Raw genomic sequence first — 55,584 nt, forward strand, 5'->3', positions numbered from 1 at the left:
CGCCAGTAGCCGAAGGCGAGCCGCCTACCGCAGTCGAGCAGCAGATCGCAGCCAATGTGCCGCTGCCGACCTGGCGCCCGAACTACAACCCGCCGGCCGAGCTCAAGCCCGAGAACCAGAGCGTGCTGATGGCGCTGGCCTCGACGGATGACGTGCCGGCGACTGCCAGCGACGTCACGGCACCGCTGCCGTCGGCCCGTCCGCAGGACATGACCGTCGAAGCCGCCTTGGCTGCGGCGGACGACATTCCTGCCGAAGATGAGTCCGGCCAGGACGAGCTCGAAATCGCCTCCCTTGCGCCTCAGCCGGAGCCGCGTTCCGTATTCGACCAGCCTGAGACGGTTGCCACTGCTACGCCCAAGGCCGCGATCACTACGGCCTCGGCCGGAACCGATCCTGCCGCGGCCGTCGGCGGCAACGTCAAGACGACGCGCAAGTCGGCCCGGCCTCTCGCTCAGGAAGCCAAGCCCGAGCCTAAGGCAGTCGTCGTCGCCGCCGTGCCCGATGCCGCCCGCTGGGCACTGCGCAGTGGCGAGCAGGTGACGACCGTGACGACCAATACCAAGGCCCCGGGCTTTGCCTACAATATGGTCCGCACTGCGCCGAAGGAGGTCTATACGGCCGGCTTCCAGCAAGGCAATCAGGCCGCCGATGCCCACCGCTTCTCGGGCAGCGCGGTCAAGTTCCTCTCGGTGGCGCGCTTCCAGACGAACTGACGAACCGGACATCAAAAAAAAGCCGCGCTGGGCAACCCGCGCGGCTTTTTCTTTTGGGAAAGTGACCTTCTCCCAAAAGGGGGAAGGAAAGCCCTCAGCTCTTGCGCAGCTTGTTCGCCTCGGCGGCGAGCGCCTCGATGCCGGCCCAGTCGCCCGACTTGACCATGTCGTCGGGCGCAACCCATGAACCGCCGACGCACACGACATTCGGCAGGCTGAGATAATCCTTGGCGTTCTTCGCCGAAATGCCACCGGTGGGGCAGAATTTCACGCCTGCGATGGGCGACGCCAGTGCCTTGAGGAAGGGCGCGCCACCGGCCTGCTCGGCCGGGAAGAATTTCAGGAAGTCGAGGCCGGCTTCAAGCGCGGCCATGATCTCGCCCGGCGTGATGGTGCCCGGCAGTAGCGGCACGTCACTGCTGGCGGCGTGGGCGGACAACTCACGCGTCAGGCCGGGGCTGACGATGAACTTCGAGCCGGCGGCGACGGCCTCGTCGAAATGGCGGGCATTCAAGATGGTGCCGGCGCCGACGATGCAATCCTCGACCTCGGCGGCGACACGGCGGATGCATTCCAGTGCTTCGTCGGTCCTGAGCGTGATCTCGATCGCTCTCAGGCCGCCACGTGCCAGCGCGCGGGCCAACGGCACGGCATCAGCCGCGCGCTCGATCTTCAGCACCGGAATGACTGGCTGGCCATCGAGCAGCGCAAGCAGTTTCTGGGTTTTGCTGGTCATGGCATTCGCTCCGCTGTCACTTTTTTCAACCGATTTAACAGACCCGCCATTCCGAGTCCACGAAGCCTGTAGCGACATGGTGTTGCGCCCGTCTGGCGGTCACGGCGGGGCCTGCGACATTCGCCGATATGCCAGGCGTCTTTGTGGCGCCTGCGGTCTATGCCTTGCCGAAAATCCCGGCGAGCCACAGCTTCAGTTTCGACCACAAACCGCTGCCGTCGAGGGGCAGGGCCTTTCCGATAGCAGCCTGGGTGCGCTCGCCCGCTATGCCGTCAGCAGCAAGGCCATGATCGGCCTGGAATTGCTTGACCGCGGCAGCCGTGCCCGGCCCGTAGATGCCGTCCGTATCGACAGGGTATCCCAGGGCAACCAGCGCTTCCTGCAACTCGGTGACTAGCTCGCCGCGCGAGCCGACCGTCATCGTGCGATCGCCGGGGGCAGGGCCGTCGATCTGCCTGCTGTAGGCTTCCGCCAGCTTGAGGTGGTAGCCGTTCTTGCGAAAGCCGGGTCCGTTGTAGCCGTGGCCGACGGCTTCCCAGTCGTGCCTGTTGAGCGCATCGGCCAGCCCCGCCTTGTCGAGATAGCGCGCCATCAACCGTGCCTGGCCGGCAGCACCGGAGCGCGCTTCGGTCACAAGGGCATCGACATCGGCGAAACCGAGCCATTGCCAATGCGCGCCCATCACTTGGCCGAGGCCCCAGGATGTCGATTCATACGCGGCCTGGTGATCGATATCGGCTGCCCTGTCGAGCATCTGCCAGCGCCCCGCCTGCGCACGCGGATTGGCGACCGTGCCGGCCGTCGGCGAGGCGAGGCCCGCCGCGCGCGCACGGTCCTGCGCGGCGCCGGAAAGCCTGCGGTCGAAATAATGGCCTTCGAAGCGGATCAGCGGCTCATTGCGGCCGTCGACCTTGGCGAACACCTGACCGGCGCTCTCGATCTCGGCGATGGCGAGCAGCGCCGCTGGCTCCAGCCCGAATTCCCTGGCCGCCTTTTCGATTTCCGTTGCCGTCTGCCTGCTGAACATGCGCGACATTCTCCATTTCGCAGCGGCCATTGTCGCCCGGTTTCGGCAGGCGTGGAAAAGCGAACAGCGATTTGTTCCGTCGCGAAGCCTGAGCCGAATCACGAACTACCTGTAATCATTCTACTTTCAGCCGCGCGTTGAAAATAATGGGCCAAAGCGTTAGTGGCTCACGCCATGAATCTATCCACACCCCAGCCGCTTTTCCGCGTTGCCGCGCTTTACCGCTTCTGCCGGCTCGAGCGTTACGAGGCGCTGCGCGCCCCGCTCGCTGCCTTCTGCTGCGGCCGTGGCATCAAGGGAACGCTGCTGCTGGCGCGCGAGGGCATCAACGGCACCGTCGCTGGCACCGAAGAGGCAATCGCCGAACTGATCGCTCATCTCGAAGACACGTCGGAATTCGGAGCGCTCGAGGTCAAGTACAGTGCCGCCGAGGAGATGCCGTTCCATCGCATGAAGGTGCGGCTCAAGAGCGAGATCGTCACCATGGGCGTCGAGGGCATCGATCCGCTTGCCAGCGTCGGCGCCTATGTCGAGGCGGGCGACTGGAATGCGCTGATCTCCGATCCGGACACCATCGTCGTCGACACCCGCAACGACTACGAAGTGTCGATCGGCACGTTTTCGGGCGCTGTCGATCCGCAGACCAAGAGTTTCCGCGAGTTCCCAGCCTGGGTCGAAAACCACCGCAGCGAGCTCGAGGGCAAGAAGGTGGCGATGTTCTGCACCGGTGGCATCCGCTGCGAAAAAGCGACAGCCTATGTGAAGTCGCTCGGCATCGACGACGTTTTCCACCTCAAGGGCGGCATCCTCAAATATCTCGAAGAGGTGCCCACGGAGCAGAGCCTGTGGCAAGGCGAGTGCTTCGTCTTCGACGAACGCGTGTCGGTGTCGCACGGGCTTGCCGTGGGCGAGGCCGAACTGTGCCGTGCCTGCCGTCATCCGCTTATGCCCGAGGAGCTTCTGTCGCCGAAGTTCGAGGCAGGGATTTCGTGCCCGCATTGCCATGACGCCCGCACTGTCGAGGATCGCGCCCGCTACGCCGAGCGTCATCGCCAAGTAGAGCTTGCAGAACAACGCGGCTCGGGCCCCCATATCGGCAGTTAACCCTCCGTCTCCCGCTGGCCTCGCCAAATTGGCCGGCGTCATTGTAATGTCTTGATCGTCCGCCTACCTCTCGGCGACCGACATTCCCAACCGGAGGCATCCATGTTCGACCCCAAGAAGCTGCTCGACGATCTCCTCGGCTCCAAGATCCCAGGCACCGGCTCCACCGTGCGCGACAAGGCCGGGCAGGCGACGCAACTGGCCAAGGACAATCCGCTTGCCGCTGGCGCTTTGGTCGCCGTGCTGCTCGGTACCGGTGCCGGCCGTCAGGTCACCGGCACGGCGCTGAAGGTCGGTGGTCTCGCTGCCATCGGCGGCCTGGCCTACAAGGCCTACCAGAACTACAAGGCCGGCAATGCTCCCGAGCAGACCGCAGCTGCTTCCGATGCCGAGCCGCAGCTTCTGCCGCCGCCGAGCGACAATTCCTTCCACCCCTCGCAGGCCCCGCAGGGTGAGACCGAGTTCGTGCTGACGCTGATCCGCGCCATGATTGCCGCCGCCAAGGCTGACGGCCATATCGACGAAGACGAGCGCAAGAAGATCGGTGACAAGCTCAGCATGTCGGGCATCGGCCCGGATGCCGAGCAGTTCCTGATGGAAGAACTCAATTCGCCGCTGGATCTCGACTCGATCGTCGCCGCCGCCCAGACCGAGGCGCAGAAGGTCGAGCTCTACACCGCTTCGCGCCTGGCCATCGATCCCGACAGCCGCGCCGAGCGTGGCTATCTCGACCTGCTCGCTGGTCGGCTGCAGCTGCCGGACGCGCTTGTCGACCATGTCGAAGCGACGGTTTCGAGCGTCAAGGTGCCGGCTCAACCGACTTCTGTGCCGTCGGTCAATCCGCGCTGGTAGCAGCGTTCGTGATGCGCCCGATAGCTGCTAAAAGGCGGCTTTTCGCGTTAAGGATTTGTTAACCGACCAAGCGCATCATTTTCTTATTCGGATCGGCTCTCCTCCTCCCAAGCACGGTTCGATCAAAAACTGGGCGGTCGCCAATGACCGCCCTTTTTGTGTGGCCGCTTTCCTTCGCCTCCACCCTTCGTTCAGAACAACTGACTGGTTTTGCTTCTGGTGGCGCTTTAGACTGAAGCGCTACCAATGATCTGCCGCGGGCGATCGGTCATGCGCAGGAGCTTCATCATGGCAAGCAACAGGGTCGCGGTGGTCACCGGCGCCGGCAAGGGCATCGGCAAGGCGGTGGCTACGGCCTTGCTCAAGGACGGTTGGAACACCGTCTTCTGCGGCCGCGGCAAGCACGCGCTCGATGAGGCAATCAGCGATGCCGGCAAGACCGACGCCAAGGCGTTGGCCGTCGTTTGCGACGTGACCAAGCCCGACCAGGTCGACGACATGTTCGAGACCATCACCGAGGCGTTCGGCCGGGTCGACCTGCTCTTCAACAATGCCGGCATGGGCTACAAGGCCTCGACAATCGACGAGATCCCTGTCGAGGCCTGGAACGCCGTCGTGTCGGTCAATCTCACCGGCACGTTCCTGTGCTCGCGGGCGGCCTTTGCCGCGATGCGCCGGCAGGAGCCGATGGGCGGGCGGATCATCAACAACGGCTCGGTGTCGGCGCACGCGCCGCGTCCCGGTTCGGTGCCCTATACCGCCACCAAGCACGCCACCACCGGCCTGACCAAGACGCTGGCGCTCGATGGCCGTCCGTTCGACATCGCCTGCGGCCAGATCGACATCGGCAATGCGCTGACCGAAATGGCGGTGCCGATGACGATCGGCGTGCAGCAGGCGGACGGTTCGATTTCAGCGGAAGCCGTGATGGACGTAGCCCGCGTCGCCGAGGCGGTGGTCTACATGGCCGGCCTGCCACTCGACGCCAACGTGCTGTTCATGACGGTCATGGCGACCAAGATGCCTTATGTCGGGCGCGGGTGAAAATTGCGAGCTTAGGCTGCGGAAATCGGCGCGCCGATCGTTTGGCGCGTGGCTATCCGGTCTTTCCACAACAGGAAGGGCTTTTCGATAGCCACGTGAAGCAGCACGGCCGCCCCAAGGCTCAGAGCTAGATAAATCGGCCAGAACAGCCACATGCCCTTGGACGTAGCGATTGCGACTGCCGTCGGGATCAGCGGCAAGTGGACAAGGTAGAGGCAATAGCTCAAGCGCGCCAGCATGTTGACTGGCCGATGGGCGGGCATGCTGGTGCCGCCCAAAAGCACCGCTCCAAGTGTCAAACCACCTGCGATGATTGCTACGGCCACCGGTTGCCATACCGCATCGGTCATATCGATCTCGGCCATAAAGTCATGCGATGACATCCAGCCGAGCAACAGAACTGTTGACGCGACCAAGATGACCATTCCCCTTGATCCGGAGGGGCGTAAATGTCCGCTGGCCTGGACCACGGCTATGGCAACTCCGACTACCAGCCCTTCGACCGTCATATGGAACGGACTACGGAAAACCCGAAAAAACTGGGTGTAGTCGATGGGTGCTTCCACCCGCGCATATGCCTCGAACCTGAGAAGGACGGGGAGCAGGAAGCAGCTTGCCAGAATGGTCGCCTTGCCGGTTGTGGAGCGGCATCTTAGCACCACGAATATCAACACAGGTGCCAACAGGTAGAACTTCTCTTCGACACCCAGCGACCAGAACACGACATTTATGTTTGAAGGCAGGTAGTCCTGAAGGAACAGCAGATGATAGCCGACACGCAGCAACAGCTGGTTCTCATCTATCGTGTACAATGGAAAGGCACCGAACAGGATCAGCCCGATCACTGCGAGATATGCCGGCACGATTCTCAACGCTCGCATGACCAGGTAGCGACCGAAGCTGAAATGGCCCGTGCCTATGCCAGCCCGCAGAAGGTGGCTGGCGATCAGATACCCGGATAGCACGAAGAAGATGTCGACGCCGATCCATCCGTTGATGCTGATCGTTTGCAACGGCCCGAAGTCAGCCTCATGGCCAAGTGCACGTTCTCCGTGACGTAACAGAACCAGAATGATCGCCATGGCTCGCACCAAGTCGAGCCAGGAATTATTTCGTCCATTCGCGGCGGTATTCGATCCGCTCATCTACGTCAGTCCTGGAGGCCGAGTGTTCTCCTGATAGGTTCCTTGCGCACTTTCCAGATGTTTGCGTCAACGACGTAGTGATGAAAGTTCACGATCTGGTAGAGCACGATCGTTGCCGACAGACCGGCAAAAAACCAAGCGTCCAGCGCACCCAGCAATGCCCAGTAGATGACGCCAGTGATCACCACGCATGTCGCCAGATACAGCCACAGACGGCCCGGCTGGCTAATGTAGGAAAGGAAGCGGGCATCGGGGTCGATGCCGTTCTTGAAGCGGCGATTGTTGAACATCCAAACAAACAAAATGTACTGGGCGTTGTGCCAGATGTTGATCACCAGCCAGCCGTAGGTGACGTCCTCGATTGCCAGATAGCCGACAACGAAAATCGTAAAATGGGTGAGCATGTACAGTGTGTGAACTGCCGCCAGCCTGCCCTCGCGCCAGGCCTGAAATCGGCGTAGAGCCCAATAACCGATCAATGCGACTGCGGCTGCTGCGGCGACGCTTACCATCGGGGCTGCCACAGGGATGACCCGCAACTCCAGTCCGATGAACTGACCGGGATCCTGATGTGAGCGGCTAAGTATTCCGAGGACCGGCAGTGCGTAGAAAACGGCTTGGTCGATCCAGCCGTCTTCATACAGCGCAGACCTCTCTTTACCGCGGTAAGCTCGAGATATTCCCCAGCTTTGCCGCGTGTAGTGAAACCACTGCCAATAGAAGTAGATCGAAACGATGATCCAGAGGCCGAGGTAATAGGCGATGGCCAAAGTTCCTGCGGCGACGAGGGGTAGGAGAAAAACCAGAAGCGGCCAGTGTTCGGAGAAGCTTTTGCGATCAAAACATAGCCGAGTGTAGGTAGCGATGACGTGGTGATAGCCGAGGAACCACAGGTCGAAAATCAAAATTGGTACGAAAAGGTTGGGTTGCCAGACAACGATAAGTCCGATGGAAATCGCCAGGGCAGGGAGACCAAGGATGAAGCTGATGTCGAACTGTGCATTACGCAACCACGCCCAGTGAACCCTGGCTGCAAGTACAGCGCCGTCGGACATATAGCGATCTCCCCCGTGGCAATGATCACGGGCACGATCAATACTTGACTCGCGCTACGACGTCCACGCCGCCACAACTTCCGATCGTCGCTCGGATCAGCTACTTCGCCAGGAACGCCTCGATACGTTCCAGCGCGCGCAGGATGTTTTCTTCGGAGTTGGCGTAGGACAGCCTGATGTAGCCTTCGCCGAGGATGCCGAAATCAGGCCCGCCGATCAGGGCGACGCCGGCGTCCTCAAGCAAGGCCGAGGCCAGTTTCTTGGCCTTCCAGCCGGTCTGGCTGATGTTGGGGAAGGCGTAGAAAGCCCCCTTCGGCGTGACGCAGGAAATGCCCGGGATGGCGTTCAGTCCCTCGACGACGATCCTGCGCCTGTTGTCGAAGGCGCGCATCATGCGCTCGACGTCATCCTGCGGGCCGTCGATCGCGGCGATGCCGGCGAACTGGCTCGGTGCATTGACGCAGGACCAGCAATTGACAGCGAGCTTGCGCACCTTGTCGTACAGATTGCCGCTCCCGGACCCGTTTGGCCAGATCGACCAGCCCATGCGCCAGCCGGTCATCGCCCAGGTCTTCGACCAGCCGTTGAGGATGATCAGCCGGTCGCGGATTTCGGGGAAACTGAGCAGCGACGTGTGGCTTTCGCCGTCATAGGTCATGACGTCATAGATCTCGTCGGACATGATCGCGACATGCGGGTGGGCTTCGAGCCCCTTGACCAGCTTGGCGATCTCGACGCGCGGCGTCACCCCGCCGGTCGGATTGGCCGGCGAATTGAGGATCAGAAGCCGCGTCTTCGGCGTGATCAGCGAAAGCGTTTCTTCGGCCGAGAAGGCAAAGCCGTTGGCTTCGCGCATCGGCACCGGCACGGGCGTTGCACCGGTGAATTCGATCATCGAGCGGTAGATCGGGAAACCGGGATCGGGATAGAGGATTTCGGCACCGGGTTCGCCGAACATCAGGATCGCGGCGAACATCGTCGGCTTGCCGCCGGGCATGATCATGACGTTCTCAGCCGAGACCTCGACGCCGGTGGTCGCAAGCGTGCGCCGCACCACCGCCTCACGCGTCGCCAGAAGCCCGTTGGCCGGGGTGTAGCCGTGGTGGCCGTCGCGCAGCGCCTTGATCGCCGCATCGACGATATGCTCGGGCGTACGGAAGTCGGGCTGGCCGATGCCGAGATTGACGATGTCGCGCCCCTCATGGAGCAAGGCCGTGGCGCGGGCCAATACGGCGAAGGCATTTTCCTCGCCGAGGCGGTCGAAGGCGGCAATCGTGTGGAGCATTCCGGTTATCCGTCTGGTTCTGTTGGGGGCATCCGATTTTTGCGAGAATTGGGGCGACCATGTCAAACGAATTGGAGACGTCCTTGTCCGAGAACCTGCAGGACTGGAAGCCGCGGCCGCGTCCCGAGCGTATCAACCTTGAGGGACGCTATGTCCGCCTCGAACCGCTTGATGCGGCAAAACACGGCGAACGCCTCTACGAGATGGCGACCGCCCAGGATGCCGAAGGCCGCTTCCGCTGGCTGTTCGACACCAAGCCGCAGACCCGGGCCGACTTCCAGCCCTGGCTCGAAAAGTCGGCGGCGAGCGAAGATCCGCTGTTCTTCGTCGTCATCGACAAGGCGAGCGGCAAGATGGCCGGGCGCCAGACGCTGATGCGCATCGACCCGAATTTCGGCGTCATCGAGATCGGCAACATCTACTGGAGCGACATCGTCTCGCGCAAACCGGCGGCGACCGAGGCGCAGTTCCTGTTCGCGCGCTACATCTTCGAACTTGGCTATCGCCGCTACGAGTGGAAGTGCAACAACCGCAACGAACCGTCGAAAAGGGCGGCGGAACGCTTCGGCTTCAAGTTCGAGGGCATCTTCCGCCAGCACATGGTGACAAAGGGCGAAAACCGCGACACGGCGTGGTATTCGATCATCGACAAGGAGTGGCCGGCATTGCTCGAGGCCTATGACGCCTGGCTCGATCCGGCCAATTTCGATGCGGCAGGCCAGCAGAAGCGCAAGCTCGAAGACTTTCGTGCCGAGTTAGGCGCCTGAAGTTGTCCGCGGACAACTTTTAGGCTCCAACGGCAAGGCATGCGACAAAGGAACCTGCGCTGGCGCGTTGGCTGAAACACCAACGGGCGTTATGTAGCTGAACCTTGCCGGGCGCGGTCCGGACGCAACGAGATGTTAGGGCCACGCCGATGGACACCAAGACCCGCCACGCCGCCGTCGCCGCCGCATGGATCATGATCATCTTCGGCGTCGCCGCATTCTACCTGCCCAAGGTCATGCTGGCGGTCGGCGACTATTCGACGGTCGCAGCGGGCGTCGTTGCGGTGCTGTTCGTGCTCGGCTTTTTCGGCGTGTTCTGGCTGCGCGGCCGCAGCCAGCGCAACAAGAATCCGTAGGCTGGCTCGCGGGCCTCAGGCGTTCAGGCTTGCCGCCAGCAAGACCAGGCCAAGCAGCATGACGAGCGCTGCCCCGCCGATCTCGATCGTGTTGTGGACGCGGTTGCCGGCGCGGCCGTCGCCGGCGATGGCGACCGCCCAGTTCTTGGCCGTCACGGCAAGGACAGCGAGCGCCGAGACGGTGATGGCCGTGCCCAGCGCCATGGCGAAGACCGACAGGATGCCGCCGGCCCACAGGCCGTTGAGGAAGGCGAAGCTGAGCACGATCAGCGCGCCGGAGCAGGGGCGGATACCGACGGCGGCAACCGCCGACCACGCCGTGCGCCAATCGAAGTGCTTGCCTTCCAGCATCCTCGGGTCGGGCGCATGCGAATGGCCGCAGGTCGAGCAGACTTCGCCCACGGCGTGAGCGTGGTGGCCATGGCCATGATCGTGAGCGTGATGCTCGTGCGTGTGGTCATGATGTGCGTGGCTGTCGCCGTGCGCATGATCATGGTGATCGTGCGAATGGTCGTGGCCGCAGGTGGCGTGGTCGTGATCATGATGATCATGCGCATGAACATGGGCGGCAGACAGGCTGTGCACCGGGGCCGCGCCGGCCAGGAATGCCATCGGCTTGAGCTTCTTCCACAGCAGCCAGGCACCGAAGGCGGCGATCAGCGCATAGCTCACCGTCTCCAGGAACCATGTCGCATTGGTCATCGACACCGAGGTTCCGCGCAGGACGAGGAACACCAGCGTCATCAAAACGATCGCGGTGGCACCCTGGAGGAAGGCCGAGACGAAGGACAGCATGATGCCGCGGCGCAAGGCCACCTCGTTGGCGAGCATGTAGGACGAGATCACCGCCTTGCCGTGGCCAGGGCCGGCGGCATGTAAGATGCCATAGGCGAATGACAGCCCGACCAGCACCCAGATGCCGCCGCTCTCACCGTCGCGCATCGCCTTCAGCGAGCCGGTCAGCGAGCGGTAGAACTGCTGTTGATGCACGTTGATCCAGTTGAGCAGCTCGGAGAACATGCCGGTCGAAGGCACCATCGCTTCGTTGGTGCCGATGCCGAGCGAACTCTGGGCGTGCGCCCGGACCGCGAAATGGCTGAGCACGTAGCTGAGCGCCAGGAGCGCGAAGATCACGCGGATGGTCGTCTTCTTCACTGCATCACCCCTTGGCTTGGCAGTTCAATTCCAGGCGCGTGGCAAAAATCTTGCTCATGTCCGTGCCCGACGGATCGTTGAAGAACGCGTCGGTCAGCTTCGACTGGTTCTGCGCGATCGCCTCGTCCGGATCTGGACGGATGACGGTCTGCTTGCAGGTCGAAGGCAGGCCGGCGACGTTGAGGTTGGAGTCCTCGGTGAAATCGATCGCGGTATAGAAGGTCGGATCGTAGACGCCGAAATCGATCTTGCCGGCAAGCTTCAGCGGCTCCTTAGGCTCGGTCTCGAACAGGATGATGAGCTGCTGGTCCTCGAAATTGGCAACCAGATTGGCCGGCGGCTTCATCGCGACATCCTTGCCGTCCACGGTCACGACCTGGAAATAATTGTACTCGCCGATCGATTCAAAAACCGTCTTTGACACCTCCGCCAGCTCGCTGTCGTCGAGCTTGAGATCGGAGTTCTTGTCGAACTCCATCAGCACCGTGCTGGAAAACAGGTCGTCGAACCGCCACAGGTGCCTGAGCGATTTCACTGTTTTGTCGGGATTGAGCACGACGTCGAGCCGCGCTTCGGCAAAGACGTGCGGATGAACGCTCGCCGGCGCCGTCATGGCCAGCAGGGCCACCGCCGCCGTGGCCAGCATCGTCGTGGGTGTTTTCAGAATCATAGCTCCGGCAGGCCGACCTGTTGGGTGATGCCGACAATTATCAGAAACCGGGCGAAAGTGGGACAGCCGCGGTTCAACTAAACGGCATGGTCGCAAGGATTGGTCTTGAACCACTGCACCAGGAAGTCGACGAAGACCCGGATCTTCGCCGGCAGATAGCGCCGGTGCGGGTAGACCGCGAAGATGCCGCCGCCGCCGAGGCGGCGGTCGTCGAGCACCGGCACCAGCTTGCCCGAGTCGAGGTCGGGAGCGGCAATGAAATCAGGCAGGATGGCAAAGCCGAGGCCGGCAACGGCCGCGGCCCGCGCCGCCATCGGGCTGTTGACCTCCATCGGGCCTGATACCGACACGGTCATGATGTCCCCGGTCTCGCCGGAGAATGGCCAGTTCGACATGTAGCGGCCGTTGGTATCGATGATGCAGGGAACATTGGCGAGATCGGCCGGCCGTTTGGGCATGCCGTATTTTTCGATCAGCCCGGGCGAGGCGCAGACCCGGATGCCGAACGGCGACAGGCGCCGGGCGATCAGCGACGAGTTCTCGAGCCTGGAGATGCGGATGGCGAGGTCGAAACCTTCCTCGACTAGATCGACGAAACGGTCGTCGAGATGGATTTCGAGCACGATGTCGGGGTGCGCCTTGGCGAAGTCGATCAACGAGCGGCCGATCGGCGCGTCGGCGAAGGTGCGCGGCGCCGACAGCTTGACGCGGCCGCGCACGTCGCCGGAGGATTCGCGCACCGCGTCCGCCAGGCTGTCGACCTCGCGGATGATCTCCGAGGCGCGGCGATAATAGGTGTGGCCGGCCTCGGTCAGCGAGAACTGCCTTGTCGTGCGGTTGAGCAGCAGCGCGCCGAGCTCGTCTTCCAACTCGCGCACATATTTGGACAGCAACGCCTTGGAGCGGCCGATCTTGCGCGCCGCGGCCGAAAAGCCCTCGGCCTCGACGACGTCGATGAAGGCGCGCATGCGGGTGAGTGTGTCCATGACATCAGTCCTTTGGGCGAGCGGCGTCGAGCACGCGGCGTCCGAGTTCGATCAGCGCCAGATCGCTGCCGGCCGGGCCGAGCAGCGAGAGCCCGAATGGCGCGCTGTCGACGGCGCCGATGGGCAGGGTGATCTGGGGGAACCCCGACAGGCCGGACAGGCACAGCAGCATCAGGGCGCGCTCGCGATAGGCCAGAAGCTCGTCATGGCTGCCGCTCGCCAGGGGGGCTGCTCCCGGCACCGTCGGCAGGACCAGAACGCCGTCAGCGCCGAGCAGGTCCGTGAGCTCCTGGCGAAACGCGTCGCGTTTTTCGATCTCCGCGGCATAGTCGGCCGCGGAGATGGTGGCACCGAATTCGAAGCGTTCCTTGACGCCCGGCCCAAGGCCGCGATCTCCAGAAGAGATCCAGGCGCCATGCTGCTGCCAGGCCTCGTAGGCCTGGACCTTGCGGAAACACCAGTAGAGTTCGTCGGGCGAAAAGGAGAGGGGGCCGGCCTTGGCAACCGGGCCAAGGGCCATATCGGCATGCTGGCGCATCCGCTTGTACTCGGCGACCTCATTCGGGCCGGTCGGCAGGCTGTCGAGCCAGCTGAGCCCTACAGGCCGTGTGAGTTGGCCGCGATGGGCGTCCTCGCCGATGAGCAGCTTCGCCACTGTCTCGTAGATGTCGATATCCCGCGCGAACCAGCCGAAGGTATCGAGGCTCGGCGCCAGCTTCATCGCGCCATCGAGGGAAATCACCCCATGCGTGGTGCGCAGGCCGATCAGCCCGCAGAAGCTCGCCGGCGCCCTGATCGAGCCGCCGGTGTCGGAGCCTATGGCGATGTCGGCAAGCTGGCCGGCCACCGCTGCTGCCGAGCCAGATGACGAGCCACCGGTGACACGGTTCGATGCTGCCGGGTTGATCGGGTGCGGAAAATGCGCATTCTGGCCCATCAGCGAGAAGGCGAGTTCGTCGGTCTGGGTCTTGCCGACGAATCGCGCGCCGGCATCGAGCAGGATTTGTACCGGAGCTGCGGTTTTTATGGCCGGATCGGCGCTGGCCGCCTTTTCAGGGTTGCCGCAGCCGGTTGGGTAGCCGGCGACATCATAAATGTCTTTGACCGCCAGCCGCAGTCCCGCCAAAGGGCCGGTTTCCGAATTGAAAACAGGTACTTGCGGCAGGTCGAGAAACGCGTTGAAGGACTTGGGCGCACCAGCCATCGTTCGAAACCTGTTTACGATATCTCCAAGATTGTTCAGCGTTTGAATTTTTTCAACCCACTATGAGATTTTAATTGATTGTGACGGTCGCGAGCCATATATCCGCGCTTGCCCAAAGTCGCACGTGCCTGTGGGTGTCCGCCGATCCCTCGAATGGCGAGGAAATCGGTAAGGTAACTGGAGCTAACCCCTCCAGTCGATTTAGCGGCCAACCGCAAAATCGAGGACACCTTGAAGCAACGACGGTGCGGGCCTTTCTGGTTCTCTTCCGGCTGTCCAAAAGCCGGGGTTACTGAAGAGGCACACCTTCATTGCCGGCAGTGCGGAACGGGTCTTCCCATTTCCAAGCCAAGGCAGACAAAGCGAACCGAAGCCGGGCTGGCTTAGGTTCACCGCCGCGTGAAGCGCATTTATGGTTCCAGGGTCTCCACAGGCTGGTTCCATCAAATAGCGGTCATGTCTTTGTCCACCGCGGGATTCCGCGGCCGGGAACGGCCGTCCCGCAGCTTGATGATTTTTTGCGCGGCAGGACCGCGCGATGGAGAGACCTATGGCCACTCAGCGCATCCTCGACTTCCTCGCCACCCGACGCCCGTCCGGCCCTTGCCTCGTCGTCGACCTCGATGTCGTGCGCGACAATTTCCGCGCCTTCGAGAAGGCGATGCCGGAGTCCAAGGTCTATTACGCGGTGAAGGCAAATCCGGCGCCTGAGATCCTGCGCCTGCTTGCCGGCATGGGCTCGTCCTTCGACACGGCTTCGGTTGCCGAAATCGAGATGGCCATGGATGCCGGCGCTCCGGCTGAGCGCATTTCCTTTGGCAACACCATCAAGAAGGAGCGCGACATCGCGCGTGCCTTCGAGCTCGGCATTCGCCTGTTCGCCGTCGACTGCGTCGAAGAGGTCGAGAAGGTTGCGCGCGCCGCTCCAGGCGCCCGTGTGTTCTGCCGCGTCTTGACCGATGGCGAAGGTGCCGAATGGCCGCTGTCGCGCAAGTTCGGCTGCGTGCCTGACATGGCCGTCGACGTGCTGCGCCTTGCCAAGTCGCTTGGCCTCGACGCCTACGGCGTGTCGTTCCATGTCGGCTCGCAGCAGACTGACCTGACCGCCTGGGATCGTGCGCTGGCCGACGCCAAGAAGGTGTTCGCCAAGCTCGCCGAAGAAGGCATCACGCTCGGCATGGTCAACATGGGCGGTGGCTTTCCGACGCGTTACCTGCGTGACGTGCCGGCGGCCCAGGCCTATGGCCAGGCCATCTTCGACGCGCTGTCCAAGCACTTCGGCAACAACATCCCGGAGACCATCATCGAGCCGGGTCGCGGCATGGTCGGCAACGCCGGCGTCATCAAGTCGGAAGTCGTGTTGATTTCGAAGAAGGCCGACAACGACAATGTGCGCTGGGTGTTCCTCGATATCGGCAAGTTCGGCGGTCTCGCCGAGACGATGGACGAGGCGATCCGCTACCCGATCGTGACGGCGCGTGACGCAGATGAGAAGTCGCCTTGCGTGCTCGCCGGCCCGACCTGCGACTCGGCCGACGTCATGTACGAAAAGACGCCGTACCCGCTGCCCCTGTCGCTGACCATCGGCGACGAGGTGCTGATCGAGGGCACCGGCGCCTACACGACGACCTATTCATCGGTCGCCTTCAACGGCTTCGAGCCCCTCCGATCCTACGTGATCTGACGGCTCGCAAGAGTTGATCAGATCACCCCGGCGCGGGCGCAATCGGCGCCCGCACGGGTTCGCTTGTGGACCAGTTCTCCGCTCGTGAAGGATCACGGACATGCATACCGAAAAAGAAACCATCGAGACCTCGCCCGACATCCTGATCGTGGCTGAAAACCCTGCCGACGTCGCCGCTCGCGAGGCGCTGCTCGACCGTGCCATGGGCCCGAAGCGGCGCAAGAAGTCGTCGGAGAAGCTGCGGCGGGGCCGCCGCCCGTCCGAGGGCCTGGCGTTGATCGCGCGCACTGAAGAGGGCTCGCTCGTCGGTACCGTGCGGCTGTGGGATGTGCGCCTGGGTGAGGGCGGTCCGACTGCGCTGCTGCTAGGCCCGCTCGCTGTCGATCCGTCGGCTAAGGGTGCCGGCATCGGTTCGGCGCTGATGCGCCAGGCGATTGCCGAGGCTGGCCGGCTTGGTCACCGCGCCATTTTGCTGGTCGGCGATGCGCCTTATTATGCGCGGTTCGGCTTCACCACTGAGAAGACCGGACAGCTTTCGATGCCGGGCCCTTACGAGCGCGACCGTTTCCTGGCGCTGGAACTCGTGCCTGGAGCGCTGGACGACGCCAAGGGCGTGCTCAAGGCTGCCGGCCGCAAGCTCGGCGCCTCGGTTCGCAAGTCAGATTCGGCTTTCGGAAAGAGCGATGTGGCAACGGACAGCGTCAGTACATCCTTTGGGCGTCCCGCAGGACGCGTGGCGCTCTGATCGGAGCGTCCCCTCCGGCTGCCTGAGGCAATCAGGTACTCAAGTCATTTCCAGGCCGACATTCGGCCTGGAGCCGCCGGAAAACAGGTCGGCGACGGCGTCCTGTCCTTGACGCAAGCGATCGAGGGCTGCGGCGACAGCGGCAGTCTCGAAGGCCGTTCTTGCTGCGCCGCGTGCCCATCGTCCATTCCGATAGTCGAGGCAAGGTAGCCGCAGCCCGACAACGGCATCACGCAAGCCACTACCACTGCCATTGCTGCAAGGCGGTTTCGTCTCACCTTCGACTCCACGTCGGCTATGGGATTGCTGTGAAATGCCGTACCCCGTGGGACACGGCGCCATCCGTCACTGCTCGTAGGTGTAGTAGCGGTCGCCGCCATGGCGTGGCCGCCGCCTGTCATCGCAATCCGGATGCCGAGGCCGGCCATACTCCTGGGTGCAGAAGACCGGCTCCGAAAATGGCGGGCGTGGTGCACGGGGTGGGCGCGGTGGCATTGGCGGGACCGGCGGGCGCGGATGATAGCGCGGGTGGTCCCCATGGCGCGGTGGGTAGATCGTGTCGTCCCAGCGCGGCGGGCCGTAGCGATCATCCACGCAGCCGGTGAGGGCTACTGCACACAGGGTCGCAGCCAGGGCAATGAGTCGATTTCGGTTCACATGACACTCCGGGTGGATCTGACCGGGGCGGTGTGGACTCCAATTGTTGTGGGGACATTACCGGCTCGGACCCAGCCAGACCGCTGGCCCTCACGAAACGAAAAAGGCCGGGATAGCCCGGCCTTCTGGTCAGTCGTCGGCGAAGCGGCGTGCTCTCGGGCGATCGATGCAATCGGGCGACGGCGTCGTCGCCGGTCCGCCTCTGCAGTCGAGCGGTTCGCCGCGCGGACGCGGCGGCGGGCCATGGCGGGGGTATTCGCGTGGCCCATCCCAGTTGCGCGGCCCGCGTGGGCCGTCCCAGTTGCGGGGGCCGTTTCTGGGACCATCCCAGTTGCGTGGCCCATGGCGCGGACCATCCCAGTCGCGAGGTCCATACCGGTCGTCCACGCAGCCGGCGAGGACCGCCACGCACAGGGTCGCAGCCAATGCGGCCAATCGGTTTCGGTTCATATGAAGCTCCACAACGAAACGTCCCTGTCCGGGGTGTGGACCTTGACCATTGCCGTTGCATTGCGCTTTCAACCGAAGCGAGCGGAATTCGCATGCAAAAAGGCCCGGTTGTGACACCGGGCCTTTCCGTTGGATGATTTTGCGTCGTGGCTTAGAGCAGCTGGCTCAGGCTCATGGCCACCGACATGTCGCCCTCGACCTTGATCTTGCCGGTCATGAACGCCATCGTCGGGTTGAGGTCGCCGGCGATCAGCGACTCGAGATCGTCGAGCGACAGCTTGATGGTGCAATCGGCCGGGCCGTCGGTGGTCGAAAGGGTTGCACCGTCGATGACGATGACGCCGTCGCCGCCGGTGTCGAACTTGATCGAGCGGTCAAAGCCGGCGCTCTCTACCTTCGCCTTGATCTTGTCTGCGATTGCCTGAATGCTCATGGCTCTCTCCTGGTCTGTTCCTGAAAGGCGCTTGGCGCCCGGCCTCCCCGGACCAATCCGGACGAGCCGGCATGTCACAGGACTGCATTGCCTATAGCTGGCGTCTTACGTTTACGTCAACGTTGAATTGACTGGTGGTGGCCACTTGAACTTGTGCCCCGAGGCAGCCAAACTAGCTGCCTGCAGGGTTCAGTGTGCCTTGGCCGGGGTTGCCTCTGCCGGCTTTGCGGCATCAGTCGCTGCCGCGGCAGCTGCCGATTCACGCTGGCGCACCGCGTTGTCGCGGACGTCATCGGGTGTCAGGAAGTCGATCTGCTCGATCATCACTTCGTGGATCAGCTTCGAACCGACGCGCGTGTTGATGCTGTCGCGGATGCCGTTGCGAAAGCCGTCGAGATCAAGCTTTTCGTAGTCAGTGAAGTCGATCTGCGGATTGCCGTAGAGATACGAATAAACCTGGTCGACGAGCAGCGAGTCCATCGGCACCGACATCTTGGCGACTTCCTTGGGCTCGACCGTATAGACGAGGCGCGTCAGGAAGTAGCCATGCACGCGCTCGCCCTTGAGCAGCGGCACGGAGATGACGTCTGTCTTGACGTAGTCGAGACCGCCGAGCAGCGGCTTCTGCTCCTCGGACGCCGGCAGGTTGGCGGCGGCCTGGAATGAATAGAAGACCGCGCCGAGGGTCACGGCGACAATCCACAGCGCCGCCGCGATGAACTTGATCACCGCGCCCACCCGAATTCGTTGGCCGAATAGGTGCCGTCCGCTTCCGAGCGCTGGATGGCGTCGCGGAGCAGCGAGGCGACTTCGCTGACGGCGCTGAGATGGGCAAGAATCGCACGCTCGTTGGCGACGAGCTTGTCGCGCAGGCGTTCGACGCCGACCTTGAGCTCGCCCGGGAAATCGCCTTCGACAAGGCCCTTGGTGGCGCGGGTCAGTTCATAGAGATAGCGGCTCTTGCGTGCGTTCGACGCCTTGATGTCGAAATGTATGTCGGTGCGGATCGCGGCGGTTTCTTCCTCGACCGCGTCTTCGATGCGGCTGATGATGGCCGCGACATTGCCCGGGCGGGCCGCGGTGTCGATGAATTCGGCCGGCGCTGGAAGGTTCAGCCTGTATTCGGAGAGATCCGACATATCTTATCCTCTACGATTTTGTGTCAGTGACGGAGGCGGCCTCGTCGCTTCCGAGCGACTTCACCATCTTCCGCTGCAATTCCTGGATGAGCGCGGTCGCCTGGCTCATTTGTTCGTCGAGCGCAGCCTTTTCGGGGCCGCCGGAGACGCCACTTACCGGCACCGCCTTTTCGTCCTTGATGTAGTGGTCGCGCATCACCGTCCTGGCGATGCCGATGCCACCGGCTTCGGCCGTCTGGTTGGCGAGATGCTCTGCCATCATCGATTTCCACATGTCGCCGGCCATGCCCTTGCCGTAAACGCTCTCGGTGTTCTTCGGCATCATGTTGCCGATGAAGGTTTGCAGCACCATCGCCTCGAACTTCTTCATCGAGGCGTCGGCCGATGTTCTGTCCAGCTGGCGCGCGACGCCGCCGGTAACTTCGGCCTCGGTGAGCGAGAAGGCACCTGACGTGGCTGTGTTGGCTGTCCGGTTGGCGAGTGCCGTGCGCGCAGCCTGGAGGCCGGCCGGCTCGACAGCCTTGGCAACGTCCAGAATGATGTCGCTGGGTGGGGAGATGGCCAAATCTGGCTCGCCTTTCCGGGGTTTACGTTACTGCTGATTGTGGCGGGTCAAGCTTGCGGCAACCTTACTTGTCGTCAGCCGACTTTCTTTCAATGATTTCGAGACGTTCGCGGTCGGCGCTGTCGCGCTCGTCCTGGCGGCGGACATCGCGATAGGCGCGCTCGACCATGTTGGTGCGGGCGGTGGCCGTCGCGATCTTGCCGATCTCGACATTGGCGAGGCCGAGGTTGAGCTGCTTCTTGTCGATCGCCGCCTTGATGCGGCGATGGTAGAGTTCGGGGAACAGTTGCGAGATGCCGTCGGTGTTGTCGAAGCTGGCCGACAGCGATTGCGCCTCGGCTTCGGCGGCGATCGCGTTGGCGACAAAGCCGGCATGGCGGGTTTCGTGCAGCGCCTTGAGCTGTTCCTGCACGACCACCAGCTTCTTCAGACGATCCCGGCGCGACGCCATGCCTATCTCCCCACGGTGATGTCGACGAAGCCGTCGGCGAACAGGCTGAGCATGGTGGCGATGCCGAAATAGATCAGGATCAACCCGCCGGCGACGACGAAGGGCAGCGAGATGAAGTAGACCGGGATCTGCGGCGTCAGCTTGTTGACGAAGCCGATCGTCAGGTTGATCAGGATGGCATAGGCGATGAACGGACTGCCAAGCCTGAGCACGACCATGAAGCTCTCAGACAGCGTGTCGGTGATGTCGACCAGAGCCGCTTGAGGATTGAAGAACATGTTGACCGGCGCGACCTGGTAGGAAGCAACCAGCGCGCGGACGATCTCGTGGTGGAAATTGAAGGTGAACAGCAAAAGAAGCGCGGAGATCGAGATGATCGAGGCGAGGGCTCCCTGCGGTTCGTTTTCTTCGATGGCGTGGCCGCCGACGCCGCCGAAGCCGATCAGCATGGCGATCGCCGAGCCCATGAACATCAGCGCCAGGATGTAGAGCCTTGCCATCAGGCCGATCATGCCGCCGATCAAAAGTTCGGACGCGATCATCGGCATCAGTATGCCGGGGCGGGCGTCGACAAAGGGAAAGATCTGGTCCCAGAGATGGACCAACAGCCCGCCGGTGGCGGCAACGGCGACGAACAGCCTGACATGCATGGGCACGCGCACGCTCGAGATTCCGGGCATCAGCATGAAGCAGCCGCCGATGCGACAGAAGGCGAGGAACGCCGCAAGGACCATCCCTTGCGCGGCAGCATTCATGAGACGGTACCGAGCACGCGCAGTTCGACGCCCTTGGCGATCTCGACATGGCTGAGCACCGGCAGTGTCGGGAACAGCCGTTCGATGATCATGCGGACATAAGGACGTGCGTCGGGTGCCGTGACGATGACGAAACGCTCGCCGGTTTCGAGATGGGTGCGGATCGCCTTGGAGGCGTCCTGGCCGAACTCCTCGAGCTGGCGCGGGTCGATGTCGAACTCGCGCACTTCGCCCTTGGCGTCGCGCTTGAGGCTCTGGTGGAAGGCGAGGTCCCAGCGGTTGCCGAGACGCAGCACCTTGAGCACGCCGCCTTCGCTCAGGTCGCCGCAGATCTGCTGCGCCATGCGGATGCGGACATGTTCGACGATCTGCTCGGTGCGGCGCACATGCGGCGAGATCTCGGCGATGGCTTCGATGATGAGGTGGAGATTGCGGATCGAGACGCGCTCGGCGAGCAACAGCTTGAGCACTGCCTGCAGGCCCGGATAGGTGATGTGCGAGGTGCAGATCTCGTCGGCGAGCTTGCGGTATTCGGGATCCTGTCGTTCGAGCAGCGCCTTCATGTCCTTGTAGGACAAGAGCTGCGGCAGGTTGTTGCGGATCACTTCGGAGAGATGGGTCAACAGCACCGACATGTTGTCGGCGAAGGTGAACTGCTCGCGCTTCAGATCCTCGGCGAAGGAATCGAGCACCGAAAAGGCGCGCATGCCGAAGGCCGGCTCGCGCACTTCTTCGCCTGGAATGTCAGGCAGCTCGCGCGAACCGAGCAGCACCATGATCTCGCCGACGCGCATCTGGTATTCGGCGACGACGGTGCCATGGACCTTGATCTGGTAGCTCTTGGGCGGGATCGAGAAATCGTCGGTCATCCTGACTTCAGGCACGACGAAGCCGTACTGCGTGGCGAACTTCTTGCGCATCTTCGACATGCGGAAGGCGAGTTCCTGATGCGTGGCGAGCAGGCGCGTCGACAGCTGCTTGCCGATCAGCAGTTCGATCTCGGCGGTGGCGAGCGATGCCTTGACCGAATTCTTCTCTTCTTCGACCTTGTCGGCTTCAGCCTGTTCCTTTTCGGCGTCGGCTTCGGCGACGCGGCGGTTGTGGCGCAGCGGGATGACATAGCCGAGCGCTGCCATGCAGGCGGCAAGCGTGATGAACGGGAACATCGGCAGGCCGGGCAGCAGAGCGAGCAGCAGCAGCAGGCCGGCCGCAACGTAGAGCGCACGCGGATAGGCGCCAAGCTGGCCGAACACCGCCTGGTTGGTCGAGCCGCGGGTGCCGCCCTTGGAGACCAGCAGGCCGGCGGCGAGCGAGACGATAAGGGCGGGGATCTGGGTGACCAGGCCGTCGCCGACCGACAGCTTGATGAACACGTCGGCGGCTTCGCCCATGCCCATGTCGTGGCGGAAGTAGCCGATGGCGATGCCGCCGATGATGTTGATGGCGGTGATGATGAGGCCGGCGATGGCGTCGCCGCGGACAAATTTCGAGGCACCGTCCATCGAGCCGAAGAAGGAGCTTTCCTCTTCCAGTTCGCGGCGGCGCAACTGGGCTGTCTTGTCGTCGATCATGCCGGCCGAGAGATCGGCGTCGATCGACATCTGCTTGCCGGGAATGGCGTCGAGGGCAAAACGCGCACCGACTTCGGCGATACGCGTCGCACCCTTGGTGATGACGATGAAGTTCACCACGATCAGGATCAGGAACACGATCAGGCCGATGACGAAGTCGCCGGACATCACCAGGTTGGAAAAGCCGGAGATGACATAACCAGCGGCGTGGGTGCCCTCGTTGCCATGCGACAGGATCATGCGCGTGGTGGCGATGTTGAGCGACAGGCGCAGCATGGTGGCGATCAGCAGGATCGTCGGGAAGGACGAGAAATCGAGCGGGCGCTGGATCCACAGCGCAACCATCAGGATCAGCACCGAAACGGCGATGGAGAAGGCGAGGCCGACATCGATCAGGAAGGCCGGGATCGGCAGGAACAGCACCGCCAGGATGATGACGATGCCGATGGCGAAGAAGACGTCGCGTCCGCTCTTGTTCGCCGAGCCTTCGCCTGAAATGGTTTCGCTGATCGCCATTGATACTTCCGATCGAATCCCGCCGCGAGCCAATGCCACGGCCTGTTGACCCTATTGCGCCAAGCTTGCGCGAGGGTGGGAGCGCCCTTCCCGTCGCCCCGTTACGGGGAAAGGGTGGCCGCGAGGCGGTCGGGTGAGGGGCAGAGCCAAATCTTGCAAGTTTGAGCCGCCCCTCATCCCCCTGCCGGGACCTTCTCCCCGTATTGTGACGGGGAGAAGGGACGCACTTGTTCACCGCCACGCTCGCTTTCGCGCCTGGCCATTGTCAAAGAGCGCTCCCGCTTGGAAGGTAGTTCTGGAGGCGGGGCGCGAGGCCGTTCCTTCCTAGTTTATGCATGTAGCGCGACGTTCGCGCCCGCCTGGTGTTCTTGCCCCGCTCAGTCGCCTCGGCTTTCACCGCCAGCCGCGGCAAGGCCCGGACTTGGGGGCTCATCACCCAGCAGGAGATCCGACCTCCTGCCAGCCCGGCACCGGCGCTTCCCCCCGCTGCCCGGTGCGCACCGGGGTCCCGTGGAAGATCGCGAGGGGAATGATATGGGAGGTTTGGGAGGGCGTGGAGAAACGAGGGCGGCTATCCACGCTGGTTGGTGACAAAGATACTGACAGAGAGCGGGTTCAAAGGGTGGTTCGGTCGCGCCCTACGAAGCAAACCGTTGGCGTCACGTTCCTTCGCACCCCCCTCTGCCCTGCCGGGCATCTCCCCCACAAGGAGGGAGATTAGTCTCGTCGCCGGCGGCGCTCATCCTGCGACGCAGCTAAGGCAACCCTTGCTACGTTGGCGATTGGGCGAGGCGCGGATGAAGGCATGATCTCCCTCCTTGTGGGGGAGATGGCCGGCAGGCCAGAGGGGGGTGCGACGTATCGCGACCGTGAAGGTTAGCGGAAAAGTTCGCGTCTAAAACCCGTTGCCCGTGGAAAACCTGTTCACATGCAAGGTCCCCACAACCGTTAGCGCCAATCCGCCACCCCTCAATGCAGCTCGATGTGGCCCTTGTGGGTGCCAAGCGCTGCGGCGAGGCTGGTGGGGCGTTCGATCAGGCGGTGGACGCGTGGCGGCTGGGCGCCGCTGTGAAGCGCCCTGAGCTTGTCGCCGATGACGGCGTCGGCGTGGGTGGCGCGCTGGTTGTGGCGGATATATTCGAGCCAGGTCGGCGTGTGGTAGGTCTCGACCCATATCTCCGGGTTTTCGAGGTCGCGCGCCAGCACCCAGTTGCGGGCACCGTCGCGGCGGCGCACGCGGCGACGTTCGGTCATGGCATCGAGGAATGCCGGCACGTCCTCCTCGCGGATGATGAACTCGATCGATATCACGATGGGGCCTGAGCGCGGCCGGACGTCGAGCGCCAGATGCGGCTCGCGGAAACGGTTGAGCGGGTCGAGGTTGAGTGCGGTGTGCTCGGGCAGCGGTAAAAGGAACCCGATCGCCGCGCCGACCAGCATCACGACACCGGCGGCGACGAGGGCTGTCGCAGCGCCGTTGCTTTCGGCGACGAGGCCCCAGATCCAGCTGCCCAGCGCCATGCCGCCGAAGGTCGCCATCTGGTAGATCGACAGCGCCCGGCCGACGACCCAACGCGGGGTCGACATCTGCACGGTGATGTTGAAGTGCGACAGCGCCAGCACCCAGCAAGCGCCGCCGATGAGCAGGCCGCCGCTGGTGAGCCAGGCGTTGGAGCTCCAGGCTGCGATCCAGCTGCATAAAGCAAAGCCGAGGAAGGCCGAGCGCACGATGGATTCGCTCGACATGCTGCTGCGGATGCGGCCGCTGATCAGTGCGCCGCCGACAGCGCCGATGCCGAAGGCGCCGAGCATGATGCCGTAGGTGAGAGGGCCGCCAGCGACGAGATCGCGGGCAACCAGCGGCAGCAGCGCCTGGATGACGACGGCGGTGAAGCCGAAAGCGAAGCTGCGCAACAGCACCTTGCCGATGTTGGGCGACATGGCGACATAGCGGAGGCCGGCGCCCATGGCCTGGCCGAGCGTTTCGCGCGGCAGCGGGTTTGCCGGGTATTCAGGACGCCAGCGGAACAGTACGAAGATGATCGCGAAGTAGCTCAGCGTGTTGACGGCGAATGCCGCCGCCGCACCAGCCGTGGCGACGATGATGCCGCCGATGGCCGGGCCGACGCTGCGCGTCATGTTGAAGCCCATCGAATTGAGCGCGACGGCCGCCGGCATGACCGTGCGCGGGACCATGTCGCCGACGGAGGCCTGCCAGGACGGGTTGTTGAGGGCCGTGCCGCAGCCGATGAGGAAAGTGAAGGTGAGCAAGAGCCACGGCGTGATCAGGCCGAGATAGGCAAACAGCGTCAGCATCGCCGAGACGGCAAACATGAAGCATTGCGCGGTCAGCATGACACGGCGGCGGTCGTAGCTGTCGGCCAGCGCGCCGGAGGCGAGCGAAAACAGCATGATCGGCAGCGAGATGGAGGCCTGGACCAGCGCCACCATGTCCGACGACGTGGCGATCGAGGTCATCAGCCAGGCCGCGCCGACGGACTGGATCAGGCTGCCGAAATTCGACGCCAGGCTGGCGAACCAGACGGAACGGAAGATGCCGTGCTTGAATGGCGCGAGTGCCGAACCTTGCTCGTACTGGTGGTCGTCGTCCATGCGCCAAGCCGGCCGAGCCGGGTGCCCCTCGTGTGAATCGTTGTCGGACGACTAGACCATGATCGCGCGGCGGGGTGAACCCATTTGTCTGGAACCGGCATGGTCCAGTGGCGGCTCGGCAGCGGGCCACAGCGCGGCATTGAGGCGAGGCGGCTCGAAGGCCAGCTTCCCGCGCGGTCAGAAACCGTTTTCGATGCGCTCGAAGATGACGTTGGTGAAGCTGGATATCTGGGCGCCGATGAACGGGCCGGTCAGCGCCACCACCAGGAAGATGGCGACGATCTTGGGAACGAATGTAAGGGTGATTTCCTGGATCTGGGTCAGGGCCTGGATCAGGGCGATGACCACGCCGACCAGCATGGCTGCCGCCACCGCGGGCGCGGAGGCGGTCAGCACGGTCCAGATGGCGAACTGGACAAGGTCGAGGGCATCGGCCTCGTTCACGCGGCGGCCTTGACCTTGACGCCCGCGACGACCGCGACGGTCTTGCCGTCGGCCAGCACGGCGGTGACGCCGTCCTTGGCGAGGCGGACCTCGGTGACGGTTCCCGACGTCTTGCCGTCGGCCGAGGTGATGTTGCGGCCGATCAGCGCGTCGGCCTGGGCGAGTGCCGAGGACTGCAGGATCTGGTCGAGGCGCGCGTTCATCTGCACCGACTGCTCGACCTGCGAGAAGGTGGCGAGCTGGGCCACATACTCGGTCGATTCCATCGGCTTGGTCGGGTCCTGGTTCTTCATCTGCGCCATCAGCAGCTTGAGGAAGGACTGGTAGTCGACCTGGGTCTTGGAGCCGGTCGACTTGTTGGCGCCCGTATTGGCGCCGACGGGCGGGGTGGTGGAGAAATCAACGGCCATCAGAATTTGCCTCCGGCTGCGCGAGCGCGTTCGACGGGCTGGGAATCGTTGCCGGCGATGATGCGCTGCTCGAGTGGGTAGAGAGAACGGATCGTCTTCAGTGCTTCGTAGACGTGGTCTTCGGCGACGAGGCGGTCGACATGCTTGAGGCTCGACAGGATCTCGGCATTGTCGAAGGTGGCGAGCAACAGCGGCAGCGAGCGGCGGAACATGTCACGCGCCTGGACCGCGCCGATGGGGTCGACCAGCATCACCTGCAGGATGAAGTAGAGTTGGCGCAGCGGGGTCGAGGCCTGCTCGGGCTGCAGCACGTGGCTTTCGAGCAGGAACTGCACATCGTTGAGCAGTTCGAGCGAGACCTTGCGGTCAGCGCGCACCACAGCACCGTTGATGTAGATCTTCTCGTTGGCCTTCAGCGATATCTTCAGGGTGTTTTTCATTGGATGCCGTCACGAATGATCTGCGAGACCTCGATCAGGCCTTCAAAGCTGTCGGTGCGGCCCTGGCGCAGATCCTCGCCCTCGCGCAGGATCCACAAGCCGATCGAGATGAGGTTGGCGCGCAGTTCCTTGGGAAGCGCGTTCTCAGGGTTGCCGAGGTCGTCGAGCAGCGAGGTCCAGACCCTGTTGGTGAAGTTCAGTGCCGCGATTGCTTCACTTGTATTGGCTCCGGCTTCGCCGGCCTTGATCAGCATGTCGATCGATCGGCTGAGAAGCTGACGTTCGCGGTCCCGCGCGTCGGCGACGGAGTCGGTCTGAATGTCGGCATAGGAGAATTGATACATATGCGTCCCGTTTGTTGCCGTTCACGTCAGAGGTAGTTCATCAGGCTGAGCTTCTGGATGCGTGCCGTCAGTGCGTATGATTTTTCGATCAGCGAGATGAGATCGGTGACGCGTGTCGCCGCCTTTTCGGGGTTGACGCCCTCGGTGTTGATGATGTGGCGCTCGAACAGATCCATCTGCATCTTGATGCGGTCGGTGGCGTTGGTGACACGCTGCTCGACGATACCGGTTTGCGCTTCGAGCTGGCCGATGTCGCTGATGGCTGCGCCGATTGTCGAGACGGCGCGCGTGACCAGTGCGCCGCGAGCGGCCTGGCCGACATTCGAGTCGAGCAGATCGCTGAGCATGGCGGCGGCCATGGCGACCTTGCGGATGCCGATATTGTTCGCGCTGACCGAGGATTCGGTTGTTTCGTTGAGGGTGATGCGGCTGGTGATGCCCTGGTCCGTGGCGTTCGAGAAATTGGCCTGCCAGCCGGCGCCGAGGAACATCGGCTCAGCGACCGTGGTCATGAAGTTGTCCATCTGTGCGGCAGTGATGGTCTGCGCGCCCGGATCGTTCTGGGTGAAGCCGAAATGCGTCTGGAAGGCGGCGTCGAATGCCGCCTTGGCCGGCGAGCCGGGCTTGAAGTCGTTGATCGGCTTCACGTCGGTGTTGGTGCCGGCGAACAGATACTCGCCATTCAGGCTGGTGTTGAGCACCGAGGTCAACGTGTCGAGCGTGCCGCGCGCGCTCTTTTGGGTGAGCGCGTAACCGGCGTCTCCCGAGGCACTGCTGGTCAGGCTGGCAAGGAAGGTCTGCGCTGCCTTGCCGACCTCGTTGAGCGACTTCTGCGTTGCCGCAAGACGTGAGGACACCAGGCCGTTGGAATCGATGATGCCGTCGAGACGTTCGTAGTCGCGGTGGAGCGTGACCGATTGCGCGGTGCGGGCGCCAAGCGCCAACCCGGTGTCGGCGACGAAGCCAGAGGTGGCTTCCTTCTGCGCCTTGATGAGCTCCGACTGCTGGCGCAGCATCGAGTAGCGCAGGGCGTTGGTGACCGCGGATGAGGAGACGAAGGTTGCTTTCATCGTGCTATCTCACCGCTGCCAGAAGTGCGGCCAGCATGTCGTCGACGGCCTTCATGAGCCGCGCCGACGCCTGGTAGGCGTGCTCGAGGTCGAGCATCAGCGACATCTCGATGTCGACGTTGACGGCGGTTTCGTTGGAAAGTGCTTCCGCGGTGCGGACGGCCAGCGCTTCCTTGGTCTCGGCCGCGGTGTCGGCCTGCTTGCGCATGCCCTCGAACCAGCCGATGGAGTTGGTGGAGAAGGTGCTGAGGCTCGAACTGACGGCGATGCCGGCTGCCGGATCGAAAGCCATCGTCTGATCGATGCGGTTGCCGTAGGAAATCAGCAGGTCGGCGTAGGAGGCGTTGCCGGCGGGGTTCTTGACGTAGCCCGCGCCGTTGATGCCGCCGTCGCGCAGCAGCTTGGGATTGCCGCCGACAACCGGGTCGACGGCGGGGTTGATCTTGATCGAGCGCGCGAGACCGTTGACCAGAACGCCGGCCGGCGGGACAGCCGGGCCACCCGACCAGGTGAACAGGCCTGCCTGGTCGGCAAGCGCGGGCGCGGTTTCGGAGAAGGCGGTGATCAGGCCGCGCGCCATCTCGTCGAGTTGCGCCTGCATCGTCGTGGTGACGCTGTCGCGCAACTGGATCATGCCGGCAAGCTTGCCGCCGGCGTCGGTGTTGGCGCCGGTGCCGGGCTGGAGCGGCACGCCATCGATGAATATCTTGTTGCCGGTCATGCCGGCGGAGTAGCCGGCCGAGGGCGTGAAGGTGACCGAGCGCGGGATCGTCTCGAACAAGGTCGTGCCATCACCCGTGGTGATGACCATGTCGTTGTCAGCGCGCTTGAAGGTCGAGATCGGCACGATCTCGGAAATCTTCTTCAGGATGGCATCGCGCTGGTCAAGGGAATCGTTGACGTCGCGCCCGGCGCGGGTGCCCTGGATGATCGCCTTGTTGGCCTGCTCGAAATCGGCCAGCAGCCTGTTGAGGTCATCGACCGACGTGGCGATCTCGCCGTCGGTTTCGGTCCGGATACGCTGGATGGCATCGCTGCCGTCGTTGAGCGAACGCACCACCTGGCGGGCGGCGTCGATCGCCGCCGTGCCGAGGTTCTGGTTGGAAGGCGCTGCCGCGTAAAGCTGCAGCGCCTGCTGGAACTTGCCAAGCGCGGTCGCGACCGAGCCCTTGTTGTCGGAACCGTTGACGTCGAGCGACAGCTTCTGCAGGCCTTCGAGAAGGGTGTTCTGGCCAGAGAAGTCGGCCAGCGCAGACAGGTTCTGGCGGAACAGCAGCTCGTTGGTAGCCCGCTGGATTTCGACCACGCGCGCGCCGGGGCCGGTGCTGGCAAGCACCGCTGTGCGGCGCACGTAGTCAGGGTTCGATGCATCCGCGACGTTGCGCGAAACCGTGCTGGTTTGGCGCGACGTATTGCGAAGCGCCTGTTGTGCGATGCTAATGGCAGACGACAGCGACATGCGTTGTTTTTCCAGCGGGCGATAAGCCCGTCAGTCCTATCTCTTCAGGTTGACGAGGATATCCATCAGGTCCGCTCCGGTTTGGAAGACCTTGGAATTGGCAGTGTAGTTGCGCTGGGACTCGATCATCGCGGTGAGTTCCTCGGCGATATCGACATTGGAGTTTTCGAGCGCGCCCGAGATCATCTTGCCGAGGCCGCCGGAGTCGGCAAAGCCGATCTGGACCGGGCCGGAGTCGGCACTTTCGCGGAACACGTTACCCGAAAGGGAGTTCAGACGATCGGGGCTCGCCACGTCGGCCAGCGGAATCTTGTACAGCGGCTTCATCGAGCCGTCAGCGTACTGGGCGTACATGGTGCCGTCGGTGTCGATCTCGACGCGCTCGATGGTGCTCGGGCCATTGCCGTCGGCGACAGCCTTGGTCACGGTGTAGGGCGAGGCAAGCTGCGTCATCTTGGAAATGTCGAGGCTCACCGGCGCACCGTTTGGTACGGTAAAGCTGAGGCTGCCCGCGCTGGTCAGCTTGCCGGTGGTACCGTCAAAAGTCATCGTGCTGTTGGTGAGGAGACCGCCCGCGGCATAAGGGAACGATGTTCCAGGCGCCGCCTTGGACTGATCGAACACGGCGACGTCCCAGGTGTTGGCGCCGGTCTTGGTGTAGTAGATGTCGACGATCTTCTTGGCGCCGAGATTGTCATACATGACCATCGACGACTTGGAGGTGTAGGTCGCGCCGGCGGCGTTGCCACTCGGTAGCGGGCCGGTCACGACGGCCGCGTCGCTCTGCAGGTTGGCCGTGAAGGTGGCGTTCTTCGTCGGCAGCGCGGTAAGCTCGGAACTGGAGATCTGGACCGGAACTAGGCCGTCGAAACCGTTGGCGGTGGCGGCAGGCACGCCGTTGGCGTAGCTGTAGCCCATCAGCTGGTAGCCGGCGGCATTGATGAGGCGCCCCTGGCCGTCGGGCACGAACGAGCCGGCGCGGGTCAGGTAGGGCGAGCCGGACGCATCCTGGACGACGAAGAAGCCGTTACCCTGGACCGCGAGATCGGTGCCTGACGTCGTGTACTGCAGCGTGCCGTCCTTGGCGATGGCGTTCAGCACCTTGGTGGTGACGCCGCCGGAATTGTAGGCGCCCGGCGTGCTGGGCAGGACCAGCGACGAGAATTCGGTGTAGGCGCGCTTGTAGCCGGTCGTGCTCGAATTCGCGATGTTGTCGGCGACCGTCGACAGCCGGTTCGCCTGGGCGTTCATGCCCGAAACGCCGGTTCGCATCATTCCGTAAAGGCTCATCGGTGGTCTCCTCAAATCTCATGCCACGCTAGTGAAGTTACGTGGCATGTCTTGCGCGAGGCTGATCAGACGATCAGCCGGTAGCCGAGGAAACGCTTTGAATCGATCGGATCATGGCCAAGACGCTCGCGCAGTTTCTTGCGCAACTTGGAGATGTGGCTTTCGACGACATTCTCTTCGACTTCTTCATCGAAGACGCCATAGATTGCATTGAAAACCTGGGTCTTGGTGACGCGGCGGCCGCTGTTGCTTGCCAGATATTCGAGGATACGGCGTTCGCGGCGCGGCAGCGGCATCGGCTGCCCCTCGATTTCGGGGTCGCGGCCATCCCTGAAGATCCGCATCGCGCCGATCTCGGTGAAGCCGGTGTCTTCCTGGGCGCGGCGGCGGATCGCCGAGATGCGGGCAAGGATCTCGCGGATGTGGACGGGCTTGCGAATGACGTCGTCGACGCCTGATTCAAAAAGCTTGAGCGTGTTTTCGAGATTGTTCTGTTCGCTGAGCGCGATGACCGGCGCCTTGGAGCGGTCGCGCAGCTGACGCGGCGAGATCGAGCCTTCGTTGCAGTCACCGATGAGAAAGGCGCGAACCGAGCGCAGATCCTCTTCGGGAGCGCTGGTGACCCATTCGCCGAATTCGCCCGAGCGGAAGCCCGCGCACGCCACGCCTTCCCTGTCGAAGAGTGAATTATATCCGTTGGTGACGAGCTCTCGCTCGTCCACGATTACGATCATGATCCCGCCCCCGAATCAGTAAAAATGCCCTGTTAACCAATCGGTAATGGGTCGTGATCAAGGCGACCAATCGTGAATTCTTGCCGCTATTTTTTAGGGAGTCTGGAATCGCGTGGGTTGAACAGGTTGCACGACATGCGTGCATCCGGTTTCAAGCCTGTGATGAGGGGCGGGAATGGCGACCCGTGTCCGATTCAGATTGGCGTAGGACGCCTATGGGTTGCAGAAGGTCCGGGCGTTTTCGGTCCAGCGGCCGAAGCCGGTGGCGACCATGTTGGCGATGACGCGACAGACGTAGCGCTTCTGGGCGGGGTCGTTGTTAGGTCCGGCGTGGTAGCGGGCGACGGCCATCGACCATGACTCGTGACGAGAGTGAAGGCTGACGAGAAAGCGCGCGGCATAGTCGACATTGAGGCGGGGGTTGAGCATGTCGCGCACCGAACGGAACTCCGCCGCGTGGTAGCGGTGGTTGATCTGCATGCAGCCGAGGTCGATCAGCGTCTTGCCTTCGCCACGGGCCGTCTCGAAGGCGGCGAGGGCATCGGCCTCGCTTCGAGGGAAGACTGCTTTTCCTTCTATGTTCAAAGCGTTAGGCTGCAAGCTGCCCTTCTTTCCGGTCTCGGTCAGGCCGACGGCATAGAGAATGCCGACCGGTACGCCATAGCGGTCGGCGGCGCGCAGGATCTCCGGCTCGCACGGATTGGCCGCAGCCGCGGCCATGCCGGTGGCGACGCTAGATATAGCGGCTGCTGCCAGGGCGATCAGCGTTAGACGACGAGATGTTGCGTGAATTGCCATCATCATTTGCCGCTCTCCCACTCTGACGTCCATTGCCGGAATTTGCCCCTTCACCACCTGTTCCGCCCGACTGGGCGGAAGCCTGGTCACGGCTTGCAAAGCCGGAGGAGGGACCACCGTCAGCGCGCGCGTTCGTGGACTGGGGCTGCAGGATGGTGACACGATCGACATCGAATCCGAGACCGCGCAGGGCGCTGTTGATCGCCTCCCGGTCAGACGAGAGCCTGTTGTAGGCCTCGGCGTTCTCGACCTCGATTTCAACCGAAAGTTGCTCTCCGGCGAGATGGAGATTGGCCGTAACCATGCCCAGTTCGACGGGGCGCAGCTGGATCTTGAGAACCTGTGCGCCAGGCGTGCTTGAGACGCTGTTCTGGAGCTGCTGGACCGAGGATGCGGCAGCGACGTGGCGCGATGCCGAGGAGGCGATATCGAGGGCAAGTGCGCCCGCGGTGCTGTTTGCGCCATTGCCCGCCGGGGCCGGGATCGACTGCTCCGACATCACGGTGACCGTGTTGCCGACGGAAGGCTGTTCGGCCTGCCTGACGGGCGTCGGCCGCGCCGGCTTGTCGGCGCCTGCAGCGGCGTCGTTGGTAGCTCCCGTTTCCGGCACTCCAGGCTGTGACGCCTGCTGTGCCTCGGGCGCGGAGGCCGTTGCCGGTGCCGCAACAGGTGCCGCAGCTGGTGGAGCGGAGCCGGTGGCGGTCGAGCGCCCGGACTTGCCGCCGGTGACGAGTGTCGCGAGTTCTGTCTCGGACACGTCGCCCGCCGCGTCTGGCTGTGCCGCATCGGTGGCTTCGATGTCGCTTGCGTCGACGGAACCGGCGTTCGCCGGCTGAGTGCCCGCCTTGCGCAGCTCGCTCAGCGCAAGCACCAGCGGCAATGCAGGCTCGTCGGTCTTTTCAGCTTTGACTTCCTTCGCCGTGGCATCGGGTTGCCGCGGCTCGGACACATCAAGCGTCTCGCCTAACGCGGCTTCGCCGGTCTTGAGCGTATCGCCCTCGGCTTCGGCGAGCGCGTCACGCGCGGCAAGGCGCTCGGCAAGCTTGTTCAGGCCCTTGGGACGCGGGGCATCATGATCGGCGGCATGGCCCTTCGATTTCGGTTCGCCCTTGTGCGGCGAAGCGAGGGCCTGGCCGAAATCGGGCTGGTCGTCGTTGGCGAGGGCATTGCGCTCGTGGCCCGATGAATGGCGGGCGAGCGGGCTCACCAGTGCCGCGCTGATGGCGTCGGTCATTTGGGGGAGCCTCCTAGCAGTTCGTCAATGGATTCAAGCGTGCGGCGCGCTTCGGTGATCTTGGGGTCTTCCGGTTCCGCTGGTTCCGGCTGTTGCTGGGCCAATGGCACGACCCTTGGCGCTGCCGCGACCGCCGGCTGCTCAGCCGCCGGAGTGGCGGGCGCTGCCGGCGCGGCGGGTGCAGTCGACCGGACGGGCGCAGACGGGGCAGGGCTCGGCGCCTCGGCGGCATCGGGGATCATCGGATCCACTGCCGGCGGAGCAACTTCGAGCGGCGCAGGCGGCAAGTCTTCGATGTCGACAGGCTTCGGCGCGCTGGCAGGCGCTGCCGGCACCGCCGAGGTGAGTTCGGAGGCGACGGCCTCGACTGCATCCAGCAAGGCACGATCGCCCTTGGACAGCTTGTCGCGGTCGATGCCGCCAAGCTTGCCCAGCATGTCGGCTGCAGTTCCCGAAGTGACCGACGACAGGCCGGAGTAGAGCTGGGCGCGCGGATCGGTGCTGTCGAGCGTGCCGTCACGGCCTTTTTCAGCCTTGGCGGAGGCGAAGGCGGAAAGTTCGGTCAGGCCGTCGATGGCAGCACGGCGAGCGATGCGGAGGTAGACGACCTGTTCCTGCTCGGCATCCATCGCCGCCGTGATTTCAGCGAGCGTGTCGAGATTGATCGAGCTGTGCAGGGCAACGACACCGGCAACGAACGCGTCGGCGAACTGGCTGGCGTAAGGCGAACGCAGATAGTTGCGGACATATTGCGTCGAGTTGCGCAGGAAGCGGCCACCGTCGCCGACCCTGCTAGCAAGCGCCACGGAGCGGCGCAGGGCTGCTTCCTCGACAAGCGTGCCGGGGCTGAGCAAGCGGGCCTGGTCGAAGAGCTTCATCGCCTGCTCGGGCTGTTCAGCGATGCTGACCGAGCCCTTGACCAGGGCCAGGAATGCGCCGAGCTCGGAGATCTGGGTCAGCGGGTCGATCGAGGCGAGTGCCTCGACAGTCCCCTTGGGCTTGCCCCTGAGATAGTCGATGACGCCTTGCGCCAGCTTCTGGTCGGCTTCTTCAAGGGTAAGCCGCGAGACGACCTGCTCGATGGTCAGCGGGTTGCCGCCGCTCATCGCGTAGATCAGCAGGGCGCGAAAATTCTTGGGATCCTTGAACGCGGCGACATCGGCGGTGCGCATGCGCTCGTCGGTCATTTCGAGCAGCCGGCGCTGCAGCGGCAGCGATGCCTGGTCGCCGGAGGCGATGCGGTCCTGCAGAAGCTGCAGGCAGCGCACAAGCTGGTAAGGCTCGAGCGCCGGCGCTTCGCTGGCCGTGGCGCGTCCGGGCACGCCCGCGACGAGCAGGGCGATCAGGGCAGCGCCTGACAGGGTCGCCGCGAGCCTCATTCGGAGCGCTCCAGCAGGATCTCGATGCGCCGGTTGGTGGCCGAGAACGGCTCCGCCGTATCCTTCAGCTTGCGGTCGGCGAAACCGGCGACCTCGACGATACGCTTTTCGTCGAGCCCGGCGCGGGCCAGCATGTAGTAGGCCGAGTGGGCACGCGCCGTCGACAGGCGCCAGTTGTCATAGCCGCCGCCGCGGAACGGACGCGCGTCGGTGTGGCCGTTGATCGAGATGTTGCCCTCATGGGCGGCGATGGTCTTGGCGATCTTTTCCATGGCGAGCACGAGCTGCTTGCGCGGCACGGCCGAGCCGATCTCGAACATGCCGAAATCGAACTGCTCGGTGACGGAGATGACGACGCCCTTGTCGGTGGCGACGACCGACAGACCATCGGGCAGGGCGCCACCCGATTTGATCGCCTGGGCGAGCTCGCGCCGGATGGCGTCGGCATCGTTGATGGTTTCGCGTGTTGGCGCCTCGTCCTTGGGTTTTGGCTTTTCGGCCATCGCCTCGGCAGCCTCGCTCCTGGGAGCATCGCCTGGCTTGGCGGCGGTTTCGCGCGCTGCCGGGGCCGGCGTGGGCGTTGCAGGTGGTGTCTGTTCGGCGATTTTTGCCTGCGGTTCCTGCGCCTTCACCGGGTCGGACTTCGCCGAGCGCTCGGTCTTGTCGCCGGGCTTCGCCGGTTCGCCTTCGATGGCGGCGCGCTCGGCGCTTGCCTCGGCTGCCGGAGTGGCGACCTGTTCGGTCCAGAAATCGGGCGCGAAGGGATCGCGATAGGCTTCGCCGCCGGAAGAGCCGCTGGCCGGGCCGGCGTTCTGCGCGCCGCCTTCGCCGCGTTCCGAGACATTGGCCTTGGTGCCGGTGTCCTGGGCGATTTCGGCGAGCACGGCGTAGGGGTCGGCAAACAGGTGTTCGTCGGAGCGGTTAACGGCCGGGCTGGCGTCGGCGGAATTCTTCTCGGTCGACGGGCCAGCATTGCCGCGGCCGTCGGAGCCTGCCTTGGCGCTGGCTTCCTGCGGGTCCTCGGCGGTTAGGCCAACCGAATTGGGGCCGTCGCCGAGCTCTTCGAGTCCCTTGCGGGAGGCATTGCGGTCGACCAGCTTGACGGGGTTGAAGTAGCTCGCGACAGCCGCCTTGGTCTGCTCGTTGGCGGCGCTGATCAGCCACATGACGAGGAAGAAGCACATCATCGCCGTCATGAAGTCGGCGAAAGCGATCTTCCAGGCACCGCCATGGTGGCCTTCGTCGTGGTCGGAATGGGCCCGCCTGACGATGACGATCTCGTGGCGTGGCTCGGGGCCGTCAGGGCCGTTCATGGCAAGGTCTCGGAAAGTGCCGATGACCATTCGCCGAGGCGGGTCTCGAACAGGTTGTCGTCGATCGCGACGCTGAGATCGAAGCCGACGGCTTCGACGAAGTCGACGTTGTCGATGCGTTCGCCGATGGCGGCTGCCAGCGCGTCGAACAGGAATTGCGGGCCGCTGACCTTGATGCGCACCGCTTCGCGATCGGCGCAGGCGGCGAGGATGGCCGTCGACAGCGCGTCGATGGAGCGCTTGCGGATGTCGTCGCTGACGAGCGTCGCGACGACACGGGCGGCGGCGTCGGTGGCGAGGTGGACGACACGCGTCTCCATCTCGGCGATGCGCGTGGCGATGGCCTCGCCGGCCTCGGCACCGAACCGGGCGCCAAGCTGCGCGATCTCGGCCGCGTGGCGCTGGCGCTCGGCCTCGAGCGCTGCCTCATGCTCCTCCGCCAGGCGCGCGGCCAGATCGGCCTCGGCCTGGGCAACCGCTTCGGCGACGATGGCCGGGATGTCCAGATCGGGAACGGCCTTGGGATACTCCGCTACCGGCGCATCGGGCACGACACCATGAGGGGCGAGCGGCGCGAAGTCGGTCAGCCGTTCGAAAAGCGCTGCAATCGACATCAGGCGGCGACCTCGTTGCCGGCCCATTTGCGCAGGATCAGCGCGGTGCGCTCTTCATTGATGTCGACCATGCGGGCGAGGCGGTCTTGAGGGGCGGGGCGCAGCTTGTTGCGCAGATCGTCCATGGCGTGTGGCCGGTGGTCGGAAAGGGCGACCGGCTCTTCCTCGAAGGAGGCCATTCCATCGGCATTCGGCAACGCCCGCTGCATCTCCTCGAAGCTCGGACCGGCGAATGCGGGGAGCGACGGCGCTGCCCCGGACGAGCCCGAAAGCGCTGCCGCCATCGGCCTCAGGCCGAAGAAGGCGACGAGGAAGACAACGACGATGAAGGCGGCGGCGTTGATCAGCGTGCCGGCGTGCTGGCCGATCGAGGCGAACATGCCGGGGCTCTCGATGACTTCGCCGTCGAGGCCGTCGATGAACTCGACCGCCGAGACGTTGATCAGGTCGCCGCGCTTTTCGTCGAAGCCGGTGGCCGAAGTCACCATCTTCTGGATGTCGGCGACGCGGGCGGCGATGGCCTCGGGCGTTGCGTCCTTGCCGAGGATGGCGGCGAGGCGCTGCTGGTTGACGACGACGGCGATCGACATCTTGGTCACCGAATAGCCGTTCGAGACGGTCGCGATGCGCTTGGAGTTCATCTCGTAATTGGTGATCTCTTCCTTGCGGTCGCTTTCCGAGGTCGATTGCGGACCGTCGGTGGCGGTAGCTTCGGCATCGGGCAGGTTCTGCTCGACGGTTGCCGGCGTGGAAGACTGCTTCTGGTTGGAGTTCTCGTTGGCGCGCACGACCTGGACGGAGCGTTCGACGCGCGATTCCGGATCGAAGATGGTCTCTTCGGTCTGGCGCGAATCGGTGTTGACGTCGGCCTTGACGCTGGCGCGGAAATTGTCCGGGCCAAGATAGGCGGCCAGCGCGCGGCGGATGTTGTCTTCGATCTGGGTCTCGACAGTGCGCTCGACGCCGATGGAGCGGGCGGCACTCGAATTGCTGGGGTCGTCGCCCGATGCAAGCAGGTTGCCGCTCGAATCAAGCACCGTCACGCGTTCGGCATCGAGGCCAGGGACGGCTGCGGCGACGAGATGGCGGATCGACATCGCGCTCTTGTCGGCGTCCATGCTGGCGGCGCGGATGACCACCGAGGCCGAAGGCTTCTGCTCGTCGCGGCGGAAGTTGGCGCGCTCGGACATGACGATGTGAACGCGGGCCGCCTTGATGCCGGAAATCGACTGGATGGTGCGGGCGATCTCGCCTTCCAATGCGCGGACGCGGGTGACCTGCTGCATGAAGGAGGTGAGGCCGAGCGAACCGACATTGTCGAACAGCTCGTAACCGGCGTTGGCGCTGGTCGGCAGGCCCTTTTCGGCAAGCAGCATGCGCGCCTGCGCCGTGCTGCCGGCTGGGACCAGCACGGTGGTGCCGTCGGAGGCGACGTCGAAGCCGATGCCGGCTTCGCCGAGCACCATGCCGATCTGGTTCACGTCGGAGCGTTCAAGTCCGACATAAAGCGTCTCGTAGGCCGGCCGGTTGAGATAGACGGACGCCACGCCGACGATGGCGATCACCAGCGCTGCGATACCGCCCAACATGGCGAGACGGCGTGGGCCGAAACTCCTGAGATTGGCGACGATGCTCTGTAGCTGTTCGGGCACGTGCGTAGGTTCCCCGCAATATCTTACGCGCAGACCCTAGACGTCGAAGCTTGTGCGAAAATGTTATGGGCCGCGCAAGATGCGCGGCCCATGGCATTTCGTCGGGATTAATAAGGGTGGATCAGCTCTTGAACAGTGCCAGGATCGACTGCGAATTCGAGTTGGCGATCGACAGAGCCTGGATGCCGAGCTGCTGCTGGACCTGGAGGGCCTGCAGCCGCGTCGATTCCTTGTTCATGTCGGCGTCGACGAGCTGGCCGACGCCACGGTCGATGGAGTCCATGAGCTTCGAGACGAAGTCTTTCTGCAGGTCGATGTGCGACTTGGCAGCGCCGAGTTCGGAAGCAGCCAGCGTGAAGCCGGTCAGTGCGGCTTCGATGTCGGTCAGGAAGCCGTCGATGTCGGCGTCGGTACCATTGGTCTCGACATTGATTGCCATGATATCGGCGGTGATTGGCTTGGCCGTGCCGTTGGCGGCGAACAGCGTGACGTTGGCCAGGTCGATCGAGATCTTGCCGAGCGTGACGGAACCGTTTGCGGCGCGATTGTAAGAAGAAACGATCTCGACAGGGCCGGCGTCGTCGGTGGCAAGCATGTTGGAACCGGCATAGCTGGCGCCGATAGCAGCGCTCCTGAGGTGGACCTGCAAAGTGGCAATTTCGCCCTGGATCTGCTTTCGGGTGTCGAGACCTTGCCCGCGTGCGGTGATCAGCTTCTGCTTGATGTCGTCGACGACGCCGATGACGTCCTTGAGCGCGGTATAGGCAGTGTCGACCTTGCCGGCGCCAAGGCCGAGCGCGTCCTGCACCGAGGAGTTGGCGCCGTTGTCCGAGCGCATCGTCGTTGCGATCGACCAGTATGCGGCGTTGTCCGAGGCTTCAGCAACACGGTAGCCGGTCGAGATGCGCCCCTGTGCTACCTGAAGGGCCTTGTTGGTGGCGCTCAGGCTCTGCAGCGCAGTCAAAGCCGCAGCGTTGGTCATGATGCTGGACATCGGATAGGTCCCCACTGTAATTCGCGCGACCCTGAATCGCGCTTTGCTGCGTCTGCCGCTGGTTAACCACTGCTAAACAAGTATGGTTAATGGCAGATTAACATTGCCCGGACAGGTGAACGGGCACGAACACAGCAACATGATCAGTGGCCAAGCTTGTGCGAGCCTATCCAACTGTCCGCGGCAGGGTCGCCTGGTGCCAGAATAATGCCAAATTATTCAGCCGATTAGGCAGTTCGACCCGCCTGGGTAGAGTGTCGCGGCGATGCCGTCTTGCGCTTGCATTAGATGAAACGAAACTGGGCCGTACCTTGCGGTACGGCCCAGTCTGCAATCCTGATGCCTGAGACGGCTCGGATCGATGCTAGTTGCGGAACAGCGTCAAGAGCGACTGCGAGCTGGAGTTGGCGATCGAGAGCGCCTGGATGCCGAGCTGCTGCTGGGTCTGCAGGGCGGCGAGACGAGCCGACTCCTTGTTCATGTCAGCGTCGACCAGCTGGCCGATGCCGCGGTCGATCGAGTCGACCAGCTTGCTGGTGAACGACTTCTGCGAGTCGACGCGCGTCTTGGCGGCGCCGATGGTGGCCGCGTTGGTCTTCATCGCGGTGAGCGCGGTGTTGACCGTGATGGTGTCGGTTGCAGCTCCCAGGGCAGCTTCGAGGTCGTAGGCGGCAACCGTCATCGTCGTCGGCGCAGCACCCGGCTGGTAGCCGGTCACGATGTTGGCGGCCGTACCGCCGGTCTTGAGCATGTTGACGCCCTGGAAATCGGCGTTCAGGGCGATCGACACGACCTGGGCCTTGAGCTGGGTGATTTCAGCGTCGATGGCGGCGGTATCGGTGCCGGGCGTTGCACGGGCAACGTACTTCTTGACGATTTCTTCGGTCTTTTTGATGGCTTCTTCCAGCGCCGAGGAGGCGGTGTCGAGGATGGCGGCGCCGAGGCCGAGAGCATCCTGCACGGCGCCGAGAGCGCCCGACTGGGTGCGCATGCCGGTAGCGATCGACCAGTAGGCAGCGTTGTCGGAAGCGGTCGAGACGCGCTCGCCGGTGGCGATGCGGTTCTGGGTGACGGCCAGGTTCTTGTTGGTGCTCGACAGGGTCTGCAGAGCGGTCATTGCGGACGCGTTGGTGAGAAGGCTGGTCATAAGCCCTGTTCCTTGTATTCGAATTTTTTGAGGAACATGCCGGCAAAGGGCCGACTCAGGCGACGCGGCATCATGCCTTTGGCCAACTGTTCCGGGCCAACTCGCGCTGTAACCCGATCTAACCGGGAAGCCCCTGCCAAATGGCTAATTTTCATGGTTAATAGAATATAAATGAGGAAATTTTTATGAAATTTACTTGCTGAATCTTAGTCACCTCTGATGTTGCGGATATTGTTTTGTGTGTTCCGAGATAAATTGCATATTCATTAAGTATTTTCAAAGCGAAACCGGGCCGTACCTTTCGGTACGACCCGGTTTGCAACCCGAATGCCTGAGACGGCTCGGATCGGCTCGGGGCAGGGCGCGGTGAACCGCGTCCCGCCCGACGCCATTAGCCGCGGAACAGCGACAGCAGCGACTGCGAGCTGGAGTTGGCGATCGAAAGCGCCTGGATGCCGAGCTGCTGCTGGGTCTGCAGGGCGGCGAGACGAGCCGACTCCTTGTTCATGTCAGCGTCGACCAGCTGGCCGATGCCGCGGTCGATCGAGTCGACCAGCTTGCTGGTGAACGACTTCTGCGAGTCGACGCGCGTCTTGGCAGCGCCGATCGTGGCGGCTGCCGACTGCATCGCCTTGAGCGCGGTGTCCACTGCAACCGTCGTGGTAGCGCCAGTCAGAGCAGCTTCGAGGTCATAGGCGGCAACCGACATCGTCGTCGGCGCAGCACCCGGCTGGTAGCCGGTCACGATGTTGGCAGCCGAACCGCCGGTGCTCTTGAGCATGTTGACGCCCTGGAAATCGGCGTTCTGGGCGATCGACACGACCTGGGCCTTGAGCTGGGTGATTTCAGCGTCGATGGCGGCGGTGTCGGTGCCGGGCGTTGCACGGGCAACGTACTTCTGAACGATTTCCTTGGTCTTGTTGATGGCTTCTTCCAGTGCCGAAGAAGCGGTGTCGAGGATGGCGGCGCCGAGGCCGAGAGCATCCTGCACGGCGCCGAGAGCGCCCGACTGGGTGCGCATGCTGGTGGCGATCGACCAGTAGGCAGCGTTGTCGGAAGCGGTCGAGACGCGCTCGCCGGTGGCGATGCGGTTCTGGGTGACGCCCAGGTTCTTGTTGGTGCTCGACAGGGTCTGCAGAGCGGTCATTGCGGACGCGTTGGTGAGAAGGCTGGTCATAAGCCCTGTTCCTTATATTCGAATTCTTTGAGGAACATGCCGGCAACATTCCGGCTCAGGCGAAGCGGCATCATGCCTATGGCCAACTGTTCCGGGCCAACTCGCGCTGTAACCCGATCTAACCGGGAACACCCTGCCAAACGGCTAAGTAATGTGGTTAATCAACTGTAAACTGTTGATTTTTCTACAAGTTCATTTTCCATCACAAGTGCTGAGGCTGGTTGCCATGTACGTGCTTTGTTGAGGCAGAGCGGAAATTTGCCTTTAAAACGAAACCGGGCCGTACCTTTCGGTACGACCCGGTTTGCAACCCGAATGCCTGAGACGGCTCGGCTCGGGGCGGGGCGCGGTGAACCGCGTCCCGCCCCGACGCCATTAGCCGCGGAACAGCGACAGCAGCGACTGCGAGCTGGAGTTGGCGATCGAGAGCGCCTGGATGCCGAGCTGCTGCTGGGTCTGCAGGGCGGCGAGACGAGCCGACTCCTTGTTCATGTCGGCATCGACCAGCTGGCCGACACCGCGTTCGATCGAGTCGACCAGCTTGCTGGTGAACGACTTCTGCGAGTCGACGCGCGTCTTGGCAGCGCCGATCGTGGCGGCTGCCGACTGCATCGCCTTGAGCGCGGTGTCCACTGTCATCGTGTCAGTTGCAGCTCCCAGGGCAGCCTGCAGGTCGTAGGCGGCAACCGACATCGTCGTCGGCGCAGCACCCGGCTGGTAGCCGGTCACGATGGCAGCGGCCGTACCGCCGGTCTTGAGCATGTTGACGCCCTGGAAATCGGCGTTCGTGGCGATCGACACGACCTGGGCCTTGAGCTGGGTGATTTCAGCGTCGATGGCGGCGGTGTCGGTGCCGGGCGTTGCACGGGCAACGTACTTCTGAACGATTTCCTTGGTCTTGTTGATGGCTTCTTCCAGCGCCGAAGAAGCGGTGTCGAGGATGGCGGCGCCGAGGCCGAGAGCATCCTGAACGGCGCCGAGGGCGCCCGACTGGGTGCGCATGCTGGTGGCGATCGACCAGTAGGCAGCGTTGTCGGAAGCGGTCGAGACGCGCTCGCCGGTGGCGATGCGGTTCTGGGTGACGCCCAGGTTCTTGTTGGTGCTCGACAGGGTCTGCAGAGCGGTCATTGCGGACGCGTTGGTGAGAAGGCTGGTCATAAGCCCTGTTCCTTATATTTGAATTTTTTGAGGAACATGCCGGCAAACATTCCGGCTCAGGCGAAGCGGCATCATGCCTATGGCCAACTTGTTCCGGGCCAACTCGCGCTGTATCGCGATCTAACCGGGAACACCCTGCCAAACGGCTAAGCAATGTGGTTAATCAACTGTAAATGGTTGATTTTTTTGAGTTTTGCTGAAACGAGCCAAAGTTCTCGGCGTCGGCCGAGAACTGGCTGGAACGACGGTCGTGTGCGTGAACGCCGCTATGTAAATGATCGCACAAGTGAGCCGACAAGCAGGTTCCAGCCGTCGATGAGGACGAAGAACAATATCTTGAAGGGCAGCGACACGACTGTCGGCGGCAGCATCATCATGCCCATGGCCATGGTGATGGTGGCGACGATCAGGTCGATGACGAGGAAGGGCAGGACGATCAGGAAGCCGATCTCGAAGCCGCGTCGGATTTCGGAGATCATGAAGGCGGGGACCAGGATGCGCAGGTCGACCTTGTCTTCCGACACCGTCTGGCCACGCTCGCGGGCGAGGTCGGCGAACAGGTTGAAGTCCTTGTCGCGGACGTTGCGCATCATGAAGGTGCGGAACGGGTCGGAAATGCGATCGATGGCTTGCGCCTGGGTGATCTGGTTGTCCATCAGCGGCTTGACGCCGTTCTGCCAGGCCTGATCGAAGGTCGGCGACATGACATAGAAGGTCATGAACAAGGAAAGCGAGATGAGGATCAGGTTGGCCGGCGTCGATTGCAGGCCGATGCCGGTACGCAGGATCGAAAATGCGATGACGAAGCGGGTGAAGCTCGTCACCATGATCAAAAGGCCCGGCGCCACCGAAAGCACGGTGAGCAGGCCGAACATCTGGATGATATAGCCGATGGTGGCGCCATCGGTGTTGCCGAGCGCGCTCAGGTCGAGCTGCTGCGCGCTCGCGGGCGCGATGGCACCAGCGAGTATGGCTGCGGTGGCCAGGAATTTTTTCATTCGAAGATCAACGTTCTGATCAGCACTTCCTTGACGTGGCCGTCGCTGCGGATCGCGGCGCGTTCGTCGAGGTCGGTCTTGAGATGGCGGAAAGCGCTGGCGCCCTGGACCTGATGGATCCTGAGCGTGCGCACGAAGGCGAGCAGGTCCTGGTGGACACGGTCGGCGAGGTCGGCGGGTTGCGGCGAGTCGAGCACGAGCGACACCTCGAGGCGGATCCACATGGTGTCGGGTGCCGCGAGATTGGCGGTGATGGCGGGAAGCTGGATCAGCGTGCCGGCGGCCTCGGTGGCCGGACCGGCATGCGGCGCTTCGCCTTCCTTGGGCGCATGCGCTGCGGGCGCTTCGACTGCCGCCTGCTCGACAGGCGTGCTTTCGCCCTTGAGGTAGCTGCCCGACAGCCAGCCCATGCCGATGGCGGCCGATGTCATCACCGCCAGGATGCCGAACTGCACGACCAGCGAGGGGCCGGGCTTTGGGGGAAGGAACTGATTTATGTCTGACATGTCCCGGACCTAGAAGGGGAGGACCTGGTCGAGGAACTGCTGGCCATAGGGCGGCTGCTGGACCTCGGTGATGCGGCCGCGGCCGCCATAAGAGATGCGGGCTTCGGCGATGCGCTCGTAAGGAATGGTGTTTTCCGGACCGATGTCGGACGGACGCACGATGCCGGCGATGGTCAGCACGCGCAGCTCGGCGTTGACGCGGACTTCCTGCGAACCCCTGATCATCATGTTGCCGTTGGGCAACACGTCGGTGACGACGGCGGCCAGCAGCAGGTTGAGCTTCTCGGAACGCGTGGTGGCGCCGTCGCCGGAGTAGATCGACTTGGAGCCGGCACTGCCGTCGCCCTTGCCGCCGGTCTTGGCGCCATCCCATTCCACGTTGAGGCCTGCGGCGATGGTCCGGTTGGTGACGCGGTTGCGCTCGGACTCGTTCTGGAAACGGGCCCTGTCGTCGATCTCGATCTTGACCGTCAGGATGTCGCCCGGCTGCAGCGCGCGCGGGTCGGTGAACATGCGGCTCTGCTTGTCCTGCCACAGCGAAAAGCGCTTGGGCGGAGCGGCTGGCGATTCAGGGTAGCGGTACATCGACGAGCTGCCGTCCTCGATGCCGGAACCGACGGCCGACATGGTCGGCTCCTTGCCGATTTCCTTGAGGTTGGCGCCGCAACCGGCGAGGCTGGCAAGAGCGACGGTGAAGAGGGCTTTTCTGATCATGTGGGGTCTTCCCGGCGTGCGGCGCTCGCGATGATGCGGGTCAGCTCCGCCGCCGCCTTGCTTTCCATTTCGTTCAGGATGACGCTGGACTTGCGTGCGTCGAGCTTCATCAGGATGGCGGCAGCGAGATCGACGTTCATCACCGCCAGACGCTCGGCGGCGGCGTCGGGCTTCATGCGCGCATAGATCTGGACCACACCTTCCTCGGCGCGGGCGAGGAAGACCTCGCGGCGCTTCAGCCATGTCTCGTATTCGGTCTTGCGTTCCTCGAGCAGCGCGATGCGCTTGTCGACCTCGGCCTGAAGCTTCTTCAGCTCCTCAGCCTGCAACTGGTAGCGGCGGTCGCGGGCGGCGTCGGCGATGTTGGAGCAGAAGCGCTCGACCTCGCTCTGTTCGACCGGAGGCGTCACGGGTGCGACTTCGACAGGGGCAGCTGGAACCTCCCGCTCGATGACCCGCGTCGGTTTGCCCTGAACCAGTGGCGTCTTCGGCGCGGCCTGCTCGGCATAGGCCGAACCGGTCAACACCACGGCAAGTGCTGCCGCGGCAAGTGCCTGGAGGCGGAAGTGGGAAAGCGTGCTCGTCATGGCCATGGCCTACTGGACCACCAGGTCGGCCTGCAGCGCGCCTGCCGACTTGATGCCCTGGAGGATTGCGATGATGCCATCCGGCTTGACGCCGAGGCGATTGAGGCCGGCGACAAGCGTCTGCAGGTCGGGGCCGTCGAGCAAAGCGAGCTTCGAGGTCGGCGTTTCCGTCTCGATGACGGTGGCGTCCTCGACTGCGGTTTCGCCGCGCGAGAACGGCTCGGGCTGGACGACGCGCGGCTGTTCGGTGATGCGCACGGTGAGCGTTCCGTGGCTGATGGCGACGCGCGAGATCTTGACCTCGTTGCCGATGACGATGGTGCCGGTGCGCTCGTCGACGACGACCCGGGCCGGGGTGTCCGACATGATCATCAGGTTTTCGAGCTCGGCATAAAAGCGTGCCGTCGAAACGCCCTCGGGCTTGCGGATGACGACGACGCGCGAATCCTGCTCGCCGGCGACACGCTTGCCGAAACGATGGCGGGCATAGTCGTTGATGGCGTCGGCGATGCGCACCGAGGTCGAGAAGTCAGGGTTGAATAGCTGCAGCGTCAGCACGTTCTCGTCGGCAAAGCGCGCCTTGACCTCACGCTCGACGATCGCGCCGTTGGGCACGCGGCCCGAGGTGGGCACGCCTTGGGTGACCTGCTCGGCCTTGCCTTGCGCATTGAAACCGGAAACCAGCACCGAGCCCTGGGCCACCGCGTAGATCTCGCCGTCGGGTGCCTTGAGCGGGGTCATGACCAGCGTGCCGCCGGCAAGCGACGAGGCATCGCCGAGCGAGGAGACGTTGATGTCGATGCGCGCGCCGGCCTGGACGAAGGCCGGCAGGTTGGCGGTGACGATGACCGCGGCGACGTTGCGGACGCGGGCCCGGCCGTCTTCGGAAGCGATGCCGAGATTTTCGAGCATGGCGCGGATCGACTGCTCGGTGAAAGGCGAGTTGCGCAGGCTGTCGCCCGAACCGTTCAGGCCGATGACGAGACCATAGCCGACGACCTGGTTGTCGCGGGCTTCCTGGAGCGAGGCGACATCCTTGATGCGGACATTGACGAGATTGGCGCCGGTGCCCGAATTGAGCGTCGTCTGGCGGCCGCCGTCGCCGGATGTGGCGATGAAGTTGCCGTCGCCGCCACCGAATTCGGTCATGGCGTTGCCGCCGGCAGTTTGCTTGCCGCCGGCCTTCAACTGGCCGGCCGGAACACCGTCTGGGCCGTCGGCGTAGGCGACTTGCAAGCCGAATACGGCGATTGCGGCGAGCAACAGTCTACGGATCATATGGCACCCACGCGGATCGAGCCGTCGGCCATGACCGTGCCCGTGAAGACCTTGCCGCTGTCGAGGTTGCGGACCTTGACGACGTCGCCGGCAGCGCCGGGTTCGAGCGTCACGGCAGCCGCCGAAATCATCAGCGGGCCGGAGGCAAAGACGACCTGAACGGAGGCACCGCGGTCGACCAGCCAGGCTTCGCGCAGCGCGGTGATCGGAACATAACGGCCGGGCAGCAACGTGCGCTTGGCGATGCGGCCATCGAGCTCGTCGGCCAAAGTGGCGACGGCATCGGGCCGCACCTTGCCCGGCTTGAGGGTGATTTCCTTGAGCGAGGACAAGGCAATCGTCTCGCCGGGATAGATGACGCGGTTGGGAACGAGCACGACCTCCTGGTCGGCAGCCTGCGCTGCGCCGCCAAGCATGGCGAATGCAAGCACCGCCGTGCGGATATGGAGGAGGGCGTTCCGTCGCCGCATGATCTTCACCGGAGATTCTTGGAAACGACGGCAGCCATTTCGTCGGCCGCCTGGATGACTTTCGAATTCATCTCGTAAGCGCGCTGCGCCGAGATCAGCTCGGTGATTTCCTTGACCGGGTCGACGTTGGAGCTTTCGAGGTAGCCCTGGCGGACGGTGGCGTAGCCGGGATCCCCGGGGATGCCGACATTGGCCGCGCCCGAGGCTTCGGTTTCGGCGAAGAGATTGTCGCCGAGCGGCGCGAGGCCGGCCTCGTTGGCGAAGTTGGCGAGGGTCAGCTGGCCGAGCGGCTGAAGCGCTGTCTGGTTGTCGAGCCGGGCAAAGACCTGGCCGGAATTGTTGATGATCACCTCGACCGCGTCCTGCGGCACAGTGATCGCCGGGATGACGTTGAAGCCATCGACGGTGACGAGCTGGCCGGTGGCGTTCTTGTTGAACGAGCCGGCGCGGGTATAGAGCGTCTGGCCGTCGGCGCCCTCGATCTGGAACCAGCCCTTGCCGGTCAGCGAGAGATCGTATTCGTTGCCTGTGTTGGTGGGCACGCCCTGGATGTGGACGTTGCGCACTGCCGCGGTCTTGACGCCGAGACCGATGCTGACGCCTTCCGGCACGATCGCCGAATTCGCTCGGTTCGGTACGCCCTGGGTGCGGTCGACCTGGTAGAGCAGGTCGGAGAATTCGGCGCGGGCGCGCTTGTAGCCGGTGGTGTTGATGTTCGCGATGTTGTTCGCGATCACCTCGAGATTGGTCTGTTGGGCATTCATGCCCGTGGCGGCGATGGCAAGTGCTTTCATCGGGATGTTCCTCAGATGCCCATGCGGCTGACTTCGAGATAGGCCGTGACGATCTTGTCGCGGATGGCGACGGCGGCCTGCAGCGCCTGTTCGGCACTCATCACCGCGTCGACGACTTCACGCGTGTCGGCCTTGCCCTGGAGACCGGCGAGCGACAGCTGCTCGGCCTGGCGCAAGGTCGCCTGGGTCTGCGCGGCGGCGTCCGCAAGCGCTGCGGCGAATGACGAGGCGACACCGCCACCGGCGGCCGCGCCAGCCTCGGGCACAATGCTGGTCGGCTTGGACAGTAGCTGGGTGCCGACTGGGCTGATGCTGCCGATCATTACTGGTTCCTCATAAGATCAATCGTCATGGAAATGAGTTCGCGTGCCTGCTTGACGACCTGCAGGTTGGCTTCATAGGAGCGGTTGGCCTCGGTCATGTCGGCCATTTCGATGATGACATTGACGTTGGGCATCTTGACGAAACCGGCGGCGTCGGCGGCCTCGTTGCCGGGCTGGAATTCCAGCGGAAAGGCAGTCTGGTCATGGCCGATCGAGGCGATCTCGACTGTCGAGGCGCCAGTGGCTCGGTCGAGCTCGGCAGCAAAGCTGACAGTCTTGCGGCGATAGGGATCGGCACCGGGCGTGTTGCCGGTCGACTGGGCGTTGGCGAGGTTTTCCGAAACGATGCGAAGGCGTTCGGACTGGGCTCCGAGACCGGAACCGGCGACCTTGAGGGCGGCGACGAGCGGATCCATCGGCGTCAGGCCTTCGTGCTTAGCATGATCATGCGGTGGAAGGCCTTGACGATGGCCGTGTTGAGCTCGAACGAGCGGCGGACCTCGCCGGCTTTCATGAGCTCGTCTTCAACGGCGACCGTGTTGTCGGAAGGCAGGACCGCGTGCTTGGGATCCTCGGCCTTGATGGCGTAACCGGCTTCGGTGGCGCCGCCGCTGAGGTGACCCGTCTGGGTCGAGGTCATCGCGACACGCGAACGATCAAGAACCTTGTCGAACGGTTCGATGTCGTTGGTCCGGTAGCCGGGCGTATTGGCGTTGGCGACGTTACCGGCGATGGCGTTCTGGCGCACTGATAGCCAGCGAGCCTGCTGGGCGGCCAGATCGAACAGGTTGACGGGGTCCATGGAAATCTCCGAGCAGATTTCCAAACACTATTGCCCCAGTCTTGCGCGGGCCTTGCGCGGGGCCCAGCGCCATTATTGCGAGACCTGGAAGACCTCTTCGCGCGAGGTGACGAGCACCCATTTGCCGTCGCGCTGCTCGATCGATGCGACGCGGCTCGAGTCGGGAAGGACCGATCCGCGCTGGACGACCCAGACGCCGGCGTCGTCTTCGACCATGGCGCGGCCGTTGGTGATATGGACGAGCTTGAACTCGATCTTGGGTCCGGGGAAGGGCTGTTCGGCAAGGCCAGGAACGCCGGCCTCATTGTCCTTGTCAGGACGCAGCGAGCCGGTTGCAAACAGGTCGAGCTTCATCGGCGGAATGTCTTCGACCGACATCGGCGCGCCGACGCGTTCGACCTGCTGGCCCATCACCAGTGGCGGCGCCTGGTCATTCTGGCCACCGCCGGAGAATTTCATCGCGCGAATGCCGAACTTGTCCTGGTTGAAGAAGATGTACCAGGGAAACAGCGCGCAGGTGAGCCCGAGCGCAATGCCCAAGGCGGCAATGATGAAGTCGCTGCGGTGGTCGCGCTTTTCGCGCCGTGGCGCGATCGTCAGCGGCGAGCGCTTCAAGCCAAGGCGCTGCAGCAGCGTGCGCGGCTTGTCCTTGGAGCCGATCATCTCAAGGAACTCGCTTGCCGGGTCATTCCGCCTGAACATGGGCTCTATCCTTGGATTTCAGATGGCGTGCGAGGTCGGAGAACGGATCGAGCGAAGGCCCGTCGACTGGCGACTGGCCGAGTGCTTCGTAGATCACAGGGACCTGGCGCACGGCGAGGTCGAGGTCCGGATCGGCACCGGGCTGGTAGGCACCGAGCAGACGGATGTCGCGCGTATCCTCGAAGCGCGAGATCAGCGCCTTGAGCTTGCTGACGAGCTGGCGCTGCTCAGGGGTCCAGGCCTTGCCGGCGAGACGCGAGATCGATGCCAGCGGATTGACCGGGGGATAGCGGCCCTGCTCGGCGATCGAGCGGTCGAGCACGATGTGGCCGTCAAGGATGCCGCGGACGGAATCGGCGACCGGATCGTTATGGTCGTCGCCGTCGATGAGCACCGAGATGATCGCGGTGATCGAGCCGGTGCCCTCCATGCCGGGGCCGGCGCGTTCGAGCAGCTTGGGCAGCTCGGTGAAGACGGATGCGGGGTAGCCGCGCGCCACCGGCGGCTCGCCGGCACCGATGGCGACTTCGCGGAGTGCGTGGGCAAAACGGGTGATCGAATCGAGCACCAGCAGCACGCGGTCGCCACGGTCGCGGAAATGCTCGGCGACGCGCATGGCGGTATCAGGCGCACGGCGGCGCATCATCGCGCTCTCGTCGGAGGTGGCGACGACGGCGACGGTCTTGGCCATGGAGGCCACGCCGATGGTGTCTTCGAGGAATTCGCGGACTTCGCGGCCACGTTCGCCGATCAGCGCGACGACGACGGTGTCGAAGGCGTCAGCACCGGCGAGCATGGCAAGCAGCGTCGACTTGCCGACGCCGGAGCCGGCGAAGATGCCCATGCGCTGGCCGAAACAGAGAGGCGTGAAGATGTCGATGACGCGGACGCCGGTCATGAAGCCGGTTTCGACGCGCTGGCGCGCGAGGGCTGCCGGCGGGATGGCTTCGGCCGCATCCTGCCTGGTGTTGCGGATCAACGGCGTGCCGCCGTCGATGGGGCGACCAAGGGCATCGATGGCACGACCGCGCCAGCTTGGATGGGGCGTGATGGCGATCGGACCACGGGTGAAGACGGCGTCGCCGACACCAACATCGCCGCTGCTTTCGTATGGCGCGACAAGCACTTCATCGCGGCCGATCTGGACGATCTCGCCACGGCGGTTGCGGCCATGGCCACGATGCTCGACGATGTCGCCGAGGCGCGCGATCGAGGAGAGGCCGCCGACCTTGTAGTGGGTCGGCGCGATTTCCGTGACTTGCCCACCACGCCTGACCAGCAGGCGGTCGTCGGCGAAGCGATGCTGGATCCGCTCGAGCGCTTCGAGCCGATTGTCGTGAACCGCCTCGGGCTCGTTGCGGATATTGGCCAGCGAGGTGCTCACTTACTTCGAGCCAAGGGTCTTGATGGCTTCGGAGAACGAGGCTTCGGTCTGGCGCATCAGGGCGGCGGTGCTCTCAAAAGCGCGCTGCACCATGATGAGCTTGGTCATCTCCTTGATAGGATTGACGTTGGACTCCTCGACGAAACCCTGGACGATGCCGGCATCCATGCGGTCGACGACCGGCTCGGGCGCTGACGGCGGGATGACGCCGGAATTGCCGTAACGGACGAAATTGGTGCCCGGGTTGAATTCGTAGAGGCCGATGGCGCCGACCAGGCGTCCGTCCTGGCGCAACGAGCCGTCGGTGCCCGCGGTTGGCGGTCCGGCGCGCGGGTCGAGCTGCATCGGCGCGCCGCCGGCGTCGAGCACCGGGTGGCCCTCGACGGTGACGAGTTGGCCTTCGGCGGTCATGGAGAAGCGGCCATCGCGCGTCATCACGACGCCGGCAGGGGTCTCGATGCCGAACCAGGCGTCGCCGCGGACGGCGAAATCGAAGGGGTTGCCGGTTTCGCGCATGCCGCCATGCTGGGTCGAAAGATAGGTGTCGCCCGGCGAGGTGAAAGAGACGGATTTCGGGCCGATGCCGGAAACGACGTCCTCGAACTTCACGCCGGTGGCGCGAAAGCCGACGGTCGAGGCGTTGGCGACATTGTCGGCGATGGTATTGAGACGCTTTTCCAGTGCGACCTGGGCGGAAAGGGCGACGTAGAGACCGTTCTGCATGATGTCTCAGAACCTCATCTTATGCATGGCAAACAGCAGGTCGGCTGAGATGCCATAGGATGGTGAATTGCCGAAGAGCACGCCGACTGACTGCTGTACCGGGGAGGAAGGGTTGTTGATTTCCCACAGACTGGTGAAGCGCTTGAGGAAGTCGCCGAGCTTCTTGGGATTTGAAAAGGTCTCGATCTTGAGTTTGCTTTCGAACAGCTTGACCTGCTTGTCGATGTCGGCAGAGGCAAAGGATTCAGGCAGGCCGAGTGCCGTGCGCACGACCTTGGCGAGGGCGGGGTCGGCGAGGATTTCGTAGTAGCTGGTGACGGTCTTGGCCTTGCGCTCGAAATAGAGGGCGAGGCGCACGCCCTCATTGCTCTTGCCGGCGTTTTCCTCGAGCGTCTGGCGCACATATTTGTCGACCGCCGGCTTCTGGGCCGGATTGTAGGTCGTCGCGCTCTCGCCGAAGGCCTCGAAGTTGTAGGTGCTGGCGAACGCGGCGTAGCGCTTGTCCGTCATCTGGTTGGCGAAGCTTTTCGGATCGCGAACGCCGCCGGCCAGAACCTTCTCCATCATCTCCTTGTTTGGGATCGAAGCTTCGATGGCGAAGGATTTCATCGCGAAGGCGTAGAGCCGCGTGTCGGACATCAGGTCCTTGGCCGACTTCACCTTGACGATGTTGTCGAGGTAATATTGGACCTCTTGCTGAACGGCAGGCGAGTTGGGGTTGCCGCCACCCAGCTTGACCTGGGCGAGGTACTTGTCGACCGCGCCCTGCTGCGCCTTGTTGAAGATGGTGGCCTTGTCGCCGAGCTCGGCGAAGTTGAAGCTCTTGACGAATTCGGCGTAGCGCTTGTCGCTCAGCTTGTTGGCGAAGCTGTCCTTGTTGGCCACGCCTTCCTTCAAGGCCTTGGCTATGAAGGCCTTGGCGTAGGCCATGTTTTCGAGGCCGTGCGCCTTCATGGCGTATTTGAACAGACGGTCGTTCTTGACGAACTCGTCGACGCTTTTCACCTTGGTGATGTTCTTGAGGTAGTATTCCGTTTCGCGCTCGACCGTGGGCTGGTCCTCGACACGACTAAGAGCCTTGCCGAGATCCCGCGCGATCAGCTGGTAGCTCGTATAGGTATTGATCACGACAACAGCCCTTCCGCCGCAGCATAGACGGGGAAGGCTACGCTCAAATGCTTGCGCGAGGCTGAATCGGCTCGCGATGGTCCTTCAAGCCTCACACAAGGCACGGCAGCTATCTGTGCCTGCATGTTGCTTTGAATGCGGAAGGACCTGCTGTGGGCATTCTGATCGGACTCGTCGTGACGCTGGGCTGTGTGCTCGGCGGCTTCATGGCGATGGGTGGACACCTAGAAGTCCTGATGCAGCCTTGGGAGCTCGTCATCATTGGCGGCGCAGCCCTCGGCACCTTCCTGGTCGCCAACCCGATGGCCACCGTCAAGGATACCGGCAAGGCGATTGTCGAAGCGCTCAAGCAGGCGGTGCCGAAAGAGCAGGACTATCTCGAAACGCTGGGCGTTCTGCATTCGCTGATGCGCGAGCTGCGCACCAAGACGCGCTCCGAGGTCGAGGCCCATATCGACAACCCAGACGACTCGCCGATCTTCCAGGCCTATCCCTCGGTGCTGAAGAACTACGACCTGACGCATTTCATCTGCGACTATTGCCGTATCATCATCATCGGCAATGCTCGTTCGCACGAGATCGAGGCGCTGATGGACGAAGAAATCCAGACCATCCGCACCGACAAGCTCAAGTCCTATCACGCGCTGATCGCTGTGGGCGACGGCCTGCCGGCGCTCGGCATCGTCGCCGCCGTGCTCGGCGTGGTCAAGGCGATGGGCGCGCTCGACCAGTCGCCCGAGATCCTCGGCGGATTAATCGGTGCCGCACTGGTCGGCACCTTCCTTGGCATCTTCTTGTCCTATGCGGTGGTCGGTCCGATCGCCACCAAGATCAAGACGGTGCGCGAGAAGAAAAACCGCCTCTACATCGTCGTGAAGCAGACGCTGCTTGCCTACATGAACGGTTCGCTGCCGCAGGTGGCGATCGAGTTCGGCCGCAAGACGATTTCGTCTTACGATCGTCCGTCGATCGATTCGGTCGAGCAGAGCACGCTGAACACAGCCATCGTCGAAAAGAAGGCGGCCTGAGGCAATGCGGGACGCTGACAAAGGGCATCGCAAGTCATGAATACCACCGCAAGCCCGGCGGAATCGCGGGACGTCGTCATCGAGCGCCTGTTGGGCGATACCGGCGAACCGGAGAAAGTACTTGCCGCGTCGCGCCGTCTGGCTGAGCGCGCGGCAACCGCGGTTGCAGAAGCCATCAACGACGTGCTGCCTTCGCCCGTTTTCGTCGAGGTCGGCGAGGTCAAGCTTGGCCGCATGACCGATGCCAAGGCCGGCAAGAACAACCAGGCGATGACCGTTGCTCCGACCCGCGCTTCGCCCGATGGTCTGGTGATGACGTTCGATCCGCAGGCGATCGCCATCCTGGTCAACCTGATGTTCGGCGGCGACCCCACGCGCGATGTCGCGCCGATCGACCGCGATCTTTCGTCGATCGAGCTCGGCGTTGTCTCGCTGCTGACCCAGGACGTCGCGCGCGCGCTGAACGCGCAAGGCCCGGATGGCGGGCTCGGCGTCAAACTGCCGGCGCCGGAAGCGATGACCGGCGCGACGATGAAGAAACATGTCTTCCGCGACGGACCTTCGGCGCGCATCGTGTTGACCGTTTCGACGACGGTTTCGCGCGGTACGCTGACGCTGACCCTGCCGCAGCGCGTGCTGGTGACGGATCGCCGCCCGGCCGAGGTGGAAACAAATGCCGCGCCAGCCACCGAATGGCGCTCGCGCTTCTCCGACGAATTGATGCGCTCGACAGTCAAGCTCGAGGCCTCGATGCCGATCGGCCGCATGACGCTTGGCGACCTGACCGGGCTCGTGGTCGGGCAGGTCAT

59 protein-coding genes (2 of these 59 only partly in view) are annotated in these 55,584 nt (G+C 63.6%); 10 read left to right on the forward strand and 49 right to left on the reverse strand.

Features of this window, described 5'->3' with window-relative positions; genetic code table 11:
- Window positions 1-716, forward strand: the end of a protein-coding gene (locus J1C56_RS24505) for a peptidoglycan L,D-endopeptidase MepK (protein ID WP_214392617.1). 1,012 nt of this gene lie to the left of the window's left edge; the window shows 716 of its 1,728 coding nt (coding positions 1,013-1,728); its start codon lies beyond the left edge, outside the window; its stop codon occupies window positions 714-716.
- A 94-nt stretch (window positions 717-810) separates the two neighbouring features.
- Here J1C56_RS24505 and J1C56_RS24510 read toward each other — a convergent pair whose 3' ends face one another.
- Entirely contained in the window at window positions 811-1,452 is a 642-nt protein-coding gene (locus tag J1C56_RS24510) for a 2-dehydro-3-deoxy-phosphogluconate aldolase (protein WP_214392618.1), read from the reverse strand.
- A 157-nt stretch (window positions 1,453-1,609) separates the two neighbouring features.
- Window positions 1,610-2,479, reverse strand: coding sequence for an N-acetylmuramidase domain-containing protein (locus tag J1C56_RS24515; protein ID WP_214392619.1), 870 nt, complete (start codon window positions 2,477-2,479; stop codon window positions 1,610-1,612).
- A 174-nt stretch (window positions 2,480-2,653) separates the two neighbouring features.
- On the opposite strand from J1C56_RS24515, the gene trhO reads away from it, so the two are divergent.
- From trhO to J1C56_RS24530, 3 genes are all read left to right on the forward strand, one after another.
- Window positions 2,654-3,583, forward strand: a complete 930-nt coding sequence (gene trhO, locus J1C56_RS24520) for an oxygen-dependent tRNA uridine(34) hydroxylase TrhO (RefSeq protein WP_214392620.1) — start codon at window positions 2,654-2,656, stop codon at window positions 3,581-3,583.
- Between the two features lie 102 nt (window positions 3,584-3,685).
- Window positions 3,686-4,435 (forward strand): tellurite resistance TerB family protein, encoded by a 750-nt coding sequence (locus J1C56_RS24525; protein WP_214392621.1) that lies wholly within the window; start codon window positions 3,686-3,688, stop codon window positions 4,433-4,435.
- A gap of 288 nt (window positions 4,436-4,723) precedes the next feature.
- Window positions 4,724-5,479, forward strand: coding sequence for an SDR family oxidoreductase (locus J1C56_RS24530; RefSeq protein WP_214392622.1), 756 nt, complete (start codon window positions 4,724-4,726; stop codon window positions 5,477-5,479).
- 11 nt (window positions 5,480-5,490) lie between these two features.
- Here J1C56_RS24530 and J1C56_RS24535 read toward each other — a convergent pair whose 3' ends face one another.
- From J1C56_RS24535 to J1C56_RS24545, 3 genes are all read right to left on the reverse strand, one after another.
- Window positions 5,491-6,624 carry an acyltransferase family protein gene (locus J1C56_RS24535; RefSeq protein WP_214392623.1) on the reverse strand — a complete coding sequence of 378 codons (1,134 nt, stop codon included), beginning with the start codon at window positions 6,622-6,624 and terminating at the stop codon, window positions 5,491-5,493.
- A 5-nt stretch (window positions 6,625-6,629) separates the two neighbouring features.
- Window positions 6,630-7,679: a hypothetical protein gene (locus J1C56_RS24540; protein ID WP_214392624.1), complete on the reverse strand. Its 1,050-nt coding sequence runs from the start codon at window positions 7,677-7,679 to the stop codon at window positions 6,630-6,632.
- 100 nt (window positions 7,680-7,779) lie between these two features.
- Entirely contained in the window at window positions 7,780-8,964 is a 1,185-nt protein-coding gene (locus J1C56_RS24545) for a pyridoxal phosphate-dependent aminotransferase (protein WP_214392625.1), read from the reverse strand.
- Between the two features lie 59 nt (window positions 8,965-9,023).
- On the opposite strand from J1C56_RS24545, the gene J1C56_RS24550 reads away from it, so the two are divergent.
- Both J1C56_RS24550 and J1C56_RS24555 read left to right on the forward strand, forming a co-directional pair.
- On the forward strand, window positions 9,024-9,731 hold the full coding sequence (locus J1C56_RS24550) for a GNAT family N-acetyltransferase (protein WP_246591896.1): 708 nt from the start codon (window positions 9,024-9,026) through the stop codon (window positions 9,729-9,731).
- 149 nt (window positions 9,732-9,880) lie between these two features.
- Window positions 9,881-10,087, forward strand: coding sequence for a hypothetical protein (locus J1C56_RS24555; RefSeq protein WP_214392626.1), 207 nt, complete (start codon window positions 9,881-9,883; stop codon window positions 10,085-10,087).
- A gap of 15 nt (window positions 10,088-10,102) precedes the next feature.
- Here J1C56_RS24555 and J1C56_RS24560 read toward each other — a convergent pair whose 3' ends face one another.
- From J1C56_RS24560 to J1C56_RS24575, 4 genes are all read right to left on the reverse strand, one after another.
- Complete coding sequence (locus J1C56_RS24560) at window positions 10,103-11,242, reverse strand: nickel/cobalt transporter (RefSeq protein WP_214392627.1); 1,140 nt, start codon at window positions 11,240-11,242, stop codon at window positions 10,103-10,105.
- Window positions 11,243-11,246: 4 nt separating this feature from the next.
- Entirely contained in the window at window positions 11,247-11,912 is a 666-nt protein-coding gene (locus J1C56_RS24565; protein WP_214392628.1) for a DUF1007 family protein, read from the reverse strand.
- Window positions 11,913-11,989: 77 nt separating this feature from the next.
- Window positions 11,990-12,898: a LysR family transcriptional regulator gene (locus J1C56_RS24570; RefSeq protein WP_214392629.1), complete on the reverse strand. Its 909-nt coding sequence runs from the start codon at window positions 12,896-12,898 to the stop codon at window positions 11,990-11,992.
- A 4-nt stretch (window positions 12,899-12,902) separates the two neighbouring features.
- Window positions 12,903-14,102, reverse strand: a complete 1,200-nt coding sequence (locus J1C56_RS24575; RefSeq protein ID WP_214392630.1) for an amidase — start codon at window positions 14,100-14,102, stop codon at window positions 12,903-12,905.
- 550 nt (window positions 14,103-14,652) lie between these two features.
- Between J1C56_RS24575 and odc2 the strand changes: the two genes are divergently transcribed.
- Together odc2 and J1C56_RS24585 are read left to right on the forward strand one after the other, a co-directional pair.
- Window positions 14,653-15,786: an ornithine/lysine decarboxylase gene (odc2, locus tag J1C56_RS24580; RefSeq protein WP_214392631.1), complete on the forward strand. Its 1,134-nt coding sequence runs from the start codon at window positions 14,653-14,655 to the stop codon at window positions 15,784-15,786.
- A 100-nt stretch (window positions 15,787-15,886) separates the two neighbouring features.
- The gene (locus tag J1C56_RS24585) at window positions 15,887-16,531 is read left to right on the forward strand and encodes a GNAT family N-acetyltransferase (RefSeq protein ID WP_214392632.1); all 645 of its coding nucleotides are present in this window, start codon (window positions 15,887-15,889) and stop codon (window positions 16,529-16,531) included.
- Between the two features lie 1,258 nt (window positions 16,532-17,789).
- Here J1C56_RS24585 and J1C56_RS24590 read toward each other — a convergent pair.
- The 40 genes from J1C56_RS24590 to J1C56_RS24785 all read right to left on the reverse strand — a co-directional run bounded on the left by J1C56_RS24590 (window position 17,790) and on the right by J1C56_RS24785 (window position 53,747).
- Entirely contained in the window at window positions 17,790-18,128 is a 339-nt protein-coding gene (locus J1C56_RS24590) for an SCP2 sterol-binding domain-containing protein (RefSeq protein ID WP_338001503.1), read from the reverse strand.
- 132 nt (window positions 18,129-18,260) lie between these two features.
- Window positions 18,261-18,800 carry a hypothetical protein gene (locus tag J1C56_RS24595; RefSeq protein ID WP_214392634.1) on the reverse strand — a complete coding sequence of 180 codons (540 nt, stop codon included), beginning with the start codon at window positions 18,798-18,800 and terminating at the stop codon, window positions 18,261-18,263.
- On the reverse strand, window positions 18,797-19,210 hold the full coding sequence (locus tag J1C56_RS24600; protein WP_214392635.1) for a hypothetical protein: 414 nt from the start codon (window positions 19,208-19,210) through the stop codon (window positions 18,797-18,799). Before J1C56_RS24600 ends, J1C56_RS24595 begins: the two co-directional genes overlap by 4 nt.
- Window positions 19,211-19,220: 10 nt before the next feature.
- Entirely contained in the window at window positions 19,221-19,775 is a 555-nt protein-coding gene (locus J1C56_RS24605; RefSeq protein ID WP_214392636.1) for a rod-binding protein, read from the reverse strand.
- Between the two features lie 64 nt (window positions 19,776-19,839).
- Window positions 19,840-20,226: a hypothetical protein gene (locus J1C56_RS24610; RefSeq protein WP_214392637.1), complete on the reverse strand. Its 387-nt coding sequence runs from the start codon at window positions 20,224-20,226 to the stop codon at window positions 19,840-19,842.
- A gap of 2 nt (window positions 20,227-20,228) precedes the next feature.
- The gene (gene fliR, locus J1C56_RS24615) at window positions 20,229-20,981 is read right to left on the reverse strand and encodes a flagellar biosynthetic protein FliR (protein ID WP_214392638.1); all 753 of its coding nucleotides are present in this window, start codon (window positions 20,979-20,981) and stop codon (window positions 20,229-20,231) included.
- Window positions 20,978-23,068 (reverse strand): flagellar biosynthesis protein FlhA, encoded by a 2,091-nt coding sequence (gene flhA, locus J1C56_RS24620; protein ID WP_214392639.1) that lies wholly within the window; start codon window positions 23,066-23,068, stop codon window positions 20,978-20,980. Before flhA ends, fliR begins: the two co-directional genes overlap by 4 nt.
- A 969-nt stretch (window positions 23,069-24,037) precedes the next feature.
- On the reverse strand, window positions 24,038-25,681 hold the full coding sequence (locus J1C56_RS24625; RefSeq protein WP_214392640.1) for an MFS transporter: 1,644 nt from the start codon (window positions 25,679-25,681) through the stop codon (window positions 24,038-24,040).
- A 177-nt stretch (window positions 25,682-25,858) separates the two neighbouring features.
- The gene (gene fliQ, locus J1C56_RS24630; protein WP_214392641.1) at window positions 25,859-26,125 is read right to left on the reverse strand and encodes a flagellar biosynthesis protein FliQ; all 267 of its coding nucleotides are present in this window, start codon (window positions 26,123-26,125) and stop codon (window positions 25,859-25,861) included.
- A complete protein-coding gene (gene flgD / locus J1C56_RS24635; protein ID WP_214392642.1) occupies window positions 26,122-26,535 on the reverse strand; it encodes a flagellar hook assembly protein FlgD in 414 nt (137 codons plus the stop codon). Before flgD ends, fliQ begins: the two co-directional genes overlap by 4 nt.
- The gene (flbT, locus tag J1C56_RS24640) at window positions 26,535-26,975 is read right to left on the reverse strand and encodes a flagellar biosynthesis repressor FlbT (protein WP_214392643.1); all 441 of its coding nucleotides are present in this window, start codon (window positions 26,973-26,975) and stop codon (window positions 26,535-26,537) included. The genes flgD and flbT overlap by 1 nt, the downstream gene beginning before the upstream one ends.
- Window positions 26,972-27,319 (reverse strand): flagellar biosynthesis regulator FlaF, encoded by a 348-nt coding sequence (gene flaF, locus J1C56_RS24645; RefSeq protein WP_214392644.1) that lies wholly within the window; start codon window positions 27,317-27,319, stop codon window positions 26,972-26,974. Before flaF ends, flbT begins: the two co-directional genes overlap by 4 nt.
- Before the next feature lie 26 nt (window positions 27,320-27,345).
- Window positions 27,346-28,389 carry a flagellar hook-associated family protein gene (locus tag J1C56_RS24650; RefSeq protein ID WP_214392645.1) on the reverse strand — a complete coding sequence of 348 codons (1,044 nt, stop codon included), beginning with the start codon at window positions 28,387-28,389 and terminating at the stop codon, window positions 27,346-27,348.
- A 4-nt stretch (window positions 28,390-28,393) separates the two neighbouring features.
- Window positions 28,394-29,848, reverse strand: a complete 1,455-nt coding sequence (flgK, locus tag J1C56_RS24655; protein ID WP_214392646.1) for a flagellar hook-associated protein FlgK — start codon at window positions 29,846-29,848, stop codon at window positions 28,394-28,396.
- A gap of 36 nt (window positions 29,849-29,884) precedes the next feature.
- Entirely contained in the window at window positions 29,885-31,138 is a 1,254-nt protein-coding gene (locus tag J1C56_RS24660) for a flagellar hook protein FlgE (RefSeq protein WP_214392647.1), read from the reverse strand.
- A gap of 65 nt (window positions 31,139-31,203) precedes the next feature.
- On the reverse strand, window positions 31,204-31,872 hold the full coding sequence (locus J1C56_RS24665) for a response regulator transcription factor (RefSeq protein WP_214392648.1): 669 nt from the start codon (window positions 31,870-31,872) through the stop codon (window positions 31,204-31,206).
- Between the two features lie 213 nt (window positions 31,873-32,085).
- Window positions 32,086-32,592, reverse strand: coding sequence for a transglycosylase SLT domain-containing protein (locus J1C56_RS24670; protein ID WP_246591898.1), 507 nt, complete (start codon window positions 32,590-32,592; stop codon window positions 32,086-32,088).
- Between the two features lie 13 nt (window positions 32,593-32,605).
- Window positions 32,606-33,904 (reverse strand): flagellar hook-length control protein FliK, encoded by a 1,299-nt coding sequence (gene fliK, locus J1C56_RS24675; RefSeq protein ID WP_214392649.1) that lies wholly within the window; start codon window positions 33,902-33,904, stop codon window positions 32,606-32,608.
- Window positions 33,901-35,283: a chemotaxis protein MotC gene (locus J1C56_RS24680; protein ID WP_214392650.1), complete on the reverse strand. Its 1,383-nt coding sequence runs from the start codon at window positions 35,281-35,283 to the stop codon at window positions 33,901-33,903. Before J1C56_RS24680 ends, fliK begins: the two co-directional genes overlap by 4 nt.
- Window positions 35,280-36,596 carry a MotB family protein gene (locus J1C56_RS24685; RefSeq protein WP_246591900.1) on the reverse strand — a complete coding sequence of 439 codons (1,317 nt, stop codon included), beginning with the start codon at window positions 36,594-36,596 and terminating at the stop codon, window positions 35,280-35,282. Before J1C56_RS24685 ends, J1C56_RS24680 begins: the two co-directional genes overlap by 4 nt.
- Window positions 36,593-37,210, reverse strand: a complete 618-nt coding sequence (locus J1C56_RS24690; protein ID WP_214392652.1) for a FliH/SctL family protein — start codon at window positions 37,208-37,210, stop codon at window positions 36,593-36,595. Before J1C56_RS24690 ends, J1C56_RS24685 begins: the two co-directional genes overlap by 4 nt.
- Complete coding sequence (fliF, locus tag J1C56_RS24695; protein WP_214392653.1) at window positions 37,210-38,862, reverse strand: flagellar basal-body MS-ring/collar protein FliF; 1,653 nt, start codon at window positions 38,860-38,862, stop codon at window positions 37,210-37,212. Before fliF ends, J1C56_RS24690 begins: the two co-directional genes overlap by 1 nt.
- A gap of 121 nt (window positions 38,863-38,983) precedes the next feature.
- Window positions 38,984-39,856, reverse strand: coding sequence for a flagellin N-terminal helical domain-containing protein (locus J1C56_RS24700; RefSeq protein WP_214392654.1), 873 nt, complete (start codon window positions 39,854-39,856; stop codon window positions 38,984-38,986).
- A gap of 364 nt (window positions 39,857-40,220) precedes the next feature.
- Window positions 40,221-41,003: a flagellin N-terminal helical domain-containing protein gene (locus tag J1C56_RS24705; protein ID WP_214392655.1), complete on the reverse strand. Its 783-nt coding sequence runs from the start codon at window positions 41,001-41,003 to the stop codon at window positions 40,221-40,223.
- A 391-nt stretch (window positions 41,004-41,394) separates the two neighbouring features.
- A complete protein-coding gene (locus tag J1C56_RS24710) occupies window positions 41,395-42,180 on the reverse strand; it encodes a flagellin N-terminal helical domain-containing protein (protein WP_214392656.1) in 786 nt (261 codons plus the stop codon).
- A 375-nt stretch (window positions 42,181-42,555) separates the two neighbouring features.
- Entirely contained in the window at window positions 42,556-43,338 is a 783-nt protein-coding gene (locus tag J1C56_RS24715; RefSeq protein WP_214392657.1) for a flagellin N-terminal helical domain-containing protein, read from the reverse strand.
- Window positions 43,339-43,604: 266 nt separating this feature from the next.
- Window positions 43,605-44,336 (reverse strand): flagellar type III secretion system pore protein FliP, encoded by a 732-nt coding sequence (gene fliP / locus J1C56_RS24720; RefSeq protein ID WP_214392658.1) that lies wholly within the window; start codon window positions 44,334-44,336, stop codon window positions 43,605-43,607.
- Window positions 44,333-44,842 carry a flagellar basal body-associated FliL family protein gene (locus J1C56_RS24725; RefSeq protein ID WP_214392659.1) on the reverse strand — a complete coding sequence of 170 codons (510 nt, stop codon included), beginning with the start codon at window positions 44,840-44,842 and terminating at the stop codon, window positions 44,333-44,335. Before J1C56_RS24725 ends, fliP begins: the two co-directional genes overlap by 4 nt.
- Window positions 44,843-44,851: 9 nt before the next feature.
- Window positions 44,852-45,556 (reverse strand): flagellar basal body L-ring protein FlgH, encoded by a 705-nt coding sequence (gene flgH, locus J1C56_RS24730; protein ID WP_214392660.1) that lies wholly within the window; start codon window positions 45,554-45,556, stop codon window positions 44,852-44,854.
- Window positions 45,553-46,143 carry a MotE family protein gene (locus tag J1C56_RS24735; protein ID WP_420797430.1) on the reverse strand — a complete coding sequence of 197 codons (591 nt, stop codon included), beginning with the start codon at window positions 46,141-46,143 and terminating at the stop codon, window positions 45,553-45,555. The genes flgH and J1C56_RS24735 overlap by 4 nt, the downstream gene beginning before the upstream one ends.
- A gap of 9 nt (window positions 46,144-46,152) precedes the next feature.
- Window positions 46,153-47,421 (reverse strand): flagellar basal body P-ring protein FlgI, encoded by a 1,269-nt coding sequence (locus J1C56_RS24740; protein WP_246591902.1) that lies wholly within the window; start codon window positions 47,419-47,421, stop codon window positions 46,153-46,155.
- Window positions 47,418-47,891: a flagellar basal body P-ring formation chaperone FlgA gene (gene flgA, locus J1C56_RS24745; RefSeq protein WP_214392662.1), complete on the reverse strand. Its 474-nt coding sequence runs from the start codon at window positions 47,889-47,891 to the stop codon at window positions 47,418-47,420. The genes J1C56_RS24740 and flgA overlap by 4 nt, the downstream gene beginning before the upstream one ends.
- A gap of 5 nt (window positions 47,892-47,896) precedes the next feature.
- Window positions 47,897-48,685: a flagellar basal-body rod protein FlgG gene (gene flgG, locus J1C56_RS24750; RefSeq protein WP_214392663.1), complete on the reverse strand. Its 789-nt coding sequence runs from the start codon at window positions 48,683-48,685 to the stop codon at window positions 47,897-47,899.
- 11 nt (window positions 48,686-48,696) lie between these two features.
- Window positions 48,697-49,008 carry a flagellar hook-basal body complex protein FliE gene (fliE, locus tag J1C56_RS24755; RefSeq protein WP_214392664.1) on the reverse strand — a complete coding sequence of 104 codons (312 nt, stop codon included), beginning with the start codon at window positions 49,006-49,008 and terminating at the stop codon, window positions 48,697-48,699.
- Window positions 49,008-49,424, reverse strand: a complete 417-nt coding sequence (flgC, locus tag J1C56_RS24760) for a flagellar basal body rod protein FlgC (RefSeq protein ID WP_067958576.1) — start codon at window positions 49,422-49,424, stop codon at window positions 49,008-49,010. The genes fliE and flgC overlap by 1 nt, the downstream gene beginning before the upstream one ends.
- A gap of 5 nt (window positions 49,425-49,429) precedes the next feature.
- Entirely contained in the window at window positions 49,430-49,810 is a 381-nt protein-coding gene (gene flgB, locus J1C56_RS24765) for a flagellar basal body rod protein FlgB (RefSeq protein WP_214392665.1), read from the reverse strand.
- Window positions 49,811-49,882: 72 nt separating this feature from the next.
- Window positions 49,883-50,512, reverse strand: coding sequence for a hypothetical protein (locus J1C56_RS24770; RefSeq protein WP_214392666.1), 630 nt, complete (start codon window positions 50,510-50,512; stop codon window positions 49,883-49,885).
- Window positions 50,496-51,896 carry a flagellar protein export ATPase FliI gene (gene fliI, locus J1C56_RS24775; RefSeq protein WP_214392667.1) on the reverse strand — a complete coding sequence of 467 codons (1,401 nt, stop codon included), beginning with the start codon at window positions 51,894-51,896 and terminating at the stop codon, window positions 50,496-50,498. The genes J1C56_RS24770 and fliI overlap by 17 nt, the downstream gene beginning before the upstream one ends.
- A complete protein-coding gene (flgF, locus tag J1C56_RS24780; protein WP_214392668.1) occupies window positions 51,897-52,619 on the reverse strand; it encodes a flagellar basal-body rod protein FlgF in 723 nt (240 codons plus the stop codon). It abuts the gene before it with no gap.
- Window positions 52,620-52,625: 6 nt separating this feature from the next.
- Window positions 52,626-53,747, reverse strand: coding sequence for a DUF1217 domain-containing protein (locus J1C56_RS24785; RefSeq protein WP_214392669.1), 1,122 nt, complete (start codon window positions 53,745-53,747; stop codon window positions 52,626-52,628).
- Window positions 53,748-53,899: 152 nt separating this feature from the next.
- On the opposite strand from J1C56_RS24785, the gene motA reads away from it, so the two are divergent.
- Window positions 53,900-54,775 (forward strand): flagellar motor stator protein MotA, encoded by an 876-nt coding sequence (gene motA / locus J1C56_RS24790; protein WP_214392670.1) that lies wholly within the window; start codon window positions 53,900-53,902, stop codon window positions 54,773-54,775.
- 36 nt (window positions 54,776-54,811) lie between these two features.
- On the forward strand, window positions 54,812-55,584 hold the 5' portion of the coding sequence (locus J1C56_RS24795) for a FliM/FliN family flagellar motor switch protein (protein WP_214392671.1). The gene runs 160 nt beyond the window's last position; 773 of the gene's 933 nt are visible here — the first part of the coding sequence; it begins with the start codon at window positions 54,812-54,814; its stop codon lies beyond the right edge, outside the window.

The organism is Aminobacter anthyllidis (assembly GCF_018555685.1).
GTDB classification, from domain to species: Bacteria; Pseudomonadota; Alphaproteobacteria; order Rhizobiales; family Rhizobiaceae; genus Aminobacter; species Aminobacter anthyllidis.

Bases quoted from the DNA above. Each gene is read 5' to 3' on its own strand.
- J1C56_RS24510 (WP_214392618.1), bottom strand. From the start codon at position 1,452: ATGACCAGCAAAACCCAGAAACTGCTTGCGCTGCTCGATGGCCAGCCA.
- J1C56_RS24515 (WP_214392619.1), bottom strand. From the start codon at position 2,479: ATGTTCAGCAGGCAGACGGCAACGGAAATCGAAAAGGCGGCCAGGGAA.
- trhO (WP_214392620.1), top strand. From the start codon at position 2,654: ATGAATCTATCCACACCCCAGCCGCTTTTCCGCGTTGCCGCGCTTTAC.
- J1C56_RS24525 (WP_214392621.1), top strand. From the start codon at position 3,686: ATGTTCGACCCCAAGAAGCTGCTCGACGATCTCCTCGGCTCCAAGATC.
- J1C56_RS24530 (WP_214392622.1), top strand. From the start codon at position 4,724: ATGGCAAGCAACAGGGTCGCGGTGGTCACCGGCGCCGGCAAGGGCATC.
- J1C56_RS24535 (WP_214392623.1), bottom strand. From the start codon at position 6,624: ATGAGCGGATCGAATACCGCCGCGAATGGACGAAATAATTCCTGGCTC.
- J1C56_RS24540 (WP_214392624.1), bottom strand. From the start codon at position 7,679: ATGTCCGACGGCGCTGTACTTGCAGCCAGGGTTCACTGGGCGTGGTTG.
- J1C56_RS24545 (WP_214392625.1), bottom strand. From the start codon at position 8,964: ATGCTCCACACGATTGCCGCCTTCGACCGCCTCGGCGAGGAAAATGCC.
- J1C56_RS24550 (WP_246591896.1), top strand. From the start codon at position 9,024: ATGTCAAACGAATTGGAGACGTCCTTGTCCGAGAACCTGCAGGACTGG.
- J1C56_RS24555 (WP_214392626.1), top strand. From the start codon at position 9,881: ATGGACACCAAGACCCGCCACGCCGCCGTCGCCGCCGCATGGATCATG.
- J1C56_RS24565 (WP_214392628.1), bottom strand. From the start codon at position 11,912: ATGATTCTGAAAACACCCACGACGATGCTGGCCACGGCGGCGGTGGCC.
- J1C56_RS24570 (WP_214392629.1), bottom strand. From the start codon at position 12,898: ATGGACACACTCACCCGCATGCGCGCCTTCATCGACGTCGTCGAGGCC.
- J1C56_RS24575 (WP_214392630.1), bottom strand. From the start codon at position 14,102: ATGGCTGGTGCGCCCAAGTCCTTCAACGCGTTTCTCGACCTGCCGCAA.
- odc2 (WP_214392631.1), top strand. From the start codon at position 14,653: ATGGCCACTCAGCGCATCCTCGACTTCCTCGCCACCCGACGCCCGTCC.
- J1C56_RS24585 (WP_214392632.1), top strand. From the start codon at position 15,887: ATGCATACCGAAAAAGAAACCATCGAGACCTCGCCCGACATCCTGATC.
- J1C56_RS24600 (WP_214392635.1), bottom strand. From the start codon at position 19,210: ATGTCGGATCTCTCCGAATACAGGCTGAACCTTCCAGCGCCGGCCGAA.
- J1C56_RS24610 (WP_214392637.1), bottom strand. From the start codon at position 20,226: ATGGCGTCGCGCCGGGATCGTCTGAAGAAGCTGGTGGTCGTGCAGGAA.
- fliR (WP_214392638.1), bottom strand. From the start codon at position 20,981: ATGAATGCTGCCGCGCAAGGGATGGTCCTTGCGGCGTTCCTCGCCTTC.
- flhA (WP_214392639.1), bottom strand. From the start codon at position 23,068: ATGGCGATCAGCGAAACCATTTCAGGCGAAGGCTCGGCGAACAAGAGC.
- J1C56_RS24625 (WP_214392640.1), bottom strand. From the start codon at position 25,681: ATGGACGACGACCACCAGTACGAGCAAGGTTCGGCACTCGCGCCATTC.
- flgD (WP_214392642.1), bottom strand. From the start codon at position 26,535: ATGGCCGTTGATTTCTCCACCACCCCGCCCGTCGGCGCCAATACGGGC.
- flbT (WP_214392643.1), bottom strand. From the start codon at position 26,975: ATGAAAAACACCCTGAAGATATCGCTGAAGGCCAACGAGAAGATCTAC.
- flaF (WP_214392644.1), bottom strand. From the start codon at position 27,319: ATGTATCAATTCTCCTATGCCGACATTCAGACCGACTCCGTCGCCGAC.
- J1C56_RS24650 (WP_214392645.1), bottom strand. From the start codon at position 28,389: ATGAAAGCAACCTTCGTCTCCTCATCCGCGGTCACCAACGCCCTGCGC.
- flgK (WP_214392646.1), bottom strand. From the start codon at position 29,848: ATGTCGCTGTCGTCTGCCATTAGCATCGCACAACAGGCGCTTCGCAAT.
- J1C56_RS24660 (WP_214392647.1), bottom strand. From the start codon at position 31,138: ATGAGCCTTTACGGAATGATGCGAACCGGCGTTTCGGGCATGAACGCC.
- J1C56_RS24665 (WP_214392648.1), bottom strand. From the start codon at position 31,872: ATGATCGTAATCGTGGACGAGCGAGAGCTCGTCACCAACGGATATAAT.
- J1C56_RS24670 (WP_246591898.1), bottom strand. From the start codon at position 32,592: ATGGCCGCGGCTGCGGCCAATCCGTGCGAGCCGGAGATCCTGCGCGCC.
- fliK (WP_214392649.1), bottom strand. From the start codon at position 33,904: ATGACCGACGCCATCAGCGCGGCACTGGTGAGCCCGCTCGCCCGCCAT.
- J1C56_RS24680 (WP_214392650.1), bottom strand. From the start codon at position 35,283: ATGAGGCTCGCGGCGACCCTGTCAGGCGCTGCCCTGATCGCCCTGCTC.
- J1C56_RS24685 (WP_246591900.1), bottom strand. From the start codon at position 36,596: ATGAACGGCCCTGACGGCCCCGAGCCACGCCACGAGATCGTCATCGTC.
- J1C56_RS24690 (WP_214392652.1), bottom strand. From the start codon at position 37,210: ATGTCGATTGCAGCGCTTTTCGAACGGCTGACCGACTTCGCGCCGCTC.
- J1C56_RS24700 (WP_214392654.1), bottom strand. From the start codon at position 39,856: ATGTCCAGCATCATGACCAACGCTGCGGCTTTGACTGCGCTGCAGAGC.
- J1C56_RS24705 (WP_214392655.1), bottom strand. From the start codon at position 41,003: ATGACCAGCCTTCTCACCAACGCGTCCGCAATGACCGCTCTGCAGACC.
- J1C56_RS24710 (WP_214392656.1), bottom strand. From the start codon at position 42,180: ATGACCAGCCTTCTCACCAACGCGTCCGCAATGACCGCTCTGCAGACC.
- J1C56_RS24715 (WP_214392657.1), bottom strand. From the start codon at position 43,338: ATGACCAGCCTTCTCACCAACGCGTCCGCAATGACCGCTCTGCAGACC.
- fliP (WP_214392658.1), bottom strand. From the start codon at position 44,336: ATGAAAAAATTCCTGGCCACCGCAGCCATACTCGCTGGTGCCATCGCG.
- J1C56_RS24725 (WP_214392659.1), bottom strand. From the start codon at position 44,842: ATGTCAGACATAAATCAGTTCCTTCCCCCAAAGCCCGGCCCCTCGCTG.
- flgH (WP_214392660.1), bottom strand. From the start codon at position 45,556: ATGATCAGAAAAGCCCTCTTCACCGTCGCTCTTGCCAGCCTCGCCGGT.
- J1C56_RS24735 (WP_420797430.1), bottom strand. From the start codon at position 46,143: ATGACGAGCACGCTTTCCCACTTCCGCCTCCAGGCACTTGCCGCGGCA.
- J1C56_RS24740 (WP_246591902.1), bottom strand. From the start codon at position 47,421: ATGATCCGTAGACTGTTGCTCGCCGCAATCGCCGTATTCGGCTTGCAA.
- flgA (WP_214392662.1), bottom strand. From the start codon at position 47,891: ATGCGGCGACGGAACGCCCTCCTCCATATCCGCACGGCGGTGCTTGCA.
- flgG (WP_214392663.1), bottom strand. From the start codon at position 48,685: ATGAAAGCACTTGCCATCGCCGCCACGGGCATGAATGCCCAACAGACC.
- fliE (WP_214392664.1), bottom strand. From the start codon at position 49,008: ATGATCGGCAGCATCAGCCCAGTCGGCACCCAGCTACTGTCCAAGCCG.
- flgC (WP_067958576.1), bottom strand. From the start codon at position 49,424: ATGGATCCGCTCGTCGCCGCCCTCAAGGTCGCCGGTTCCGGTCTCGGA.
- flgB (WP_214392665.1), bottom strand. From the start codon at position 49,810: ATGGACCCCGTCAACCTGTTCGATCTGGCCGCCCAGCAGGCTCGCTGG.
- J1C56_RS24770 (WP_214392666.1), bottom strand. From the start codon at position 50,512: ATGTTCAGGCGGAATGACCCGGCAAGCGAGTTCCTTGAGATGATCGGC.
- flgF (WP_214392668.1), bottom strand. From the start codon at position 52,619: ATGCAGAACGGTCTCTACGTCGCCCTTTCCGCCCAGGTCGCACTGGAA.